Source organism: Azonexus fungiphilus (genome assembly GCF_003634965.1).
Lineage (GTDB): Bacteria > Pseudomonadota > Gammaproteobacteria > Burkholderiales > Rhodocyclaceae > Azonexus > Azonexus fungiphilus.
Genome location: NZ_RBXP01000017.1, coordinates 68,721 through 118,561 on the forward strand (window position 1 = coordinate 68,721; position 49,841 = coordinate 118,561).

General features: G+C 66.5%; 45 protein-coding genes and 5 tRNA genes. 32 read left to right on the plus strand and 18 right to left on the minus strand.

Annotated elements, in window-relative coordinates; translation table 11 throughout:
- Positions 1 to 8: 8 nt before the first annotated feature.
- The 16 genes from nosZ (DFR40_RS12940) (at position 9) to DFR40_RS13015 (ending at position 18,285) form a co-directional block, all read left to right on the plus strand.
- Positions 9 to 2,288, plus strand: a complete 2,280-nt coding sequence (nosZ, locus tag DFR40_RS12940; RefSeq protein WP_121459062.1) for a Sec-dependent nitrous-oxide reductase — start codon at positions 9 to 11, stop codon at positions 2,286 to 2,288.
- 78 nt (positions 2,289 to 2,366) lie between these two features.
- Positions 2,367 to 4,946, plus strand: coding sequence for an ATP-binding protein (locus tag DFR40_RS12945; RefSeq protein ID WP_121458929.1), 2,580 nt, complete (start codon positions 2,367 to 2,369; stop codon positions 4,944 to 4,946).
- Positions 4,943 to 6,094: an ATP-binding response regulator gene (locus DFR40_RS12950; RefSeq protein ID WP_211329801.1), complete on the plus strand. Its 1,152-nt coding sequence runs from the start codon at positions 4,943 to 4,945 to the stop codon at positions 6,092 to 6,094. The genes DFR40_RS12945 and DFR40_RS12950 overlap by 4 nt, the downstream gene beginning before the upstream one ends.
- Complete coding sequence (locus tag DFR40_RS12955) at positions 6,091 to 6,735, plus strand: response regulator (RefSeq protein ID WP_121458930.1); 645 nt, start codon at positions 6,091 to 6,093, stop codon at positions 6,733 to 6,735. The genes DFR40_RS12950 and DFR40_RS12955 overlap by 4 nt, the downstream gene beginning before the upstream one ends.
- Before the next feature lie 165 nt (positions 6,736 to 6,900).
- Entirely contained in the window at positions 6,901 to 9,195 is a 2,295-nt protein-coding gene (gene nosZ, locus DFR40_RS12960) for a Sec-dependent nitrous-oxide reductase (protein WP_121458931.1), read from the plus strand.
- Positions 9,196 to 9,276: 81 nt separating this feature from the next.
- Positions 9,277 to 9,585, plus strand: coding sequence for a c-type cytochrome (locus DFR40_RS12965; RefSeq protein WP_173581249.1), 309 nt, complete (start codon positions 9,277 to 9,279; stop codon positions 9,583 to 9,585).
- Between the two features lie 31 nt (positions 9,586 to 9,616).
- Positions 9,617 to 10,348, plus strand: a complete 732-nt coding sequence (locus DFR40_RS12970) for a c-type cytochrome (protein ID WP_121458932.1) — start codon at positions 9,617 to 9,619, stop codon at positions 10,346 to 10,348.
- A 120-nt stretch (positions 10,349 to 10,468) separates the two neighbouring features.
- Complete coding sequence (locus DFR40_RS12975; protein ID WP_121458933.1) at positions 10,469 to 11,446, plus strand: hypothetical protein; 978 nt, start codon at positions 10,469 to 10,471, stop codon at positions 11,444 to 11,446.
- A gap of 4 nt (positions 11,447 to 11,450) precedes the next feature.
- Positions 11,451 to 12,815 (plus strand): nitrous oxide reductase family maturation protein NosD, encoded by a 1,365-nt coding sequence (gene nosD, locus DFR40_RS12980; protein ID WP_245985685.1) that lies wholly within the window; start codon positions 11,451 to 11,453, stop codon positions 12,813 to 12,815.
- A complete protein-coding gene (locus tag DFR40_RS12985) occupies positions 12,812 to 13,657 on the plus strand; it encodes a 4Fe-4S dicluster domain-containing protein (RefSeq protein WP_121458935.1) in 846 nt (281 codons plus the stop codon). The genes nosD and DFR40_RS12985 overlap by 4 nt, the downstream gene beginning before the upstream one ends.
- A complete protein-coding gene (locus DFR40_RS12990) occupies positions 13,657 to 14,622 on the plus strand; it encodes a NapH/MauN family ferredoxin-type protein (RefSeq protein WP_211329802.1) in 966 nt (321 codons plus the stop codon). The genes DFR40_RS12985 and DFR40_RS12990 overlap by 1 nt, the downstream gene beginning before the upstream one ends.
- A gap of 53 nt (positions 14,623 to 14,675) precedes the next feature.
- Positions 14,676 to 15,527: an ABC transporter ATP-binding protein gene (locus tag DFR40_RS12995; protein WP_121458937.1), complete on the plus strand. Its 852-nt coding sequence runs from the start codon at positions 14,676 to 14,678 to the stop codon at positions 15,525 to 15,527.
- A 1-nt stretch (position 15,528) separates the two neighbouring features.
- Positions 15,529 to 16,038 carry a nitrous oxide reductase accessory protein NosL gene (locus DFR40_RS13000; RefSeq protein ID WP_121458938.1) on the plus strand — a complete coding sequence of 170 codons (510 nt, stop codon included), beginning with the start codon at positions 15,529 to 15,531 and terminating at the stop codon, positions 16,036 to 16,038.
- 1 nt (position 16,039) lies between these two features.
- A complete protein-coding gene (locus tag DFR40_RS13005) occupies positions 16,040 to 16,867 on the plus strand; it encodes an ABC transporter permease (protein ID WP_121458939.1) in 828 nt (275 codons plus the stop codon).
- Positions 16,864 to 17,364, plus strand: a complete 501-nt coding sequence (locus DFR40_RS13010) for a TlpA family protein disulfide reductase (protein ID WP_245985686.1) — start codon at positions 16,864 to 16,866, stop codon at positions 17,362 to 17,364. The genes DFR40_RS13005 and DFR40_RS13010 overlap by 4 nt, the downstream gene beginning before the upstream one ends.
- 39 nt (positions 17,365 to 17,403) lie before the next feature.
- Entirely contained in the window at positions 17,404 to 18,285 is an 882-nt protein-coding gene (locus DFR40_RS13015) for a bile acid:sodium symporter family protein (RefSeq protein WP_121458940.1), read from the plus strand.
- 70 nt (positions 18,286 to 18,355) lie between these two features.
- Here the strand turns inward: DFR40_RS13015 and DFR40_RS13020 are convergent, their stop codons facing one another.
- The 7 genes from DFR40_RS13020 to DFR40_RS13050 all read right to left on the minus strand — a co-directional run bounded on the left by DFR40_RS13020 (position 18,356) and on the right by DFR40_RS13050 (position 26,095).
- Positions 18,356 to 18,838 carry a nucleoside 2-deoxyribosyltransferase gene (locus tag DFR40_RS13020; RefSeq protein WP_121458941.1) on the minus strand — a complete coding sequence of 161 codons (483 nt, stop codon included), beginning with the start codon at positions 18,836 to 18,838 and terminating at the stop codon, positions 18,356 to 18,358.
- Positions 18,835 to 19,422 (minus strand): CYTH domain-containing protein, encoded by a 588-nt coding sequence (locus DFR40_RS13025; protein ID WP_121458942.1) that lies wholly within the window; start codon positions 19,420 to 19,422, stop codon positions 18,835 to 18,837. Before DFR40_RS13025 ends, DFR40_RS13020 begins: the two co-directional genes overlap by 4 nt.
- A gap of 43 nt (positions 19,423 to 19,465) precedes the next feature.
- Positions 19,466 to 20,647 carry a PepSY-associated TM helix domain-containing protein gene (locus tag DFR40_RS13030; protein WP_121458943.1) on the minus strand — a complete coding sequence of 394 codons (1,182 nt, stop codon included), beginning with the start codon at positions 20,645 to 20,647 and terminating at the stop codon, positions 19,466 to 19,468.
- Between the two features lie 4 nt (positions 20,648 to 20,651).
- The gene (locus DFR40_RS13035) at positions 20,652 to 23,036 is read right to left on the minus strand and encodes a TonB-dependent siderophore receptor (RefSeq protein ID WP_211329803.1); all 2,385 of its coding nucleotides are present in this window, start codon (positions 23,034 to 23,036) and stop codon (positions 20,652 to 20,654) included.
- A gap of 86 nt (positions 23,037 to 23,122) precedes the next feature.
- Complete coding sequence (locus DFR40_RS13040) at positions 23,123 to 24,127, minus strand: FecR domain-containing protein (protein ID WP_121458945.1); 1,005 nt, start codon at positions 24,125 to 24,127, stop codon at positions 23,123 to 23,125.
- Positions 24,124 to 24,618, minus strand: a complete 495-nt coding sequence (locus tag DFR40_RS13045; protein WP_121458946.1) for a sigma-70 family RNA polymerase sigma factor — start codon at positions 24,616 to 24,618, stop codon at positions 24,124 to 24,126. Before DFR40_RS13045 ends, DFR40_RS13040 begins: the two co-directional genes overlap by 4 nt.
- Positions 24,619 to 24,787: 169 nt before the next feature.
- Complete coding sequence (locus tag DFR40_RS13050; RefSeq protein ID WP_121458947.1) at positions 24,788 to 26,095, minus strand: alpha/beta hydrolase family protein; 1,308 nt, start codon at positions 26,093 to 26,095, stop codon at positions 24,788 to 24,790.
- A 233-nt stretch (positions 26,096 to 26,328) separates the two neighbouring features.
- On the opposite strand from DFR40_RS13050, the gene DFR40_RS13055 reads away from it, so the two are divergent.
- The 3 genes from DFR40_RS13055 (at position 26,329) to DFR40_RS13065 (ending at position 27,980) form a co-directional block, all read left to right on the plus strand.
- A tRNA-Gly gene (locus DFR40_RS13055) sits at positions 26,329 to 26,404 on the plus strand.
- Positions 26,405 to 26,416: 12 nt separating this feature from the next.
- Positions 26,417 to 26,493: transfer RNA gene (locus tag DFR40_RS13060), tRNA-Val, on the plus strand.
- Between the two features lie 74 nt (positions 26,494 to 26,567).
- Positions 26,568 to 27,980 carry an aminotransferase-like domain-containing protein gene (locus tag DFR40_RS13065; protein ID WP_121459066.1) on the plus strand — a complete coding sequence of 471 codons (1,413 nt, stop codon included), beginning with the start codon at positions 26,568 to 26,570 and terminating at the stop codon, positions 27,978 to 27,980.
- A gap of 230 nt (positions 27,981 to 28,210) precedes the next feature.
- Here DFR40_RS13065 and DFR40_RS17055 read toward each other — a convergent pair whose 3' ends face one another.
- The 6 genes from DFR40_RS17055 to DFR40_RS13090 form a co-directional block, all read right to left on the minus strand.
- A complete protein-coding gene (locus DFR40_RS17055; RefSeq protein ID WP_147431331.1) occupies positions 28,211 to 29,110 on the minus strand; it encodes an AbiJ-NTD4 domain-containing protein in 900 nt (299 codons plus the stop codon).
- A gap of 46 nt (positions 29,111 to 29,156) precedes the next feature.
- Positions 29,157 to 29,666 carry a hypothetical protein gene (locus DFR40_RS13070; RefSeq protein ID WP_147431332.1) on the minus strand — a complete coding sequence of 170 codons (510 nt, stop codon included), beginning with the start codon at positions 29,664 to 29,666 and terminating at the stop codon, positions 29,157 to 29,159.
- Positions 29,667 to 29,921: 255 nt separating this feature from the next.
- Complete coding sequence (locus DFR40_RS17595; protein ID WP_121458949.1) at positions 29,922 to 30,233, minus strand: HNH endonuclease signature motif containing protein; 312 nt, start codon at positions 30,231 to 30,233, stop codon at positions 29,922 to 29,924.
- Positions 30,234 to 30,386: 153 nt separating this feature from the next.
- Positions 30,387 to 30,860 (minus strand): DUF6278 family protein, encoded by a 474-nt coding sequence (locus DFR40_RS13080; RefSeq protein ID WP_121458950.1) that lies wholly within the window; start codon positions 30,858 to 30,860, stop codon positions 30,387 to 30,389.
- 307 nt (positions 30,861 to 31,167) lie between these two features.
- Positions 31,168 to 31,470 carry a hypothetical protein gene (locus DFR40_RS13085; RefSeq protein WP_121458951.1) on the minus strand — a complete coding sequence of 101 codons (303 nt, stop codon included), beginning with the start codon at positions 31,468 to 31,470 and terminating at the stop codon, positions 31,168 to 31,170.
- A gap of 3 nt (positions 31,471 to 31,473) precedes the next feature.
- Positions 31,474 to 32,064, minus strand: coding sequence for a cytochrome c oxidase subunit 3 family protein (locus tag DFR40_RS13090; RefSeq protein ID WP_121459067.1), 591 nt, complete (start codon positions 32,062 to 32,064; stop codon positions 31,474 to 31,476).
- Between the two features lie 197 nt (positions 32,065 to 32,261).
- Between DFR40_RS13090 and ccoG the strand changes: the two genes are divergently transcribed.
- Positions 32,262 to 33,644, plus strand: coding sequence for a cytochrome c oxidase accessory protein CcoG (gene ccoG / locus DFR40_RS13095; RefSeq protein WP_121458952.1), 1,383 nt, complete (start codon positions 32,262 to 32,264; stop codon positions 33,642 to 33,644).
- Positions 33,641 to 33,859, plus strand: a complete 219-nt coding sequence (locus tag DFR40_RS13100) for a hypothetical protein (protein ID WP_121458953.1) — start codon at positions 33,641 to 33,643, stop codon at positions 33,857 to 33,859. Before ccoG ends, DFR40_RS13100 begins: the two co-directional genes overlap by 4 nt.
- Positions 33,860 to 33,864: 5 nt before the next feature.
- On the opposite strand, the gene DFR40_RS13105 is transcribed toward DFR40_RS13100, so the two are convergent.
- Together DFR40_RS13105 and DFR40_RS13110 are read right to left on the minus strand one after the other, a co-directional pair.
- Positions 33,865 to 34,506, minus strand: coding sequence for an N-acetyltransferase (locus DFR40_RS13105; protein ID WP_121458954.1), 642 nt, complete (start codon positions 34,504 to 34,506; stop codon positions 33,865 to 33,867).
- 13 nt (positions 34,507 to 34,519) lie between these two features.
- Entirely contained in the window at positions 34,520 to 35,392 is an 873-nt protein-coding gene (locus tag DFR40_RS13110; protein ID WP_121458955.1) for a hypothetical protein, read from the minus strand.
- Positions 35,393 to 35,856: 464 nt separating this feature from the next.
- On the opposite strand from DFR40_RS13110, the gene DFR40_RS13115 reads away from it, so the two are divergent.
- The 4 genes from DFR40_RS13115 to DFR40_RS13130 all read left to right on the plus strand — a co-directional run bounded on the left by DFR40_RS13115 (position 35,857) and on the right by DFR40_RS13130 (position 41,693).
- A complete protein-coding gene (locus tag DFR40_RS13115; RefSeq protein WP_121458956.1) occupies positions 35,857 to 37,239 on the plus strand; it encodes a dicarboxylate/amino acid:cation symporter in 1,383 nt (460 codons plus the stop codon).
- 91 nt (positions 37,240 to 37,330) lie between these two features.
- A complete protein-coding gene (locus tag DFR40_RS13120) occupies positions 37,331 to 38,308 on the plus strand; it encodes an ABC transporter permease (protein WP_121458957.1) in 978 nt (325 codons plus the stop codon).
- Positions 38,305 to 39,726: an ABC transporter permease gene (locus DFR40_RS13125; RefSeq protein WP_121458958.1), complete on the plus strand. Its 1,422-nt coding sequence runs from the start codon at positions 38,305 to 38,307 to the stop codon at positions 39,724 to 39,726. The genes DFR40_RS13120 and DFR40_RS13125 overlap by 4 nt, the downstream gene beginning before the upstream one ends.
- The gene (locus DFR40_RS13130) at positions 39,726 to 41,693 is read left to right on the plus strand and encodes an ABC transporter ATP-binding protein (protein WP_121458959.1); all 1,968 of its coding nucleotides are present in this window, start codon (positions 39,726 to 39,728) and stop codon (positions 41,691 to 41,693) included. The genes DFR40_RS13125 and DFR40_RS13130 overlap by 1 nt, the downstream gene beginning before the upstream one ends.
- A 10-nt stretch (positions 41,694 to 41,703) precedes the next feature.
- Here the strand turns inward: DFR40_RS13130 and DFR40_RS13135 are convergent, their stop codons facing one another.
- Positions 41,704 to 43,095 carry a transglycosylase SLT domain-containing protein gene (locus DFR40_RS13135; RefSeq protein WP_121458960.1) on the minus strand — a complete coding sequence of 464 codons (1,392 nt, stop codon included), beginning with the start codon at positions 43,093 to 43,095 and terminating at the stop codon, positions 41,704 to 41,706.
- Positions 43,096 to 43,194: 99 nt separating this feature from the next.
- Positions 43,195 to 44,457 carry a D-amino acid dehydrogenase gene (locus tag DFR40_RS13140; RefSeq protein WP_121458961.1) on the minus strand — a complete coding sequence of 421 codons (1,263 nt, stop codon included), beginning with the start codon at positions 44,455 to 44,457 and terminating at the stop codon, positions 43,195 to 43,197.
- A 160-nt stretch (positions 44,458 to 44,617) separates the two neighbouring features.
- Here DFR40_RS13140 and DFR40_RS13145 point away from each other — a divergent pair, with 160 nt between their 5' ends.
- The 4 genes from DFR40_RS13145 (at position 44,618) to DFR40_RS13160 (ending at position 47,841) form a co-directional block, all read left to right on the plus strand.
- A complete protein-coding gene (locus DFR40_RS13145) occupies positions 44,618 to 45,553 on the plus strand; it encodes a LysR family transcriptional regulator (RefSeq protein WP_121458962.1) in 936 nt (311 codons plus the stop codon).
- Between the two features lie 59 nt (positions 45,554 to 45,612).
- Positions 45,613 to 45,981 (plus strand): DNA/RNA non-specific endonuclease, encoded by a 369-nt coding sequence (locus DFR40_RS13150; protein WP_121458963.1) that lies wholly within the window; start codon positions 45,613 to 45,615, stop codon positions 45,979 to 45,981.
- 67 nt (positions 45,982 to 46,048) lie between these two features.
- The gene (locus tag DFR40_RS13155; RefSeq protein ID WP_147431333.1) at positions 46,049 to 46,921 is read left to right on the plus strand and encodes a DUF6882 domain-containing protein; all 873 of its coding nucleotides are present in this window, start codon (positions 46,049 to 46,051) and stop codon (positions 46,919 to 46,921) included.
- A gap of 440 nt (positions 46,922 to 47,361) precedes the next feature.
- Positions 47,362 to 47,841 carry a hypothetical protein gene (locus DFR40_RS13160; RefSeq protein ID WP_147431334.1) on the plus strand — a complete coding sequence of 160 codons (480 nt, stop codon included), beginning with the start codon at positions 47,362 to 47,364 and terminating at the stop codon, positions 47,839 to 47,841.
- 166 nt (positions 47,842 to 48,007) lie between these two features.
- Here DFR40_RS13160 and DFR40_RS13165 read toward each other — a convergent pair.
- Positions 48,008 to 48,082: transfer RNA gene (locus tag DFR40_RS13165), tRNA-Val, on the minus strand.
- A gap of 95 nt (positions 48,083 to 48,177) precedes the next feature.
- Here DFR40_RS13165 and gltX point away from each other — a divergent pair.
- From gltX to DFR40_RS13180, 3 genes are all read left to right on the plus strand, one after another.
- Positions 48,178 to 49,572, plus strand: coding sequence for a glutamate--tRNA ligase (gene gltX, locus DFR40_RS13170; protein WP_121458966.1), 1,395 nt, complete (start codon positions 48,178 to 48,180; stop codon positions 49,570 to 49,572).
- Positions 49,573 to 49,637: 65 nt separating this feature from the next.
- Positions 49,638 to 49,713 (plus strand) — tRNA-Ala (locus DFR40_RS13175).
- 35 nt (positions 49,714 to 49,748) lie between these two features.
- Positions 49,749 to 49,824, plus strand: a tRNA-Glu gene (locus DFR40_RS13180).
- The last annotated feature ends 17 nt before the right edge of the window (positions 49,825 to 49,841 follow it).

Here is a 49,841-nt window from a genome sequence, read left to right on the forward strand (position 1 = left end):
GATTTGCGATCAAGTCGGGCGTGCTGCTGCTGGCGGCGGGTCTTGGTCTTGGGGCGGCGGGTTCGGCCTTTTCGGCGGAATCGCTGCAGGACGTTCTGAAGCGTCGGGGGCTGAGCCAGCAGGACCTGCTGGCGGCGGCGAAGACCTACGTGCCGACGGGCAAGCGGGATGAATTCCTGGCGTTCAGTTCGGGCGGGCAGTCGGGTCAGGTGATCGTGTACGGCATTCCGTCGATGCGCATCCTGAAGTACATCGGCGTGTTCACGCCGGAACCCTGGCAAGGCTACGGTTTCGACGAGAACTCGAAGGCGGTGTTGAAGCAGGGCTGGATCGACGGCAAGGAAATCACCTGGGGCGACACGCACCACCCGGCGATCTCGGAAACCAACGGCCAGTACGACGGGCAGTTCCTGTTCATCAACGACAAGGCCAACCCGCGCCTGGCGGTGATTGACCTGCGCGACTTCGAGACCAAGCAGATCGTGGTCAATCCGATCTACAAGTCGGAACACGGCGGCGCCTTCGTGACGCCGAACACCGACTACGTGATCGAAGCGGCGCAATACGCGGCGCCGCTGGAGAACAAGAAGTTCTTCCCGCTGGAAGAATTCAACGAGAAGTACCGCGGTGGCGTGACCTACTGGAAGTTCGACCGCAAGGAAGGCCGGATCGACCCGAAGAAGTCGTTCTCGGTCGAGTTGCCGCCGTACTCGCAGGATCTGTCGGATGCCGGCAAAGGCCCGTCGGACGGGTGGTCGTTCACCAACTCGTTCTGTACCGAACGCTACGTCGGCGGCATCGAGAAGGGTCGTCCGCCGTACGAAGCCGGGTGCTCGGCGAAGGACACCGACTACCTGCACGTGATCAACTGGAAGAAGGCGGCGGAACTGGTCGCGGCCGGCAAGGCGAAGAAGATCAACGGCCACGACGTGCTGCCGATCGACGTTGCGGTCAAGGAAGGCATCCTGTTCCTGATTCCGGAACCGAAGTCGCCGCACGGCGCCGACGTGACGCCGGACGGCAAGTTCATCGTCGTCTCGGGCAAGCTCGACACGCACGTGTCGGTGTACAGCTTCGAGAAGATCCAGGCGGCGATCAAGGCCGGCAAGTTCGAATCGAAGGACCCGTACGGGATTCCGGTGATCGGGATGAAGGACGCGCTGCACACGCAAGTGCAGCTGGGCCTGGGCCCCTTGCACACGCAGTTCGACGCGAAGACCTGCGTTGCCTACACCTCGCTGTACGTCGACTCGCAAGTGGCGAAGTGGAACTTCTGCGAAGGCAAGGTGCTGGACAAGATCTCGGTGCACTACAACATCGGTCACCTGGTGACGATGGAAGGCGACTCGGTGGCGCCGAAGGGCCGCTACCTGGTGGCACTGAACAAGCTGTCGATCGACCGCTTCAACCCGGTCGGCCCGCTGCACCCGCAGAACCACCAGCTGATCGACATCGCCAACGACAAGATGCAGCTGCTCTACGACATGCCGCTGCCGCTGGGCGAGCCGCACTACGTGGTCGCGATCGAAGCCTCGAAGCTGAAGCCGGGCGTGCGCTACAAGGTCGGCACCGACAGCCGCACCGACAAGCCGCATCCGGGCGCGGTGCGTGCGGGTGAAGAACGGACGGAGAAGAAGGGCAACAAGATCACGGTCTATGGCACGCTGATCCGTTCGCACATCACGCCGGAGACGATCGAAGCCGAAGTTGGCGACGAAGTGACGATCCACCTGACCAACCTCGAACGGGCGCAGGACGAGACGCACGGCTTCACGGTGTCGACGTACAACACGCACGCGTCGGTGGAACCGGGCAAGACGGTGACGGTGAAGTTCAAGGCCGACAAGGAAGGCGTGTATCCGTACTACTGCACGGAATTCTGCTCGGCGCTGCACCTTGAGATGCAGGGTTACCTGCTGGTCAAGCCGAAGGGCTGGAAGCCGACGAAGACGACGATGGCGAAGGCGAACTACAGCGAGACCGACTACAAGGCGACGCTGAAGAAGGTTGCCGACACGCAGGCGGTGATTGATTCGGTGGTGGGGTATATCACCAGCACGAACTTCAAGGACTTCCCGGACGTGGTGGCGATGGTCGAGGACGCGACGGACCAGCTGAACAAGATCAAGGACGCCAAGCAGAAGCATGAGGCGGCTGCGGCCCAGAAGGACTGGGAGCAGGCCAATCTGTGGGCCGAGCAGGTCTGGCAGTACCAGGTCAAGGCAGCCGACATCGGCCTGCGCGCCAAGACCTACCTCGAGCAGAACGGCGCCAGGAAGGTCAAGTAAGCGACCCGAACGGCAAGGTACAAGGGGCAGGAGAAATCTTGCCCCTTTTTTGCCTTTTGCCGCGGTCGACCGTCAACGATGAAATTCCTGCAGCGCGACTTCCTTCCCTTCACCGGCTGGCGTGGCACCTTGCTGGCGCTCGCCGTGTGGTCGGTGCTGGTCATGCTGTCGCTGCTCACGCAGCGCGAACAACTCAACCGCACCGCCGCCGAACTGGCGCGCATCGACGCCGTCGCCAACCTGAAGAAGGACATGGCGATCCGCAAGTGGGCGTCCACCGTCGAAGGCGTCTTCATCCGCGAGACGCGCGTGCCGCCGGTCAATTCGCTCGAACAGGAAGAGCGCGTCACCGCCGTGCGCTACACCGGCGAACAGTTCACGCTGGTGACGGTGACGCCGATGCACCTGCTGCTGGCGATCCAGGGCATGACCAACCAGGAATTCGGCTCGCGCGAGCGGCTCACCTCGAAGCAGCTGCGCAATCCCGACAACGCGCCCGACGAATGGGAAAAGCAGGCGCTCGAACAACTCGGCCGCGGCGCCGGCATCGTCACCCAGTCGCTGCCGAAGAAGGGCGGCCACGGCCTGATGCGGGCGATGATCCCGATGCGCATGGAAAAGGAATGCCTCGAATGCCACCGCGACACGCTGGTCCCGGTCGGCGGCCTGCGTGGCGGGGCGACCGTGTCGATCGACCTGAACACCTACCGCACCGCCCAGGAACCGACCTGGCGGACGATCCAGTACTGGCACGCGGCGATCTGGCTGCTCGGGCTGGCGACGATCATCCTGCTGCACCGCGTCTTCGTCCGCCGCGCCGCCGAGCAGCAGCGCCAGGACCAGATGCGCCGCGAGAACGAGGCCGCCTTCGCGGCGATGGCCGAGGGCGCGGTGATCACCGACGCCGCCGGCGACATTCTCTGGGTCAACGACGCTTTTTGCCGGATTTCCGGCTACGCCCGCGACGAGGTGATCGGGCGCAATCCGCGCCTGCTCAAGTCGGGCCTCCATGCGATCGATTTCTACCAGCAGCTGTGGGCGCAGCTGCGCGACGCCGGCCACTGGCGCGGCGAGATCTGGAACCGCCGCAAGAACGGCGAAGTCTTCCCGGAAGACCTCTCGATCCAGGCCCTGCGCGGGCCGGACGGGCGCATCCGGCGCTACATCTCGATCTTCTCCGACATCACCCAGCGCAAGAAGAACGAGGACGAGCTGGCCGCCTACCGCGAGCAGCTCGAGGAACTGGTGCGCCGCCGCACCGGCGAGCTGACCGAGGCGCGCGACGCCGCCGAGGCGGCCAACCGCAGCAAGTCGATCTTCCTCGCCAACATGAGCCACGAGCTGCGCACCCCGCTCAACGCGGTGATCGGCTTTTCCCGGCTGATGGCCGCCGACCCAGGGTTGTCGCCGGCGCGCCAGGACAATCTGCGCATCATCAGCCACTCCGGCGAGCACCTGCTGACGCTGATCAACGACGTCCTCGAGCTGTCGAAGATCGAGTCCGGCAAGATGGAGATGCGTCCCGAGGAAGTCGACCTGCCCGAGCTGCTCGGCCAGGTCGTCGAGATGATGAGCCTGCGCGCCGACGAAGGCGGGCTCGACCTGCGCCTGGAAAGCGCCGGCCTGCCGGCGCTGGTCCAGCTCGATCCGGGCATGCTGCGGCAGGTGCTGCTCAACCTGCTGTCGAATGCCGTCAAGTTCACGCCGGCCGGCGAAGTCGTCGTCCGTGTCCTTGCCCGGCCGCTCGACAGCGAGCGCGTGCGCCTGGAATTCTCGGTGCGCGACAGCGGCATCGGCATCAGCGCCGAGGACCAGGCGCGCATCTTCTCGTCGTTCGAGCAGGTCGGCTCGGCGCACCAGGGCGGTACCGGCCTCGGCCTGACCATCAGCCGGCGCTACGTGCAGCTGCTTGGCGGCGAACTGACGGTGCGTTCGGCGCCGGGCGAGGGCGCCGAGTTCGCCTTCGCCATCCCGGTGCCGGTGGTGATCGCCCCCGACGGCGCCGGCAAGGCGCGGCCGGTGCGCCTGGCCCGCCTGGCGGCGCCGCGCCGGGTCCTGCTCGTCGACGACAGCGACGACAGCCGGCGGCTGCTGGCGGCGATGCTCGAGCCGCTCGGCTTCATCGTCGACGAGGCCGCCGACCTGGCCACGGCGCGCGCCGCACTCGCCGCCCGGCCGGCCGACGTGGTCATCCTCGACTGGTACCTGCCGGACGGCGAAGGCCTCGGCCTGCTGCGCGAGATCAAGGCGGCCGGTGGTCCGGCGGTGATCATGCTGACCGCCCACGCCCTCGCCGAAACCCGCAACGCGGCGCTGGCCGCCGGCGCCGACGGCTTCCTGAGCAAGCCGCTGGCCGACGGCGAGCTGTACGCGCTGCTCGCCCGCCGGCTCGACCTGGCGCTGGCCGAAGCGCCGCGCCGGACGCCGGTTTTTGACGAAATCGGGCTGTCGACCGTCAGCGTCGACCAGCTCACCGCCGCCGAGCGCCAGGCGCTCGAACAGGCGGCGATCGCGCTCAACCCGGCCGAGATCGGCCGCGCCATCGCCGCCATTGCCAGCCGCCAGCCCGAACTTGCCGCCTGCCTCGACGCCGTCGCCCGCACCCGCGACTACCCGGCGCTGTGGGACTGGCTCGGCATCACCGGAAACGAACCATGACCGATCTCCTCGAAACCCTGCCCGACACCCCCGCCAGCGCGCTGCGCCCGGCCGAAATCCTGATCGTCGACGACACCCCGGGCTCGCTGCAGCTGCTCAACGACCTGCTCACCGGCGCCGGCTACGTCGTCCGCGTCGCCAGCGAAGCGCGCATGGCGCTGCGCTCGGCCAGGGCACGCCCGCCCGAGCTGATCCTGCTCGACGTGCGCATGCCCGGCATGGACGGCTACGAGTTGTGCCAGCACCTCAAGGCCGAGGCGGCGACCCGCGACGTGCCGGTGATCTTCCTCTCGGCGCTGCGCGAGACCGGCGACAAGGTGCGCGGCTTCGCGCTCGGCGCCGTCGATTACATCGGCAAGCCGTTCCAGCCCGAGGAAGTGCTCGCCCGGGTGCGCACCCATGTCCAGCTCTACCGGCTGCAGACCCGGCTCGAGGAGCAGGTCGAGCAGCGTACCGAACAGTTGCGGGTATCCGCCCGCCAGCTGCGCGAGAAGCGCCAGCGCCTGCAGGAACTGACCGCCTTCCTGCAGAGCGTGCGCGAGGACGAGCGCACCAGCATCGCCCGCGAGCTGCACGACGAGCTCGGCCAGGCGCTGACCGCGCTGCGCATCGACGTCGGCTGGCTGCGCAAGCACTGCGCGCCGCTCGGCAGCGCCGTCGTCGAGCGCGCCGATGCCGCGCACGCGCTGGTCGACAACACCGTGCACGCGCTGCGCCGGATTTCCGAAGGCCTGCGCCCGGGCATGCTCGACGTGCTCGGGCTGTGCGCCGCGCTCGAGCACCTGGCCGGCCAGTTCGGCGAACGCTCCGGCATCGCCTGCCATTTCAGCGCCGACCGCGACGAATACGCGCTGCCCGACAAGGGCGCGATCACCGCCTTCCGGGTCGTCCAGGAAGCGCTCACCAACGTTGCCCGGCACGCCGCCGCGCGCCGGGTCGACATCGACCTGAGCGCCGCCGGCGACCGCCTGCGCATCAGTGTCCGCGACGACGGCTGCGGTTTCGACGCCGAATCGCCGCGCCAGGGCTTCGGCCTGCTCGGCATGCGCGAGCGCGTGCTGATGCTGGGCGGAGAGATCACCATCGACGGCAGCGCCGGGACGACAGTCGTCGTCAGCCTGCCGATGACCACCGGAGAAACCGCATGATCCGCATCCTGATTGCCGACGACCACGACATCCTGCGCGTCGGCCTGCGCCACATCCTGGCCGAGTCGCCGGACATCGTCGTCGGCGGCGAGGCGAGCAACGGCATCGAGGCCGTCGCCATGCTGCGCAAGGAACACTGGGACACCCTGGTGCTCGACCTGACGATGCCCGGGCGCAACGGCATCGAGCTGATCAAGCAGATCCGCAGCGAATTCCCCCGCCTGCCGATCCTGATCCTGAGCATGCACAAGGAAGACATCTACGCCGTCCGCGCGCTCAAGGCCGGCGCTGCCGGCTACCTGTGCAAGGACAACGCCGAGGCCTTCCTTGCCGAAGCCATCCGCAAGGTCCATGGCGGCGGCCTGTTCATCAACCAGAACGTCGCCGAGCGGCTGACCATGGACATCCTCCAGGGGCGCCACGCCGAACTGCCGCACAACCGCCTGACCGACCGCGAGCATCAGGTCTTCCTGCTCATCGTCCAGGGCATGGGCGTCTCCGAGATCGGCCGCCACCTCAACCTCAGCGTCAAGACGGTGAGCACGCACAAGGCCAGCATCCAGGCCAAGATGGACCTCGCCAACACCGCCGAACTGGTCCGCTACGCGGTCGAGAACCGGCTCGTCGAAAGCGACGCCTAGGAATATTCCGGGAAGGCGTAATCCCTTCTCCCATGGGCTTTATCGGCATTCGTCACGTTATGACGCAAGGTCGATCCGCGCAGAATTGCGACAAATTGCCGCAGTCCTCTTGTGGAAGGGGGGATGGGCGATTGGGGCAATCCGGAAATTCTTGGGAGAAATGCAATGAGGACATTTGCGATCAAGTCGGGCGTGCTGCTGCTGGCGGCGGGTCTTGGTCTTGGGGCGGCGGGTTCGGCCTTTTCGGCGGAATCGCTGCAGGACGTTCTGAAGCGTCGGGGGCTAAGCCAGCAGGATCTGCTGGCGGCGGCGAAGACCTACGTGCCGACGGGCAAGCGGGATGAATTCCTGGCGTTCAGTTCGGGCGGGCAGTCGGGTCAGGTGATCGTGTACGGCATTCCGTCGATGCGCATCCTGAAGTACATCGGTGTATTCACGCCGGAACCCTGGCAAGGCTACGGTTTCGACGAGAACTCGAAGGCGGTGTTGAAGCAGGGCTGGATCGACGGCAAGGAAATCACCTGGGGCGACACGCACCACCCGGCGATCTCGGAAACCAACGGCCAGTACGACGGGCAGTTCCTGTTCATCAACGACAAGGCCAACCCGCGCCTGGCGGTGATTGACCTGCGCGACTTCGAGACCAAGCAGATCGTGGTCAATCCGATCTACAAGTCGGAACACGGCGGCGCCTTCGTGACGCCGAACACCGACTACGTGATCGAAGCGGCGCAATACGCGGCGCCGCTGGAGAACAAGAAGTTCTTCCCGCTGGAAGAATTCAACGAGAAGTACCGCGGTGGCGTGACCTACTGGAAGTTCGACCGCAAGGAAGGCCGGATCGACCCGAAGAAGTCGTTCTCGGTCGAGTTGCCGCCGTACTCGCAGGATCTGTCGGATGCCGGCAAAGGCCCGTCGGACGGGTGGTCGTTCACCAACTCGTTCTGTACCGAACGCTACGTCGGCGGCATCGAGAAGGGTCGTCCGCCGTACGAAGCCGGGTGCTCGGCGAAGGACACCGACTACCTGCACGTGATCAACTGGAAGAAGGCGGCGGAACTGGTCGCGGCCGGCAAGGCGAAGAAGATCAACGGCCACGACGTGCTGCCGATCGACGTTGCGGTCAAGGAAGGCATCCTGTTCCTGATTCCGGAACCGAAGTCGCCGCACGGCGCCGACGTGACGCCGGACGGCAAGTTCATCGTCGTCTCGGGCAAGCTCGACACGCACGTGTCGGTGTACAGCTTCGAGAAGATCCAGGCGGCGATCAAGGCCGGCAAGTTCGAATCGAAGGACCCGTACGGGATTCCGGTGATCGGGATGAAGGACGCGCTGCACACGCAAGTGCAGCTGGGCCTGGGCCCCTTGCACACGCAGTTCGACGCGAAGACCTGCGTTGCCTACACCTCGCTGTACGTCGACTCGCAAGTGGCGAAGTGGAACTTCTGCGAAGGCAAGGTGCTGGACAAGATCTCGGTGCACTACAACATCGGTCACCTGGTGACGATGGAAGGCGACTCGGTGGCGCCGAAGGGCCGCTACCTGGTGGCACTGAACAAGCTGTCGATCGACCGCTTCAACCCGGTCGGCCCGCTGCACCCGCAGAACCACCAGCTGATCGACATCGCCAACGACAAGATGCAGCTGCTCTACGACATGCCGCTGCCGCTGGGCGAGCCGCACTACGTGGTCGCGATCGAAGCCTCGAAGCTGAAGCCGGGCGTGCGCTACAAGGTCGGCACCGACAGCCGCACCGACAAGCCGCATCCGGGCGCGGTGCGTGCGGGTGAAGAACGGACGGAGAAGAAGGGCAACAAGATCACGGTCTATGGCACGCTGATCCGTTCGCACATCACGCCGGAGACGATCGAAGCCGAAGTTGGCGACGAAGTGACGATCCACCTGACCAACCTCGAACGGGCGCAGGACGAGACGCACGGCTTCACGGTGTCGACGTACAACACGCACGCGTCGGTGGAACCGGGCAAGACGGTGACGGTGAAGTTCAAGGCCGACAAGGAAGGCGTGTATCCGTACTACTGCACGGAATTCTGCTCGGCGCTGCACCTTGAGATGCAGGGTTACCTGCTGGTCAAGCCGAAGGGCTGGAAGCCGACGAAGACGACGATGGCGAAGGCGAACTACAGCGAGACCGACTACAAGGCGACGCTGAAGAAGGTTGCCGACACGCAGGCGGTGATTGATTCGGTGGTGGGGTATATCACCAGCACGAACTTCAAGGACTTCCCGGACGTGGTGGCGATGGTCGAGGACGCGACGGACCAGCTGAACAAGATCAAGGACGCCAAGCAGAAGCATGAGGCGGCTGCGGCCCAGAAGGACTGGGAGCAGGCCAATCTGTGGGCCGAGCAGGTCTGGCAGTACCAGGTCAAGGCAGCCGACATCGGCCTGCGCGCCAAGACCTACCTCGAGCAGAACGGCGCCAGGAAGGTCAAGTAATCGGGCCTTTTGATCTGCCTTAAAGCGAACCAGGGGGGGCTGGCTGGAAACTGCCCCCCATCACCATCCAAAGGAAATTCCATGAAAAAAATCCTCGTATTGATCGCCGGCGCCATCGCCGCCAGCGGTGCCTTCGCCTCCGAAGAAGGCGCCAAGCTGTACGCCGAGAAGACCTGCGTCGCCTGCCACGGCAAGGACGGCAAGAAGACGCTGACGCCGCAATACCCGAAGATCGCCGGCCAGAACGCCGCCTACGCCGAACAGCAGATGAAGGACATCAAGAGCGGTGCCCGCGCCAACGGCCAGGCCGCCGCGATGAAGGGCGTCATGCACCTGGTCAGCGATGCCGAGATCAAGATCCTGGCCGAACACCTGGCCTCGATGAAGTAAGTCGCAGCACCGCAACGAGAGAGGGAACACCATGATCAAGAAAGCAATCACCCTGGCCCTGGCCGCCATGCTGCTGCCGACCACCGTCGCCTTTGCCGGCCCGCCGGCGCCGCACGCCGCCGGGATCGAGTCGAAGGACTACCAGTGGGCGAAGATGGAAGGCGAACTGAAGGCCGCGCTCGACGCCAAGGGCGTCGCCAAGAACGGCGAGGAAGGCTATGAAATCTGCGGCGCCTGCCACCTGCCGAGCGGCGCCGGTCGTCCCGACGGCACCTTCCCGCAGCTGGCCGGCCAGCACACCACCGTGCTGATCAAGCAGATGGCCGACATCCGCATGGGCCTGCGCGACAACCCGACGATGTATCCGTTCGCCAAGGAACTGGTCGATCCGCAGGAACTCGCCAACGTCGCCGCCTACATCGAGAAGCTGTGCATCCCGACCGATCACGGCCAGTACGAAGGCGCCGACGCCGCCGCCCAGATCGCCAAGGGCAAGGAGCTCTACGAGAAGCAGTGCCTCGAGTGCCACGGCAAGAACGGCGAAGGCAAGAAGGAAAAGTTCTACCCGGTGATCGCCGGCCAGCACTACAAGTACCTGCTGCGCCAGATGACCGAAATCCGCGACGGCCACCGCCGCAACGCCAACCCGGACATGGTCAAGGTCATCAAGCCCTATACCAACGAGCAGCTGGTGGCGATTTCCGCCTACCAGTCGAGCCTGAAGATGCCGGGCGCGATGTGCAAGCCGAAGGGCAAGAAGTAAGCCGTAAAACCACGCAGACAAGAAGCTGAACAATCAGCCTGTTGCGCAAGCCGTCCGCCTTTCCGGCGGACGGCATCGACCCGGTTGGCGCGGGTCAGAAGAGAGAAGAAGGGTAGTCTCATGGAGAAACAGAACCGTATCGTCGCCGGGCTCAGCCTGGTATCGCTGATCTGCCTGGTCGTCGCCTATTTCGCCCCGATCTGGTGGGTCTCGCTGACGGCCCCGAATTATCCCGCCGATGCCTTCCCCGACGGCATCCGCATCCATTTCCATTTCGACGGCGTGTACAACGGCTGCAAGGCGGCCGGCAAGGGCACGCGGATGGCCAACGAGATCATCCAGAAGGACCTGGCGCACGACGACGAGCGCTGGAACCCGGTGCTCGACGCCAGCAAGAACGTCGACAAGGGCGCCGAAGGTCTCGACTGCGTCCACGAAATGAACACCATCAACCACTACGTCGGGATGTTCCCGATCGCTTCCGGCGCGCCGGTCGAGAAGCCGCTGGCCAAGTTCTTCTTCGGCTTCTTCGGGGTGATGCTGCTGGCCTTCGCCGTGCCCCGGAAAAAGGCCCGTCTGGCGGTGTTGACCGTCGGCTTCGCCGGGGTTGCCGCGTGGATGCTGGTCGACCAGTTCGTCATGGGCAGCCTCGACGCCCACGTCGCCCACTACATGACCGAAACCGCGACCTTCTTCAACGAGCCGGACAAGATCAAGGCCTGGGGCGACAACGTCCTGCTCATCTCGAAGCTGGTCATCGTCGGCCTGGTCGCGGTGATGGCCGTGGTCATCGCCGGCGTCGCCCTGCTGCGCCCGTTCCAGCTCGTGCTGGCGCTGGTGCCGGCGCTGCTGCCGGTCTTCTTCGTGATCACCTACTCGGCCTGGCTGTGGTTCTTCGGCCACAACCTGCACCCCTGGGGCGCCTTCACCGTCAAGCCGTTCATGCCGACGGTGTTCGGCGAGGGCAAGGTCGCGCAGTTTTCCACCTACTCCTATCCTTACTGGGGCTACGGCCTGCTGCTGGCGATCTTCGTCTGCATGATGCTGGCGCTGCTGATCCGCCGCAAGCAACTGCGCGAGAACCCGGAACAGGAGTAAGGCCGTGCATACCTCGTCGAGATTGATGCGGACGGCGCTGGCGCTGTCCCTGCTGGGCACGGCCACGCTCGGCCAGAGCGGGCAGGAATTCGGCAGCGAGATGGGTTCGGACATGGGCGGCGCCCCGCGCGTGACCATCGACCGGCCGAAGCCGACCTTCATGCTGATCGAGCGCGATCCGCGCATCCACGGCCTCAAGCCTTTCCAGGAACTGGTCGACCAGGCGCCGCCGGGCAGCGTGCTCAAGCCGCCGCCCGGCACCTACGCCGGTCCGGTGACGATCGACAAGCCGCTGACCATCGACGGCGGCGGCCAGGTCACCATCGACGCCGGCGACAAGGGCACGGTGATGATGCTCAACGCCGGCAACTCGGTGATCCGCGGCCTGCGCCTGACCGGTTCCGGCGATTCGCACGACACCGACGATTCCTGTCTCGACGTGCGCGGCAGCAACAACCTGATCGAGGACCTGGTGGTCGACAACTGCCTGTTCGGGATCGACCTCAAGCAGGTCAACCAGAGCGTCGTGCGCGGCAACCGGATCAGTTCGAAGAACCTCGAACTCGGCGTGCGCGGCGACGGCCTGCGCCTGTGGTACAGCCACGACAACCGGATCGAGCGAAACGAGATCGTCGATTCGCGCGACATGGTCGCCTGGTACTCGCACCGCAACCATTTTGTCGACAACCTCGGCCGGCGCAGCCGCTACTCGATCCACTTCATGTTCGCCAACGACAACGTCGTCGACCGCAACCGCTTCTACGACAACGCCGTCGGCGTCTATTTCATGTACACCGAGGGCGGCGCCGCGACCAACAACGTGATCTCGCACGCCACCGGCGCCACCGGCATGGGCATCGGCTTCAAGGAAGCCTCGGGCACGCTGATCGAGAACAACGAGATCATCTACTGCGGCATCGGCATCGGTTCCGACCTGTCGCCGTTCCAGCCCGACAGCACCATCGAGGTACGTAACAACCGGCTTGCCTACAACGGCATCGGCATCCAGTTCAACAGCGAAACCGGCGGCAACAACATGCGCGGCAACCTGTTCGAGGGCAACCTGACCCAGGTCAGCTACGGCGGGCGCAGCGACAACCCGACCAAGAATTTCTGGCAGGGCAATTTCTGGGACGACTACCAGGGCTTCGACCGCAACGGCGACGGCACCGGCGACAACGTCCACGAACTGTATTCCTACGCCGACCAGATCTGGATCGAGCTGCCCATGGCGCGCTTCTTCCGCAGCTCGCCGGTGCTCGAACTGCTCGATTTCCTCGAACGCCTGGCGCCGTTCTCGTCGCCCGACCTGATCCTGCGCGACGAGCAGCCGGTGTTCCACAAGCCAGAACGGAAGGCCATGTCATGAGCGAGGAAGGCAAGCAGCCAGCCGCGCGCAAGCCGGCGGTATCGATCGAGAAGGCGCAGAAGGCGCGGCGCAAATTCCTGCAATCGGTGGGGTTGACCGTCGGCGTCGTCGGCGCCTCGCTGCTCGGCTACATCCCGGTGAGCAGCGCCCGGGCGCCGCACCTGCGGCCGCCCGGGGCGCTCGACGAGGAGGATTTCCTGGCCTCGTGCATCAAGTGCGGCCAGTGCGTCCAGGTCTGCCCGGTGGCGGCGATCAAGCTCGGCGACATCGGCGACGGCTTCGGCATCGGCGTTCCCTACATCGCCGCCCGCGACCAGGCCTGCGACTTTTCCTGCGACGCGGTGCAGTGCATCCTCGCCTGTCCGACCGGCGCGCTGACCTACCACAAGCCCGATTTCCTCGGCGTCCGGCCCGGCGCGCCGCTGGCCCAGGCGCCGCTGCTCAAGGCCAAGGCCAAGGACCCGGAACCGCGCCTCAACCTCAAGGAACGTTTCGGCCTGGCCCGGCTGGCCCGTCCGGAATCCTGCCTGGCGGTGCAGGGCAAGGGTTTCAAGGGGCAGGCGCGCGGCCCGGAGTTCAAGGGCGAAATGCGCTACGTCGATGTCGACCGCTGGGCGCCGATCCCGGTGCGCGAGCATCCCTACGAACGCGAGATCTGCGACCTCTGCGTCAGCGAATGTCCGATCGCCGACGCCATCTCGCTGCAGGCGACTGGCGACGGGCGCTTCATCCCGGTGGTGCAGGAGCAATGCGTCGGCTGCGGCGTCTGCGAGATGATCTGCCCGCTCGAGACGGCGGCCATCGTCGTCGATGGCCGGGCGCCGTGGCAGGGAGGTGCATGATGGGACGCACGCTTGATCTGATCCGGGGCATGCTCGGCGCGGCCCCGAAAAAGCCGGAAAAGGTGTCCGAGAAGGTGCAGAAGATCATGTTCCTCAAGTACGAGGACAAGGATCGCTACATCAAGGAAAAGCTGCACGCGCGCGCCCACCACGCCACCAGCCACAAATGGCGGAACCGCCGCTGGGCGGTGCTGATCGCCACCAACCTGCTGTTCGTCTTCAGCTTCTGGCTCGACATCCAGATCCTCGAAGGCGCGCTGACCGCGTCGCGCTTCGTCGGCTTCCACCTGATCGACCTGAACTCGGCGCTGCACGTGATGCTCGCCCACAAGCACATCATCGTGAACCTGTTCATCGGCACCTTCACGGTCTTCCTGCTGTGGGTGCTGCTCGGCGGGCGCAGCTTCTGTTCCTGGGTCTGCCCCTACCACCTGCTCGCCGAATGGACGGAAAAACTGCATTTGTGGCTGGTCGACCGCAAGATCGTCACCGACCACGAATTCCACCGCGGCACGCGCACGGTGTTCTGGCTGCTCTTCGCGCTGCTCTCGGTGGTCACCGGCTACACCGTCTTCGAGACCCTCTCGCCGACCGGCATCCTGTCGCGGGCGCTGATCTACGGGCCGGGGCTGGCGCTCGGCTGGGTCTTCCTGCTGCTGCTCTTCGAAGTCTTCTGGTCGCGCCGCGCCTGGTGCCGCTACGTCTGCCCGATCGGCCTGACCTACGGCGCGGTCGGGGCACTCTCGCCGCTGCAGATCACCTACCACGTCGAGCACTGCTTCCACGAGGGCGACTGCCGCAAGGTCTGCCTCGTGCCGCACGTCCTCGACGTCACCGTCAAGGGGCGCGCCGCCGAGGAAACGCTCGGCCTCGGCCCGGACTGCACGCGCTGCGGCTACTGCGTGGACATCTGCCCGACCGGGGCGCTGCGCTACGAGGTCCGCGGGCTGTCGAAACTCTTGTGATTTTTGATCCAGATTCAAAGTGGACCGTGAACGTCCCGCCTAAAATCGAACCCATGATCCAGTTCAAGAACCTCAGCAAGTCCTTTCGCCGCGCCAGCGTCCTCAACGGCATCGATCTCGAGATCGGCATCGGCGAGCGCGTCGCGCTGATCGGCTCGAACGGCGCCGGCAAGACCACGCTGATCCGCTGCCTGCTCGGCGAGTACGACCACCAGGGCGAGGTCCGCATCGACGGCCTCGATCCGCGCAGCAACCGTACCGCGGTCCTCGGCCGGATCGGCTTCGTGCCGCAGCTGCCGCCGCCGCTGAAGATGCCGGTCGGGCAGCTGATCGACTTCTCGGCGGCGCTGTGCAGGACCGACCCGGCGCGCATCCACGCCATCGGCAAGCGCCTCGGGCTCGACGTCGACGGCATCCTCGGCCGCCAGTTCGTGCGCCTCTCCGGCGGCATGAAGCAGAAGCTGCTGATCGCCATCGCGCTCGGCCGCGACGCCCGCCTGCTGATCATGGACGAGCCGGCCGCCAACCTCGACCCGGAAGCGCGCAAGATCTTCTTCGACCTGCTGGCCGAGCGTCTGGAGAATGCGACGATGATCATCTCCAGTCACCGCCTCGACGAAGTCTCGTCGCTGGTCAACCGGGTCATCGAGATGGACCTGGGCAAGGTCGTCATCGACGACAAGGTTGCCGACGACGCGACGCTGACCGACAGGCTCGCCTGCCGCATCGTCCTCAAGCGCTTCGAGCCGGCCTTCGCCAAGGCCGTCGAAGGCTGGCAGCTGGTGCCCGACGCCGACCAGCTGGTCTGGCAGGGCGGCATCGCCGGCCCGGACCGCCTGCGCTTCCTCGGCATCCTGTCACGCTACACCGCGCTGGTCGCCGACCTGTCGCTGCGCGAGGCCTGAAATGTGCGGCAATCTGACGGTCGACCGTGAACAAAGGCGAAATTTCATCGCCCGTCTCGGCGCCGGCGGCCTGCTCCTGACCCCGCTCGCCGCGCTGCTCGCCGGTTGCGGCAAGAAAGGCGGCTGGCCCGAGGGCATGGCCGAGATCAAGTGGGACCGCGATACCTGCGTGCGCTGCAACATGGTCATCTCCGACCGCCGCTTCGCCGCCCAGCTGCGCGGCGGCCCGAACCAGACCGTGTTCAAGTTCGACGACATCGGCTGCCTGATCTTCTGGCTCAAGGAAAAGACCGGCCAGTACCCGTGGCTGGCCGACGCCGCCACCCGCATCTGGGTCGCCGACTACGACAGCAAGAGCCGCGAGGAGATGCGCTGGCTCGAGCCGAAGCGCGCCTGGTTCGTCACCCGCAGTTCGCCGATGGGCTACAACTTCGCTGCCGTTGCGGCGCCGCTGGCCGGCGCGCTGGACTTCACCGACACCCGCCAGCACGTGCTGGCCAAGGGCAAATAACATGAATCAACTGTGGCTGACCGCCAAACTCGACATCGTCGAATCCCTGCGCGCGCGCTGGTTCCAGATCTACACCCTGGTCTTCGGCGGCATCGTCGCGCTGCTCTTCGTCTTCGGCCTGACCGAATCGCGCGTGCTCGGCTTCATCGGCCTGTCGCGCCTGCTGGTCACCTACATCCAGCTGACCATGGCGATCCTGCCGATCTTCGTCCTGATCACCACCGTCCGCTCGGTCGCCGGCGACCGCGAGGCCGGCGTCTTCGAATACCTGCTGTCGCTGCCGGTGGCCCTGCAGGCCTGGTTCTGGGGCAAGTTCCTCGGCCGCTACCTGGTCGTCTTCATGCCGGTCTTCCTGGCCATGCTCGGCGCCGTGATCTGGGCCAGCATCGTCGACATCGAAGTGCCATGGTCGATGTTCGCCTACTACACCGGCCTGCTGGCGGCGATGGGCCTGTGCTTCCTCGGCATCGGCATGCTCATCTCGGCGGTGGCGCGCAGCACCGACATGGCGCAAGGCGCCGCCTTCATGATCTGGCTGGTGCTGCTGCTCTTCCTCGACCTGATCCTGCTCGGCGTGATGATCCAGGGCCGCGTCGATCCGGAAGTCGCGGTCACGCTGGCGCTGGTCAATCCGCTGCAGGTCTTCCGCACCGCTGCGCTGGCCATGTTCGACCCGCAACTGATCGTGCTCGGCCCCTCGGCCTACGTCATCCTCGACCTGTTCGGCGCCGACGGCTTCCGCCTCTTCGCGCTCGCCTACCCGGCGGCGCTCGGCCTCGGCTCGGCGGCGCTCGGTTACTTCCTGTTCCGCCGCGGAGACCTGCTGTGAGTGCCCGGCGGCTGCTCGCCGCGCTCGGCCTGGTGCTCGGCCTCGGCCTGCCGCTCGCCGTCGGCGCCACCGACACGACGCCGCTGTTCGCGGCGACGCTGACCGGCACTGACGGTCAACCGGTCGATCTCGGCAAATTCCGCGGCAAGCCGCTGATCGTCAATTTCTGGGCCCGCTGGTGTCCGCCGTGCCGCAAGGAAATCCCCGAGCTGGTCAAGCTCCAGGGCGAATTCGGCGGGCGCGGCCTGGTCGTCCTCGGCATCGCCGTCGAGGACGATCCGGCGGCGGTCAAGGAATTCGCCAACGCCTACGACGTCAATTACCCGGTCGTCGTCGACAAGAAAAAGGCGCTGTGGCTGATGCAGACCCTCGGCAACGCCAGCACCGGCCTGCCGTTCACGCTGCTGATCGACCGCAGCGGCGCGATCGTGCAGCGCAAGATGGGGCAGTTCACCCGCCAGGATTTCGACGCCGCGGCGCCGGCGCTGCTCAAGTGATCGCCGGCCGCGGCAGCCCCGTATAATCGGCCGCTGACCATGATCGAAAACCTCTTCCTGCCCCTGGCGCTCGCCTTCATCATGTTCTCGCTCGGCCTGGCGCTGCGCGTGGACGACTTCCGCAGCGCGCTCGGCAACTGGCGCGGCGTCGTCGTCGGCATGTTCGGCCAGGTCGTGCTCGTGCCGCTGATCGCCGCGCTGGTCGGGGTCGGCCTCGGCCTCTCGCCGACCATGCTGCTCGGCCTGATGATCATCGCCGCCTGCCCGGGCGGCGTCAGTTCGGCCTTCCTCACCCACCTGGCGCGCGGCAACACCGCGCTGTCGCTGCTGCTCACCGTCGCCAGCAGCCTGCTGGCGCTGCTCTCGCTGCCCTTCGTCGTCAACACCGTGCTCGGCTGGCAGGCCGGCGGTGGCGGCGAAATCCACCTGAGCAGCGGCGACCTGCCGCTCGACAAGCTGCTCGGCGGCCTGCTGCTGGTGACGACGCTGCCCATCCTGCTCGGCATGACACTGCGCCTCAAGCTCGGCTGGATCGGCGAACGCGGTGAACGCCACGTCAGCCGCATCGCCACCGGCTTCTTCGTCGCCATCGTCATCGTCACCTTCGGCGCCCACCGCGAGACCATCGTCAACGGCCTGCCCGAGGTCGGCGGCGCCACCGTCCTGCTCAACCTCCTGACCATGCTCGGCGGCGTCCTGCTCGCCTGGGCCGCCCGCCTGCAGCGCCGCGAAAGCATCGCCATCGCCATGGAATGCGGCCTGCAGAACGCCGGCCTCGGCATCTTCGTCGCGCTCTCGCTGTTCGAACGCCCCGAACTCGCCGTCCCCAGCGTCGTCTACGCCCTGACCATGAACTTCGGCGCGCTCGGCTTCCTCTGGCTGCTCCGCCACCGCCGCGTCGCCGGCCTGGCGCTGCCTTAGCAACCGGGCGGCTGCCCGCTACTTGCACCTGCCATGCGTACGCGATTGCGGCCGCGGCGGCGGGCGAAACCTAGCGCCCGCCCAGCACCTGCAGCGCTTCCTCCAGCCCGCCGCGGATGATGCGGCAGGGGATGGCGAGCATCAGGTTGAGGGGGAGGGCGAAGTTTTCGACGGCGTTTTGCTGCGCGTCGAGCAGTCGACCGTCAACGCGGGCGAGCGGGGCGCCAAGGTGGTCGGCGAGCTTGTCGGCCTGCGGCCGGTCGTCGGCGACGTAGCCGACGACGGTCTTGCCCAGCGCCAGCGCGTAGCCGACTTCGAAGGCGGTGCCGGAGTCGGGTTCGAAACCGCGGAACGGGTTGAGGTTGGCGATCACGGCATCGGCGTCGGCGATCAGCGCGATGTTGGCGCGGTAGATGCCGGCGGCGGTGGTTTCGCTGTTGTCGAGCGGGATCAGGGCGCGGTGGCCGTGGCCGGCAAGCAGCTGGCGGGCGGCCTCGGCGCGGGCGAGGGCGTCGGGCAGGAAGACGTCGGGGCCGGCGAGGTAGATCTTCATGCGGACTCGGCGACCTCGCGCAGATGCGGGTTGGCCTGGTCGCAGCAGCTCAGCTGGCCGAAGTAGCGGCAGCAGCAAAGCTTAGCTGCGGCCGGCGGCTGGGTTTGCCACCAGCGGGCTTGCGGGCTGCCGTCGTTGAGCGCCAGCGCGAAGTTGCCGAAGCGCTTGTCGTCGGTGACTTCGGGGCCGAGCCAGGGCGGCGCGGCGAAGCTGTGTCCGCTGTCGGGCAGTTCGATCTCGGCGACGACCAGGCCGGCATGGCGGCCGGCGAAGATGTCGATTTCCCAGGTCATGCCGGCGTGTTCGAGCAGGTGGCGGGTCTTGCAGACGATGCGGCCGCGGCAGTAGCGGCCGAGGATTTCCTCGGCGTCGGCGAGCGGGATCGGGTACTCGTATTCGTCGCGGCCGATGCCGACGCTCGGTCCCTTGAGCGTGACGCAGGCCTGCTCGCCGCGGATGCGCACCCGCGTGGTCATCGCCTCGGCTTCCTTGGCGACGTAGCCCTGGACGATGATTTCCCCGGGCGAGCCGCTCAGGTCGGGGAGGTGGGCGAGCAGATACTTGCGTTCGATTTCCTTGGCCATGGCCTGCACTTTCTGCGGAGGCCGATATTAAAGCACAAGCCGGTCAGTTGCGCGCCCGCTGTCGGGCCCGCCGCTTCTTCCACCAGATGTAGACGCCGGTGACCGAGAGCAGGGCGACGGCAAGGCCGCTGAGCGAGACCAGGATGCGCCCGGGCAGGCCGATGATGCGCCCGGAGTGCAGCGGAAACTGCGCCTGCAGGAAGATGTCGCCGGCGCTGCCGGTGCCGGGCACGACTTCGCCGGCCAGCTCGCCGCTGAGCGCGTCGAAGTAGAGCCAGGGATTGCCGAGGCCGGCGTTGCCGTGGTCCTCGCCGGGGGCGAAGAAGCCGACCCCGTAGAGTCCGTAGGTCTCGGCGTAGAAGATCGCGCCGGCCGGCGCCTGCCAGCCGCGCCGGGCGGCTTCGGCCTCGGCCAGGGCGAGCGCGCGGGTGCGGTCGAAGGCCGGCTCGATCGGCTGTTCCGGCGGGCGCGGGGTGCGGCTGTCGAAGGGGCTGGCGCCGAGTTCGGAAAACAGCGCGGTGAGCGGATAGACCACCTGGCTGCGCAGGTTCATCGAGACCGAGGTGACGGCCAGGACGAGCAGCAGCAGCCACAGCCAGACGCCGCCCGAGCGGTGCAGGTCGAAGTTGAGCCGGTAGCCGCCCTGGCGCCAGCGGAAGGCGAACGACTTGCGCCACGATGCCGGCCGCGGAAAGCTGATCGCCAGCGCGACCAGGCAGTCGAGCGTCCAGCCGATGGCGAGCAGGCCCATCAGCCAGATGCCGATTTCGACGCCGCCGGCGTCGGGGATGTGCATCGAGTAATGCAGCTTGTACAGGAAGGGCAGCAGGTTCTCGCGGCTGAGCGAGATTTCGCCCCACTGTCGCCGGCCGAGGATTTCGCCGCTGCCGGGGTCGAGCGCGAGCTGGTTGAAGCCGGGCCGGAAAAGCTGCCCGCTGGCCGGGTCGACCGTCGGATTGACCCAGACACCGAGCGTGTGCCCGGGTTCGACGGCGAGCGGCAGGTAGCCGACGCGCAGGCGCGGGTCGGCGGCTTCGATCCGCCGCGCCAGCTCGAGCGGCGGGATCGGCGTCGCCGTCGCCGGGGCCTCGAACAGCTGCGGATTCAGCCATTCGTCGAGTTCGTGGTCCCAGGAGATGACGGCGCCGGTCAGCCCGGCGACGAACAGGAAGGCGGCGGCAGCCAGGCCGAACCAGCGGTGGAGCAGGACGAGAGCGGCGCGCATCGGCTTACCAGCGGTAGTTCAGGCTGGCCACCAGCGACCGTCCGCGGCCGCGGTAGCAGTAGCCGTCGTGGCACATCAGGTACTGCTCGTCGGTGAGGTTGGTGGCCTTGAGCGCGACGCTGGCGCCCGGCAGCCAGCGGCCGATGTCGTAGCCGAGGTTGGCGTCGACCTGGGTGTAGCCGTCGTTGCGCAGCGTGTTGGCGCCATCGGCCCAGGTCTTGCCGGTCCACCGGGCGCCGAGGCCGAGCGACAGGCCCGAGGCAAAGCGGTAGCGGGCCCACAGCGAGGCCAGCTGTTCCGGCAGGCCGACCGGCTGCTTGCCCTGGTTGCCGTCGTTCGAGCGGGTCACCTCGACGTCCTGGCGGGTGTAGGCGGCGACCAGCTCGAGCCGCTCGAGCAGCTTGCCGGTGGCTTCCAGCTCGACGCCGCGGCTGCGCGTTTCGCCGGTCTGGATCTTGTTGATCCCGGCCGGGTCGGACAGGTCGCGGGTCAGCGCATTCTGCTGGACCAGGTTGAAGACGCTGGCGGTGAGCAGCAGCTTGCTGCCGGCCGGCTGGTACTTGATGCCGGCCTCGACCTGCTTGCCGACCGTCGGCTTATAGGGTGAGCCGCCGACGTTGCTGCCGAACTGCGGCGTGAACGAGGTGGCGTAGCTGACGTAGGGCGCGAGCTGGTCGTTGACCAGGTAGAGCAGGCCGACGCTGCCGCTCGTCTTGCGGTCGGTCTGGCGCTGCGTGCTGCCGGCCAGGCGGTCCTTCTGCGCCTGCTCGGCGCGGTCGCGGCGCAGGCCGAGCGACAGCCGCCAGTTGCCCAGGCTGGCCTGGTCCTGGGCGTAGACGCCGGTCTGGCTGGCGCTGATGCCGAGGTCGCTCCAGACCGTCGTCGGCTTGGCGATCGGCTGGTTGTGGTCGGGGTTGCTCAGGCTGATCGACGGCGCCGGGCCGGACATGTAGCGGACGTCGCTGTCGAGCTCGAGGTAGTCGATGCCGGCGATCAGCTTGTGCTGCAGCGGGCCGGTCGCGAAATTCGCCGCCAGCGAGGTGTCGACGTTGAGGCTGTGCATCTTTTCATAGACGCCGACGGCGCTGCGCAGGATGGTGTCGCCATCGGCGTCGAGGCTGGCGTCGGTGTACTGGTTGTCGGTGTCGACCTGGCCGTAGCGCAGGTTCTGGCGCAGGGTGAGGACGTCGTTGAAGCGGTGCTCGGCTTCGTAGCCGAGGGTGAACTGGTCCTGCTTGAGCCCGTCGAAATCGACGTCGCCGGGCCAGAAGCGGCTGAGCTTGCCGGACGGGTACTGGAAGGGCCGCGGCGAGCCGGCGGTTTCGTAGTGCTCGGCATGGGCGAGGAAGGTCACGCGGGTCGCGGCCGAGGGCTGCCAGGTCAGCGCCGGCGCGATGTACAGGCTGTCGTCGTTGACCCCGAGGGTGTCGGAATCGGCGTTGCGGGCCAGGCCGGTGAGGCGCCACGACCAGTCGCTGCCTTCGCCGAGCTGGCCGCCGAGGTCGGCCTGCAGCTGGTAGTGGTTGTTGCTGCCGGCCTGGATCTCGACTTCGCGGATGCTCTCGCGGGTCGGCCGCTTGCTCACCCGGTTGATCATGCCGCCCGGGCTGATCTGGCCGAACAGCACCGAGTTCGGGCCCTTGACGATCTCCAGCCGTTCCAGGCCGTAGGGCTCGGTGCGGAAGCAGGAAAGCCAGCCGGCGTAGGGCTGGCGCAGGCCGTCGCGGTAGTCGGCGGTGGTCGTCGTCTCGAAGCCGCGGATGGTGATCTGGTCGAAGCGCGGGTCGTCGCCCCAGGCCGCGACCTGGACGCCGGCGGTGTAGGCGACCGCGTTCTCGACACTGAGCGCGCCACGGTCGCGGATCTGGTCGGCGGTGACGACGCTGATCGAGCGCGCCGTCTCGAGCACCGGCGTGTCGGTCTTGCTGGCCGTCAGTGCGCGCGTCGCCAGGTAGCCGTCGACCGGGCCGGTCGCCGTCTGCGCGGTGCTGGCGCTGACCAGCACCGGGCGCAGCGTTGCCTCGTCGCCGCCGGAGACGCGGATGACCGGGCGCAGCGCGTAGCCGCCGTTGGCCTGGCGCACCGCCTGCAGGTCATGCGTCGCGAGCAGCGCGGCGAAAGCCTCGGCGAGGCTGTACTGGCCGTGCAGGCCGGGGCTGCTGCGGCCGTCGGTCTGGTCCGGGGTGAAGGTCAGGGCGACCCCGGCCTGGCCGGCGAGCGCCCGCAGCGCAGCCGAAAGCGGGCCGGCCGGGACGTCGAAGCGCTGGCGCTGGACCTGCGCCGGTTCGGCGGCGACTACGCCGACGGTGGCCGGCTGGATGACGCAAAGGCCGAGCGCCAGGGCGACGGCACGGGCCAGCGGGCGCTGGCGGTTGGGGTTCGTGTGCATGCATTGTCCTCTCATGAGATGGGCTTCCTGATGAGTAGGTGCCGCGAGCCGGCGAATCGGGCAGTGCCGGCGGCGGTTTTTTGCGTTTACCGGGCGTCGACCGTGGACACGGTGACCCAGTAGCGGGTGCGGAAACGCACCTGCACCGGCAGCGAGTTGGGCAGCATGGCCAGGATGCGGTCGCTGTCGGCGAGCGGGAAGACGCCGGAAAAACGCAGCCCGGCGACGGCCGGGTCGCAGCGCAGGATGCCGCTGCGGTAGCGGCCGAGTTCGGCGAGGAAATCGTCGAGGCGGACGTCGTCGGCGTGCAGCTGGCCGGCCGCCCATTGCTCGGGGCGGGGGTCGAGGGCGCTGGCCCGGCTGTCGTCGGCATCGAAGCGGGCGCCTTCGCCGGCGCCGACGATGCGGGTCCGCTCCGGGCGGCCGGCCGGGCTGATCTCGACCGCGTGGGCGAAGACGTCGACGCGGCTGCCGGCGTCGTCGCGGGCGACGGCGAAGCGCGTGCCGAGGGCGCGGACGCGACCGTCGTCGGTGGCGACGACGAAGGGCTGGCCGGCGAAACGCGCGTCATGGCCGGTGACGACGTGGATCTCGCCGGCGATCAGGCGGACCAGCCGCTGCTCGCCGTCGAAGCGGATGTCCACGGCGCTGGCGGTGTTGAGGGTGAGCAGCGAGCCGTCGGCCAGTTCGATCCGCCGCTGTTCGCCGGTCGCCGTGCGCAGGTCGGCGTGCAGCGCGCGCAGCGGCGTGCTGCGGCTGGCCGCCAGGCCGAGGCCGCTGGCCAGGCCGACGCCGAAAAGCGCGGCGAGCAGCTGGCGACGGCCGGGACGCGCCGGGCGGCCGGCCAGCGGCGCCAGCGTGCGGTAGGCAAGCCCGGGCGGCAGGCCCTGCCAGCTGGCGCTGACCCGCTCGATGTGTTGCCAGGCCCGTTCGTGGTCCGGGTGGGCGGCGCGCCACTGCTGCCAGCGGCGGCGTTCGCCGGCATCGACCTCGCCGGCCATGAAGCGGGTCAGCCACTCGGCGGCGGCGTCGGCGACGGCCTCGTCGAGCGGCTGGCCGGTAGCGTGCAGGCGGGGGGCGGGCGGCGTCATGCGGCGATGGCGAAGAAGCACTGGCGGTTGGCCCGGGTCAGGTACTGCTTGACCGAGCTGGTCGAGACGCCCAGCCGCTCGCCGATCTCGGCGTAGCTGGCGCCTTCCAGGTGGGCCAGCAGGAAGGCCTGGCGCACCGCCGGCGGCAGGCCGTCGAGCGCCTGGTCGAGCTGCTGCAGCACCTGCAGCGCCTGCAGGCGGTCCTCGGGCGACGGCGCCAGCGCTTCCGGCAGCGCCGCGAGCGCCTCGAGATAGGCATTCTCGAGCAGCTGGCGGCGGTAGCGGTGAGCCACCAGGCGGTTGGCGACGGTCGCCAGGAAGGGCCGTGCCTCGCGGATCTCGCCGGCGTTGCCGGCGGTCAGGATGCTGACGAAGGTGTCCTGGGCGAGGTCGGCGGCCTGGTCGTGGCAGCCGAGCTTGCGGCGCAGCCAGCCGAGCAGCCAGCGGTGGTGCTCGGTGTACAGATCGGCGACGGGATGGACGGCAGACAAGGGCGGCTCCGGCGGTGGAGGGAACGTTGGCTGGCTGTCCGCGGGCGGGCCCGGTGCTGGCTGGCTATCGAGAATTATTCTTATTTTCTGGATTCGGCGCGTTGCCGTCAATCACCGCGCCGGCATTTTTTACGCAATTTGACGGTCGACCGTCAAATTGCGCGATTTTTCAGCGGCCGGCGCGTTCCCGGATCCAGGCCGCGGCATCGTCGATCAGCGCGCGATCGACGCGACCGGCTTGCAGGTATTCCTCGGGCCGGCTCGGCGCCTCGCCGGCGACGCCGATGTGGTTGAGCGCCGGGTAGTGCCGCAACGTTGCCCGCGGATCGTCGGCGAAGGCGGCGCGCCAGGCCTGCCAGTCGGCGTCGGTGACCTGGTAGTCGCGGCCGCCGTGGAGCAGCAGCAGCGGGATGCCGGCCTGTTTCGCCTCGGCCACCGCGGCCACCGCCTCGAGGCTGCGCCAGTAGGCCGCCGGCAGCTGCAGCGGCGCCTCGGCGCGCGGCGGATTGACGCCGGCGCGGATGTCGGCGAGGCCGGCGGCGATGTCGTCGATCAGCCGCTTCTCGTCGGCGCTGACGCTGCCGTCCATGGCGGCGATGCGGCCGAGCTGCTCGACCAGCGCCGTCGCCAGCGGCCGCGCCGGTGCCGCCCACAGGATGGCGCCGGCGACGCTGCCGGCGCGCCCGGCGATGCGTGGCGCCAGCATCGCGCCCTGGCTGTGGCCGAAGACGAACAGCGGGCCGATCGCCGGCTGCTCGGCGAGCAGTTTCAGCGCGGCCACGGCGTCGTCGGTGGTTTCGTCGTCGATGCTGAAATCGCCGGCGTAATCGGCCGGCCGCAGGCGGCTGCGCTTGTCGTAGCGGAGCACGGCGATGCCGTGTGCGGCCAGGCCGTGGGCCAGGTCGCGGAAGGGGCGGTTGCCGCCGATCTGCTCGTCGCGGTCGTGCGGGCCCGAGCCATGGACCAGCACGACGCCGGGGAAAGGCCCCGGACCGGCCGGCCGGGTCAGCGTCGCCGGCAGGCTGCCCTGGGCGAGCGGAATCTCGAGCGCGCTCTCGGCGAAGCGCTCGTTCTTTTCCAGCTGCGGCGGCCGCATCTGCGGCTGGAGCAGCAGGCTGGCAACCTGGCGGCGAGCGTTGATGCCGATCTCGGCGAGCAGCGTCGTCTGCTCGTGATGCAGCGGGATGCGCACCTTGTAGCCGCTGCCGAACGGCTCGTCGCTGGCCGCGCCGCGCTGCAGCCGCGGCCCGTAGAGCGCCGGCAGCGAGGCCCAGAAGACATGCAGCCGCTCGGCCGGCAGCGCCTCCGCCAGCGCCGGTGCGAACAGCGCCACGGCATCGGTGTAGCGGCCGACGTCGAGATGCTCGAGCAACTCGCGCGCCCGCTGCCGCGCCTCGTCGTCGGCCGCGGCGGCGCCGCTGAGAACGATCAGGCAAACGCCGGCCAGGTGCCGGAACAGGCGGGGGAAACGGTTCATGGTGCAGGGTCTTCGGGCATGCTTCGGGCCCGGTATCAAAACACGGAAGCCGGGCTGCGACAAGGCGGGCGACTTGAAACGAAAACTGCAGGCGGGGAACGGTCGACCGCAAAATTCTCCCGTTTTTGCTTTCCGGAAATCCTTCCGGAATTTTGTCGATGCCCTCGTACGCAGGGTCTTGGCAATTTTCCGGGAATCCGTATAATGCGCGGCTCTTGAAGCACACCACGAATGCGGCAGTAGCTCAGTTGGTAGAGCGATACCTTGCCAAGGTATAGGTCGAGAGTTCGAGACTCTTCTGCCGCTCCATTCTTTCAGCGTGCGTCCTTAGCTCAGTTGGTTAGAGCGCCACGTTGACATCGTGGAGGTCGATGGTTCGAATCCGTCAGGACGCACCACTGCGGTGTTCTCCCCCCGTTCCCCTTGATGCATGCGAAAGCCGGCCGGGCGCCGGGCTGTTAGGATGCGCGCCATGAGTCTCTATCAGGACATCGCGGCGCGGACCGAAAAGCTGATCGGCGAGGGCGTGCTGCGCCCGGGCGAGCGCCTGCCGTCGGTGCGCCAGGCCTGCCGCACGCACGCGGTCAGCCCGATCACCGTGACCCAGGCCTATTACCTGCTCGAAAGCCGCGGCTTGATCGAGGCGCGGCCGAAATCCGGCTATTTCGTGCGCGCCCGCCTCGGCCAGAAGTTGCCCGAACCGGCGATGACGCATCCGGCCGGCGGCGCCACCGAACTGCAGGTCAGCGATTTCATCTTCCAGATTCTCGACAGCGTCCGCGATCCGGGCATCGTGCCGCTCGGTTCGAGCTTTCCGGCAGCGGCGCTGTTCCCCTTCGACAAGCTCGGGCGTTTCCTCGCCGGGGCCGCCCGCCGGCTCGATCCGCAGTCGACGCTGAGCGACCTGCCGCCGGGCAACGAGGAACTGCGCCGGCAGATCGCGCTGCGCTACCTGGCGCAGGGCGCCTCGGTGTCGCCACAGGAGATCGTCGTCACCGCCGGCGCGATGGAAGGCCTCAACCTCTGCCTGCAGGCGGTGACCCGGCCGGGCGACCTGATCGCCGTCGAGTCGCCGACCTTTTACGCCGGCCTGCAGGCGAGCGAGCGCCTCGGCCTGCGCGTCATCGAGATTCCCAGCCATCCGCGCGAGGGCGTCAGCCTGGCGGCGCTAGAGGCGGCGCTGCGCCAGCATCCGGTCAAGGCCTGCCTGTTCATGCTCAACTTCGCCAACCCGACCGGCAGCCGCCTGTCCGATCCGCGCAAGAAGGAGCTGCTGCAGTTGCTGCGCCGCCACCAGGTGCCGCTGATCGAGGACGATGTCTACGGCGAACTCTATTTCGACCGTCAGGCGCCGCTGTGCAGCAAGGCCGCCGACAGCGACGGCCTGGTCATGCACGTTTCCTCGTTCTCCAAGTGCCTGGCCCCCGGCTACCGCCTCGGCTGGGTCGCCGCCGGCCGCTACGCCGAGGCGATCCGCCGGCAGAAGCTGGCGACCAGCCTGGCAACTTCGGTCCCGGTGCAGATCGCGATTGCCGATTACCTGCGCCAGGGCGGCTTCGACAAGCACCTGCGCCAGTTGCGGCGGCGCCTGGCCGAGCAGGAGGCGACGCTGGTCGCCGCCGTCGAGCGGCATTTCCCCGACGGCACCCGGCTGGCCCGGCCGCAGGGCGGCTATTTCCTGTGGCTCGAACTGCCGCCGCAAGTCGATGCGCTACGCGTGCACCGCGAGGCGCTGGCGCGCGGCATCAGCATCGCACCGGGGCCGATCTTCTCGGCCAAGCGCGAGTTCGCCCACCACCTGCGGCTGAATTTCGGCCATCCGGCCGGCGACGCGCAACTGGCGGCAGTCGCGACCCTGGGCCGCCTGGTCGCGGCCGCGCTGTAGCCGCAGAATCGCACTGATCGGAGCACAGGTTCTTGGCGGAGTTGACCGCTGAGTCGCATCAATTTGACCGGCTTGTATCGACCCTTTGCTGCCGGTCGGGCCTTGGAAAAGCAGACGTTCAGGAACGTTTGACGTGAGGGGCGGCCAGAGCCGCAGGCGGAGGGAGCCCAAAGCGTAGCTTTGGGACGTCCCCTTCGACGGAGTGGTTAGACTGCTGTTCAATTGATGGCCTAGAAGGGCACTTCATTTTCTTGCGCATTTGATACGTCAACCAAATAGATAACCTGAGATGCGCAGACTGCAAGCACATACTCAGCCACCTCGGCGGTTGCGATGCCGCCAACGGAACCGCCATGCCCAACACCGTCACCGCCACTGCGATAGGCATAGATGCCACTGATCGTTTGAACTAGTGCTTTGGGGATTAGGGCATCTTTGTTGGATGAAAACCACTTGGCTAGATCACCTAGCGTTGCGGCCTTGGCTTCTGGAAATAGTGCTTTTCCTGCCGCTTCAACGGCACACACAGCTTCCTTTACTGCGTTTTCAAAATCAGGTTTCGACGGGTTGCGAAAGAAGCCCATTGCTTTGTCGTAGTGCTTTCTAGCACTAACTAGGCGTGGATCTCCCAGAACAACTTGCGCGCGGGTAGTTACGTCAACGGTATGTTTTCTACCTCGGCGACGAACAAGACCTTGGCTGAATTCAAAAGCAAGACTTTCTTCTTCAAACAGACGCTGTAACTCTTCGGCTATGAATGACTGGACCTCACTCTTGGGCTCTTTCTCATGAAATTCATCATTCCAGAAATAGCCTGTTGCTGAAGCCAGATGGTTGTGTAGTCGCTCACAAAAATCGTAAATCTTGTCCCATCTCAGTGATTCGATAGCCTTTTCTGCATCCTCTCGCGCTTGCCGAAGGCTGGCGCACTTCGTCTTGTCGTATTCGGTTGGATGCAAGCGCCCAATGCGTTGTAGCTCTCTTGCAACCACAATCCAATTCGCCACGTACTCTTTTTCTACTAGATCAATTAGAAGGTGAGTGAGACCATTGCGGGCCCTTTCAGGGAATGCGTTATCGACCTGACGGTGAGTTCCACGATTGCGGGCAGAGAATGGAGGGCCAGCCATGACTAGGTTTGCGGTCTAACGTTTGAGTAAGGGTTGGGCGTCAGCTTCATGGCGACAATACTTTGGTCGCGAGAGCGCTGTACACCGTCCACCCCCCGACAGAGAGCGCGGTCAAAACACTTCCAATGATTGCGAGCGCCTTCTGATTGGTTGCGTCGCAGAGCCAACGCCAAGCATTGGCGAGACGGCCGCTGGCAAGATTGACGTTGTGCTCCCGCTCGAAGCGATCACGTTCTGCCTTGGTCACGAGCAGGTCTGCGGGCGTGAAGTAGTGCGCTTGGAGGTAGCCAGTACCTGACGCCTTATCTCGCGACGGTGATGAGTATAAGACCGAGACGCCCGCGCGTTCATTATCTCGGCACTCAAGGATGCGACGAGCATCTTCGGCCTTCAAATAACGAATGGAGTGCCACTCGTAGTCTGGGCTTCTGAACGAGAATGCGGTGGTGGTCGTTGTCGTAACTATCCCATCCTCCGTTTCTCGGACGCGCTGGTGGCTTCCGAGTTCGCGCAGATATACAGAGAAGATAAGCAAATCTCTACGAGCGTAGTCCAACAATGTAGCTCGATCACATCTGGCGAATCGCCATCGGTCGATGATCTCATCGAGAGCGAAGAACTCTTTCTCTGGCAAAGACATAGTCAACTAAAGCTACTGGAAATGCACTTGATGCAACGGTTCGTGTCTATTGACACCCAACGTTTGACGTGAGGAGCCGCCGTAGCGGCGAAGCCGCGAAGGGAACCCACAAGCGCAGCTTGTGGGCGGTCCCTCTCGACGGAATGGTTAGCCGCTGGCCTCCCCATTTGGCTAGCTCTTAGCGCGTATCGCACAGTTCCAGTTTGGCCAATCATCGCCTTTGCCACGATTGTTTTGCCATTGGAGTGGTTGGAGGTTACTGAGATCATCGGTTCCGCCTTTGGCGACCGGCTTAATGTGATCAATTTCCCAGCCATATCCTCCGTCGGTCGTGTCTCCATGCTTTGAGTACTCCATCCAAGCACCGCATGCGTCTTTTCGATACCTGTTTGGATCCTGCCCAGGCACAGCCGTACCCTTTTGCCATACCGCTGTAATTTCCTGAGGAGTCCATGCTCCACCTCGGGTATTTTTGTTTGGCATGCTCTTCCTTTCTTCCAGTGCTGGTTAATGACAGAGACTGCATCGCTCGTGATGTATTGAAGCGGCTAACGTTTGAATTAACCCGCCGCCGTAGCGCGAAGCGCGGAGGGAACCAAAAAGCGCAGCTTTTTGGCGGTCGGGTTGAATGAAGGGTTAGCGGTCATTTTCCTTAAACTTAACGACGTTATAGAAGTGAACAACGCTATCTTCCTCACCGTTGATAAGCAACTTATGCACTTTGCCTATTGGATTCCAGAACAGCCCGGCCTTTGTGTTTATGCCCATGGCGGTAAGCCCAGCTGCTTGAACCTCTTTGGGCGGCAGCGACCATTGGCTGCCCTTAATATTTCTGACGATAACCTCGCCAACGTAAGCGCCAAGGATAGATAAAACCCCTTTGACTTCCTCAGGTTTCGTGCCATCCCGCCGAAGACCAAGCACGATTTTGTCTATGCTTTGCAAGCTGTTAGGGGAATAGTCGAGGATAGTTCCATCCACCTTCTTTGCTGTTTCAACCGCCTGATTTGCAGCAAATGCGGCTTGCTCGGCTACCTTATCCGCTGCCGTGACTGACGCCGCCAATGAGGCAATGCCAACTGTAGCCAACAATTTTTTCCAGAAGCTCATGCGTTCTCCAATGACCGCTAACAGTGCTTACACGGACGCATGGGTCCGTATAACAATTGATATTGTTGACGTGGGATTGGCTGCTCAAATCGCATTGTTGTCAGTGGCTTAGAGTTCTCGCGGTCAGTATAACAAAGCAATATGCCGAACGGGTCTTAGAGGTGCTACAGCAGCTTTCTGGGACCATCTTCGAAAGGCCGCTTGTGGCCGGGGGCTGCCAGAGACCTTCTGATCACGATGACGATATTGCGTGGTCAGCCGGGATCAGTTTGGGCGGTCAGCGCCTTCGAGTTTCCGCAGTAGCCGCCTAGAGCGTCGCCCAGCGGGCGAATTCGGGGCCGAACAGGGCGAGCAGCACCAGCGCCACCGGTACCGCCAGCACGAAGCCGGCCAGCACGCGGCGGATGAACGGATGCGCCAGCGGCGCTTCGAGGAAGCAGCGGCAGATCAGCCAGCCCTTGACCCAGACGATTGCAGCGACCAGCCAGGGCAGCGCAGGCGCGCCGTGCAGCCAGCGGCCGAGCAGCAGGCTGGCGAAGGTCAGCGCGAGTAGCGTCAGCCAGGCCAGGGTCGGCGCCAGCAGGCGCGGGGCGGGGGCGGTCGGGGTCATGGTTCAGGCGAGCACGTAGAAGAAGGGAAAAAGCACCAGCCAGATCAGGTCGGTGGCGTGCCAGTAGCTGGCCAGCGCCTCGAGCCCGCCGTAGTCGTCGGCGTCGTAGGCGCCGGCGAGGTGGCGGGCGAGCACCCAGAACATGCCGAGGATGCCCCAGACCGCATGCACCAGGTGGTTGAAGGTCAGGTAGTAGTAGACGGTGAAGAAGATGCCGGATTCGCCGTTGATGCCTTGGGCGAGGTTCCAGCGGATTTCGAGGAACTTGGCCAGCGGGTAGCCGAGCGCGACCAGCAGGCCGCCGCTCAGCCAGTACAGCGACTGCCGTCGGCGACCGGCGCGGATGGCCTGCACCGAGCAGGCGATCAGGAAGCTGCTGCTGAGCATGAGCAGCGTGATTGCCGTGCCGGCGGTGCGCGACAGGCGCTCGGCGCCCTCGGCGAAAGCCTCGGGGAAATGCGCGCGGGCGACGAAGTAGACCGTGAACAGCACGAGAAACTCGACGAACTCGCAGCAGATGCCGACCCAGATTCCCTTGTTGCCGGGGATGCGTCCGCCCGGGGCGGCGTGTGTGGCGAGGGCCGCGGTTGCCATGATCTTGCGTTCCGGATTGCGATACCGCCATCGTGCCATCGCCGGCGGCGGCGCACAGGGACAGATGGCGCGAATGGCGATCGGTACAGGGGGCTGGTCGGTAAATCTGTGCCTATAAGAAATCGCGATTTCTGAAACTGTTCCTGTTTGCCGGCCGGTGGTCTACTGGCGACCGTCAAATATCGAGGAGCGGGAGCATGAACAAGCCGGTCAGCAAGGTCAGGGAAGCCAAGCTGGAGTTGTATCGCAAGCACGGGAAGATCCACGCCCGCTCGGTCGAGGGCCGTTTCAACCGCTGGCGCTGGGGCATGGTCTGGTTCACCCAGGCGATCTTCTACGGCCTCTGCTGGCTGCCCTGGGAAAGCGAGGCCGGACGCCGACAGGCGGTGCTCTTCGACATCGCCCACGAGAAGCTCTACCTGTTCGACCTCGTGCTCTGGCCGCAGGACGCGCTGCTGCTCGCCTTCGCCTTGATCGTCGCAGCCACCGGGCTGTTCCTGACGACGGCGCTGGCCGGCCGGCTGTTCTGCGGCTTCGCCTGCCCGCAGACGGTGTACACGATGATCTTCACCTGGATCGAGGCGCGCGTCGAAGGCGACCACCTCGCCCGCCTGAAGCTCGACCGCAGCCCGAACGGGCCGCGCAAGCTGGCGCTGCGCCTGACCAAGCACCTGCTGTGGGCGGCGCTGGCGGTGTGGACGGCGATCACCTTCGTCGGCTATTTCACGCCGATCCGCGAGTTGCTGCCCAGCGTCGCGGCGCTGTCCACCGGTCCCTGGGAAGCCTTCTGGCTGATCTTCTACGCCGCCTTCACCTACGTCCAGGCCGGCCTGGCGCGCGAGGCGGTGTGCCAGCACATGTGCCCCTATTCACGCTTCCAGGGCGTGATGTTCGATCCGGCCACGCGCAACGTCGCCTACGACCGCCAGCGCGGCGAACCGCGCGGCAGCCGCGGTGTCGGCCACGGCGACTGCATCGATTGCGGCATCTGCGTCGAGGTCTGCCCGACCGGCATCGACATCCGCGACGGCCTGCAGTACCAGTGCATCAACTGCGGCCTCTGCATCGACGCCTGCGACCGGGTGATGGACCGCATCGGCGCGCCGCGCGGACTGATCCGCTTCGCCTCGGAGAACGAACTGAGCGGTCGCGCCGGCACCGGCTGGCGGCAGCGGCCGCGCCTGGCGGTGTACGCCGGCGTCCTCGTTGCCATCGCCGGCCTCGCCGCGTGGACGCTGGCCGAGCGCCAGTTGCTGCGCGTGGACGTCCTGCGCGACCGCGGCGCCCTTGCCCGCGAGACCGCCGACGGCCAGATCGAGAACGCCTACACGCTGAAGCTCGCCAACATCGCCGACCGGCCGCGCCGCTTCCATGTCACGGTCGACGGCCCCTTGCCCCTGAAAATCGTCGGCGACGCCGAGTTCGCGGTCGGTGCCGGCAGCCTGGTCCCGGTCTCGGTCACCGTCGCCACGCCGGCCGGCGAGCATTTGCCGGGCATCGTCCCGATCCGCTTCGCGGTCAGCGCCGTCGACGAACCGGCGCTGCGCGTCGGCGAGGCGAGCAGTTTCGCGCTGCCATGAACGGCTTCGACGAACTGGCGCCGCCGCTCTGGCTGCGCGCCGACGGCCGGCCGCTGGCCTGTGTCGAGAAGATCCGCGTCCTCGACGACAACTACCGCGAGCTGGCGCAGGCGCTGCGCGACGCGCTCGAGGACGGGATCCTGCTCGGCTGCGCCGAAAGCGAGCTGCGGGCGGCGCTGCACGACCTGGTCGACAGCGTCCGCCCGGGCTTCTGAGCCGCTCAGCCGGCGTCGTGGAGGACGCCGGCACGGCGCAGGGCCGTCGCTGTCCAGCCGGCGCCGGCGAGGAACATCCGCGTCGTCAGCAGGTCGCGCCGGGCGGCGTCCACGCTCGGCCCGAGGTCGTGGATGCGTTTGTCGCGGATATCGACGTAATGCAGCGGCTGGCGGCGGCCGAGCGACTGCCATAGGGCGAAGGCGGCCGGCGACTGGCGGGCGCCGCTGACCAGGCAGATGCCGCGCGCCAGCGCCCAAGCATAGACCGCGCTGGCCAGCCCGCGCCCCTGCCAGGCCGGCGCGTATTTCGAATGCGGCGAGCGGACATGGCGGTCGCTGCGCCGGTCGATCTCGATCAGTCGGTTGAACACGGTATAGCCGGCGAGCCGGCCGCTGGCGCCGTCCACGACATAGACGAAGTGCTCGCCGTCGGCCTCGCGATGGCGAAAGTACAGGCCGGGCAGCGGCGCCGGCCAGGTGGCGCAGGCGTGCAGCGCGTCGCCGGGCGTCCGCAGGCGCCGGTCGAGCGCTGCCAGTTCGGCCTCCAGGCTGGCCGGCGGCAGGTCGACGTCGATCCGCAGTTCGCTTCGCAATGGTCGACGCAAGGCCAGGGTAGGGAAGGAAAAAGCGGGCAGGGCAAGCAGCATGGCGCGTCCTCCCTCAACCGGCGGCACGGCCGGTCCAGTGGCCGCTGATCAGGTCGGGCGGGTGCACGGCGGCGCTGACGCGGGCGCTCTGCGCCCAGTCGGCGAGCGCCACGTCGAGCCCGGCGAAGATGCCGTAGCCGTCGCCGGCCCGGATCGTGCCGCCGGCACTCAGGCTTTCACCGGCGCGGATGCTGCCGCCGGCGACGATCTCCTCGCCGGCCCGGATGCCCCAGCCGGCTTCGAGATGCTGGCCGACCGCGATGGCGCCGCCGGCGAGGATGCCCTGGCCGGCGCGCAGGCCGCCGCCGGCCGCGATCCGGCCGCCGGCCTGGAGGCCGCGGGCGCAGGCGATGCCGGCCGTGACCTCGAGATCGAGGCCGACGCTGACGTGGCCGGCGGCTTCGAGGCGCTCGCCGCAGCGCAGTTCGCCGCCGGCGCGCAGGCGGCCGCCGCAATGCAGCGGGCCGCCGACGTCGATGCTCCAGTCGGCGCGCAGCTCGCCGCCGACGGCAAGCTTGCCGGTGCAGCGGATGCCGCCGTCGCTGCGCAGGTCCTCGCCGACGATCAGGTCGCCGTCGACGCGCAGGCCACGGCTGACGCGCAGATGCCGGCCGACACGCAGCAGGCTGCCGGCTTCAATGTCGCCGAGCACTTTCAGGCTGCCGGCAAAGACGAGCGCGTCGGCATCGAGCGCATCGACGACGCGGATTTCGTCGGTCGGGCCGAACTGGTCGAGTAGCCAGCAGGCGTCGTTGCTGCGCCCGTCGGCGACCAGCGCGTCGAGCATTTCCTGGTAGTGGCCGTGTTCGGCGTAATGCCGGATGAACCAGCGGAAGCCCTGGTTACAGGGGCGTTTTGCCTTGATCAGGCTCTTGGTGAGTTGCATGGCGTCTCCACGATGACCTTGAGCCGCCGGACTCCTCGGGGAGCGGCGGCGGAATGGCAGTCGTGGCGGCGGATGCCGGCGGGGGGACGGAGAGCGGCCTTGCGCGGCCAGGACTGCACGTTGAACGGCGCGCCGGAAAGGGCGCCGGGCAAGGTGCCGTGCGGGGCGGTCGGGCTAGTGCCCGGGCCGCGCCCGCACGGCCGTGGAAAGTACGGCGGGCGACCCCGTGACCTTGAAGGCGAGCTGCAGTGCCGGACGCCGGGCAGACGCGGCGCCGCCTGCCGGGATCGGCATGCGGGCGGGGCGGTCGTGGCGGGCGTCGGACATCGGCGGCATCGGGAAATGTGAAGGCGCGGGGATTATAGACCACGGCCCGGGCGGCGGACTGTGGTTAACCACAATTCGGAAAGCCACAATTCCGCAACAATCGCCTTGCCGCCATACTCGCCGCCCATTGGCCGGGAATGGGTTCCCTGCCCGAAAAAAAACATCAGGGGGAAGCAGTGAAGAAGATTTTCCAGAGTCTCTACATCCAGGTGCTGATCGCGATCACGATCGGCGTCCTGCTCGGCCACTTCTATCCGGAAACCGGCGCGGCGATGAAGCCGCTGGGCGACGGTTTCATCAAGCTGATCAAGATGATCATCGCGCCGATCATCTTCTGCACCATCGTCGTCGGCATCGCCGGCATGGAAGACATGAAGAAGGTCGGCAAGACCGGCGGCCTGGCCGTGCTCTACTTCGAAGTGGTCAGCACCATCGCGCTGATCATCGGCCTGGTCGTGGTCAATGTCTGGGCCCCCGGCGTCGGCATGAACGTCGATCCGGCCTCGCTCGACACCTCGGCCATCGACAAGTACGCGGCCCCGGGCCAGATGCAGACGACCACGCAGTTCCTGATGAACATCATCCCGACCAGCGTCGTCGATGCCTTCGCCAAGGGCGACATGCTCCAGGTGCTGTTCTTCTCGGTCCTCTTCGGCTACGCGCTGCACGCCTTCGGCGAGCGCGGCAAGCCGGTCTTCGATTTCATCGAGCGCCTGTCGCACGTCTTCTTCCGCATCGTCGGCGTGATCATGAAGGTCGCCCCGGTCGGTGCCTTCGGCGCCATGGCCTACACCATCGGCAAGCACGGCGTCGGCAGCCTGGCCCAGCTGGCCAGCCTGATGGGCGCCTTCTACCTGACCTGCGTGCTGTTCGTCTTCGGCGTCCTCGGCACGATCGCGATGGCGCACGGCTTCTCGATCTGGAAGCTGATCAAGTACATCAAGGAAGAGCTGTTCCTGGTGCTCGGCACCTCGTCGTCGGAATCGGCGTTGCCGCGCCTGATGGCGAAGATGGAAAACGCCGGCGCCCAGAAGTCGGTGGTCGGCCTGGTCGTGCCCACCGGCTACTCGTTCAACCTCGACGGCACCTCGATCTACCTGACGATGGCCGCGGTCTTCATTGCCCAGGCGACCAACACGCCGCTCGACCTGCAGCACCAGATCACCCTGCTGCTGATCCTGCTGCTCACCTCGAAGGGCGCCGCCGGCGTCACCGGCAGCGGCTTCATCGTGCTCGCGGCGACGCTCTCCGCCGTCGGCACCGTGCCGGTCGCCGGCCTGGCGCTGATCCTCGGCATCGACCGCTTCATGTCGGAAGCCCGCGCGCTGACCAACTTCGTCGGCAACAGCGTCGCCACGCTGGTCGTCGCCAAGTGGTGCGGCGCCCTCGACCAGGAACGGATGACTGCCGTGCTCAACAACGAAACGCTCGACGAGGCCGACCACCCGGAACTGGTCCTCGACGACGCACCGGCGCCGGACATCGCGCACACGCCGCAGCCGGCGACGGCCCACCACTGATTCGACGAATCTCCTCTGGCATCTTGCCAATCCTTGCCCCGCCGGTTCCGGCGGGGCTTTTTTTTGGCGACTTCTGCGATAATCGCCGGCGATGCTTGCCTATATCGTCCGCCGCCTGCTCTATGCGATCCCGATCCTGATCGGGGTGAATCTGATCACCTTCGCGTTGTTCTTCATCGTCAACACGCCCGACGACATGGCGCGCATGCAGCTCGGCATCAAGCGGGTGACGCCCGAGGCGATCGAGAAGTGGAAGGAAGCGCGCGGCTACGACAAGCCGCTGTTCGTCAATTCTGCCGCCGGCGGGCTGTCGACCGTGACCGAGACGATCTTCTTCGAGAAGTCGGTGCGCATGTTCGCCGGCGACTTCGGCCGCGCCGAGGACGGCCGCGACATCGCCCGCGAGATCGGCACGCGGATGGGGCCGTCGCTGGCCATCGCGCTGCCGACCTTCATCCTCGGCCTGTTCGTCACCGTCAGCCTGGCGCTGACACTGGCCTTCTTCCGTGCCACCGCCTTCGATTTCTGGGGCGTCGTGATCTGTGTCGCAGCGATGTCGATTTCCGGGCTGTTCTACATCATCGGCGGCCAGTACCTGATCGCCAAGGTGTGGAAACTGGTGCCGATTTCCGGCTTCGGCGAAGGCCTCGACGCCTGGCGCTTCCTGATCCTGCCGGTGTGCATCGGCGTCGTTGCCGGGATCGGTTCGTCGACGCGCTGGTACCGGACGATCTTCCTTGAAGAAGTCTCGAAGGACTACGTGCGCACCGCCCGCGCCAAGGGCCTGCCGGAAACCCTGGTGTTCTTCCGCCACATCCTGCGCAATGCGCTGATCCCGATCCTGACCGGCGTCGTCGTCGTCATCCCGACGCTGTTCATGGGCTCGCTGCTCACCGAATCCTTCTTCGGCATTCCCGGTCTCGGCAGCTACACGATCGACGCGATCCAGGCCCAGGATTTCGCCGTCGTCCGTTCGATGGTCTTCATCGGCTCGGTGCTCTACATCGTCGGCCTGATCCTGACCGACATCTCCTACACCCTGGTCGATCCGCGGATCCGCTTCTCATGAACGGCTTCCAGATCGTCGTCCTGTGGTCCGATGTGCTGGTCTGGCTGCTCCTCGCCAGCGGCATCGGTGTCGGCGTGCTGATTGCCCGTTCGCCGCCGCTGCTCGCCGCCTGGCGCCGGGTCGGGGCCAGCCGCGCCGGCATGGCCTCGGCAACCGTGCTGCTCGCCTTCCTCGGCATCGGCCTGCTCGATTCGCTGCACTACCGCGTCGCCCTCGACGGCAAGCCGGGCGAGAAGACGCAGTACGCGATCGAGGTGCTGTCGCTGCTCGACGCGCTGGTCGGGCCGCTGCGCACCGAGAACGAAAAGACCTATTCGGCGCCGTTCGCCACCCACCTCTACGCCAAGGAAACGATCGAGCGGCCGGGGCAGGGGACGCTGCGCGAGTTTCCCCGGTTGCGCTTCGGCGGCAGCCACCTGGCCGAGCCGGCGGCGGCGCCGGCCGACATCGCCGCCACCGCGGCCGGCGCCGCGGCGCTGGCCGTCCTCGGCTGGCTGGCGCTGGTCGTGCTGGTCGCCAATCGGCGTGAAAATCCCGGCGATCCGACGGTCGACCGTCAAAACTGGCCAAAAATCGGCTGGTCGCGGCTGTGGCGCGGCGAGACGGTCTTCGCCTGGAACGCCGTGCTGCTGACGCTGCTGCTGATCCTGCTGACCTTGCTGCCCTTGTTCGCGCTGGCCGGCGACTACCATGTCTTCGGCACCGACAAGGTCGGCCAGGACGTGCTCTACCAGATCCTCAAGAGCGTGCGCACGGCGCTGATCATCGGCCTGGTGACGACGCTGGTGATGCTGCCGGTGGCGGTGCTGCTGGGCATCGTCGCCGGTTATTTCCGCGGCTGGGTCGATGACCTGATCCAGTACCTGTACACCGTCCTCAACTCGATTCCCGGCGTGCTGCTGATCGCAGCCGCGGTGCTGATGATGCAGGTGGTCATCGACACGCACCCACAATGGTTCGCCACCGCCGCCGAGCGCGCCGACCTGCGCCTGCTGGCGCTCTGCTTCATCCTCGGCATCACCTCGTGGACCGGCCTGTGCCGCTTGCTGCGCGGCGAGACGCTGAAGCTCCGGGAACTCGAATACATCCAGGCGGCGCAGGCCTTCGGGGTTTCGTCGTGGCGGATCATCCTGCGCCACATCCTGCCCAACCTGATGCACATCGTCATCATCGCGCTGGTCATGGATTTCTCCGGGCTGGTGCTGGCCGAGGCCGTGCTTTCCTACGTCGGCATCGGCGTCGATCCGACGATGACCAGCTTCGGCACGATGATCAACAACGCGCGCATGGAACTCGGCCGCGAGCCGGTCGTCTGGTGGTCGCTGGCGGCCGCCTTCGCTGCCATGTTCATCCTGGTGCTCGCCGCCAACCTGTTCGCCGACGCGGTTCGCGACGCATTCGACCCGAGGGCCGCCTGATGCTGCACGTCAAGGATCTCCGACTCGGCTTCGCCGCCGGCCAGCGCACGCTGCTCGCCGTCGACGGCATCTCCTTCACCATCGAGCGCGGCGAGACCTTCGCGCTGCTCGGCGAATCCGGTTGCGGCAAGTCGGCCACCGCGCAGGCGCTGATGCGCCTGCTGCCGCCGGCCGGGCGCATCGTCGGCGGTTCGGTCAGCCTCGACGGCGAGGACCTGCTGGTGCTGCCGGAAGCGGCGATGCGCGGCTGGCGCGGGCGGCGCATGGCGATGATCTTCCAGGAGCCGGCAACCAGCCTCAACCCGGTGCTTACCGTCGGCCGCCAGATCGGCGAGGTGCTCGAGCGCCACCGCGGCCTGCGCGGCGCCGCCGCCCGCGAGCGCATGCTCGACCTGCTGCGCCAGGTCGGCATCGCCGACCCCGAGCGGCGTCTCGACGAATACCCCTTCCAGCTGTCCGGCGGCATGAAGCAGCGGGTGATGATCGCCATCGCGCTGGCCGGCGAGCCGGAACTGCTGATCGCCGACGAGCCGACCACCGCGCTCGACGTCACCGTGCAGGCGCAGATCCTCGATTTATTGGCCAGACTGCAGGTCGACCGCGGCATGGGGATGCTGTTGATCACCCACGACCTCGGCGTCGTCGCGCGCATGGCCCAGCGCATCGGCGTGATGTACGCCGGCGAGCTGGTCGAGGTAGCCAGCCGCGAGGATTTCTTCACGACGCCACGCCATCCCTACACCCAGGCCTTGTTCGCCGCGCTGCCGGAAGTTTCGCGGCGGGGCACGGCGCTGGCCACGATTCCCGGCCAGGTGCCGGCGCTGGCGGCGATGCCGGCCGGCTGCCGCTTCGCCGAGCGCTGCCCGCAGGTCATGCCGGTGTGCCGCGAACGCTCGCCCGAATGGCGCGAGGTGGCGCCCGGCCATGCGCTTCGCTGTCACTGGCAGGGGGCGGCGTCGGTCCTTGAAAAAGCCGCGGATTTGACGGTCGACCGTCAAATCGAGGAAAAAACCGGGCTGCTGACGGTCGACGGCCTGAAAGTGCATTTTCCGATCCGCCAGGGCATCCTGCAGCGCACCGTCGGCCACGTTTTTGCGGTCGACGGCGTGTCGCTGGCGATTGCGCCGGGGCGCACGCTGGCGCTGGTCGGCGAATCCGGCTGCGGCAAGACGACGGTGGGCAAGGCGCTGCTGCAGCTGATCCGGCCGAGCGCCGGCAGCGTCCGCCTGGGCGGGCGCGAGCTGGTCGGCGCCGGCGCCCGCGAGTTGCGCGCCGCCCGCCGCCAGGCGCAGATGGTCTTCCAGGATCCGTTCGCCTCGCTCAATCCGCGCCTGCGCGTCGGCGAGATCATCGCCGAGGGCATCACCGCGCTTGGCGTCGGCGGCGACGCGACGGCGACGGTGGCGGCGCTGCTGCGCCAGGTCGGCCTGCCCACCGATGCCGGCGAGCGCTTCCCGCACGAGTTTTCCGGCGGCCAGCGCCAGCGCATCGCGATCGCCCGCGCGCTGGCGGTGCAGCCGCAGCTGCTGGTCTGCGACGAGCCGACCTCGGCGCTCGACGTCTCGGTGCAGGCGCAGATCCTCAACCTGCTGAAGACGCTGCAGGCCGAACTCGGCGTCGCCTACCTGTTCATCACCCACAATTTCGCCGTCGTCGAGTACCTGGCGCACGACATCGCGGTCATGTACCTCGGCCGCATCGTCGAACAGGGCAGGGCGGAAGAGGTGCTCGGCCGGCCGCGCCATCCCTACACCCAGGCGCTGCTGTCGGCGGTGCCGGTGCCGCGCCTGGACGGCGCCGGCCAGCGCATCCACCTGCCGGGCGAAACGCCGTCGCCGGCGAAACCGCCGGCCGGCTGCCATTTCCACCCGCGCTGCCCGCAGGCGACGGCGCTGTGCCGCGAGCGTTATCCGGCGCCAACGGCGGTTTCGCCGACGCACACGGTCAACTGCCACCTGGCGGCGTAAACGCCGCTGCTTACTTTTTCTGGGGTTTTTTGGCCGGCGCCTTCTTGCTGCTGACCGGCTTGGCCTTGCTCACCGGGCGGCTGCCCTTGGCGGTGTTCTTGGCGCTCGTCTTCTTCGCCGTCAGCTTGCCCTTCTTGCCCCGCGCCTTCGGCTCCGGCTGGATGATCGCCGGCGAGGATTCCATGCCGAGCATGCGTTGCAGGCCGTCCTGGTTGGCGCTGCCGGGCACCAGCAGCTTCGAGCCGGCGGCCAGGCGGACGTTGCCGGGCAGGCCGTTGACCTGGGCCAGTTCGGCGGTGCTGACGCCGAAGCGGGCGGCGATCTCGCCGACGCGCTCGGCCGACTTGACCGCGTAGGCCTGCCACTGGGTCAGCGGCGCCTGGTGGTTGGCGAGATTCTCGTTGAAGGTGTCGACGCGGTCGGCGGGCAGCACCACCGGTGTGTCGGCCTTGATCACCGGCCGGTTGTGCGAGGGGTTGAGGTGGCGGAATTCCTCGAGCGTCATGTTGGCCAGCCGCGCCGCGATCTTCACGTCCATCGGCCGCGGCGCCGCCGCGGTGGCCAGGTAGGGCTGGTTGGCGATGAAGGGCAGGCCGAGGCGGGCGAAGGTTTCCGGGTTGCCGATGATGTTCTTCAGTGCCTGCAGCTTGGGCACGTAGTGCCGGGTTTCCTTCGGCATCGTCAGGTTCGGGTAGTCGGTCGGCAGCCCGCGCGCCTCGTTCTTCTCGATCGCCCGCTTGACCGCGCCTTCGCCCCAGTTGTACGAGGCCAGCGCCAGGTGCCAGTCGCCGTGCATGTCGTAGATCGTCTGCAGGTAGTCGAGGGCGGCGCTGGTCGAGGCCATGACGTCGCGGCGCTCGTCCTGCCACCAGTTCTGCTCGAGCTTGAAGCGCTTGCCGGTCGCCGGGATGAACTGCCACAGCCCGGAGGCCGCCGCCGGCGAATGCGCCATCGGGTTGAACGAGCTCTCGACCATCGGCAGCAGCGCCAGTTCGGTCGGCATGCCGCGGATCTCGAGTTCCTCGACGATGTGGTGCAGGTAGGGACGGCTGCGTTCGATCATCCGGCGCAGCGCCTCCGGACGGTTCTGGTACCACTGCTGGTAATGCAGGACCAGCTCGTCGTTCAGGTCGGCCATCGCGAAGCCGTTGCGCAGGCGGTCCCAGAGGTTGTTGGCGCGCAGCGTCAGGTCGATGGTCAGCGGCAGCTCGGGTGGCGGCGCGATCTCGGTGACGTTCAGGCGTTCCGCCGACATCCCCGGGAAGATCGCCGGCAGCGACGTCTGCAGGCGCGGATGCAGTTCCAGTTCGGCTGTCGCCGGCGCTGCCGCCAGCAGGGCGAGGCTCCCGAGGATCAGGCCGGCAAGACGGCGGAACGGCGGCTGAACGTGGGCAAGGGGCATCGGGCTTGGCGCGGTCGGGTTCGGCGAAGCCACGGATTATAACCGAGGGCGGTGACCGGCTTCGGCATCCGGTCGACTTTTACGTATTGGCGGCGGGCCTCAGCGCAGTGCGAAAGCCGCGTCGGGAATCGACGGTCGTTGACGGTCGACCAGCTCGCCGAGCAATTTTCCGCTGGCCAGCGCCAGCGTGAAGCCGAGCGGCCCGTGGCCGCAGTTCAGCCACAGGTTGCGGCAGGGGCTGGCGCCGATGATCGGACGCCCGTCCGGCGTTGCCGGGCGCAGCCCGGACCAGGGCTGGCCGGCGTCGGGATCGGCCGCGGCCGGGAAGAATTCGGCGGCCTGGCGGCGCAGCAGGGCGATCCGCCGCCGGTCGATGCGGCGGTCGTTGCCGACCAGGTCGGCGATGCCGGCCACCCGCAGTTGGCCGCCGATCGGCGCATAGACGATCTTGCGCGCGAAATCGGTGACGCTGGCCGACGGTGCCGCATCGGTCGCGGCCAGCGGCAGCGTCAGGCTGTAGCCCTTGAGCGGCTGGATCGGCAGCGCAATGCCGAGCCCGGCGGCCAGGCGCGGTGCCTCGCTGCCGCTGGCGAGGACGCAGGCATCGGCAGCGATTTCGCCGTTGCCGGTAGCGACGGCGACGAAGCGTCCCTGGCGGGTAAGCAGGCGCTGCGCCGTCGTCGCGAAGTGGCAGGCGGTATCCGGCGCGGTCTCGCGGATCAGCGCCAGCAGTTGCTGGCAGAAGCGGTGGCAGTCGGCGACCGCCTCGCCGGCGGTGAACACGCCGCCGGCCAGTTGCCCGGCGATGCCGGCGAGCATCGGTTCGCGGGCGGCGCAGGCGGCGGCGTCGAGGATTTCCTGGGGGCTGCCGGCGGCGCCCAGGCGCTGCTGCAATTCGACCTGGCGCCGGGCGGCGGCAAAACTGCCCGGGTCGCGGTGCACCACCAGCTTGCCGTTGCTGCGGTGGGCGAAGTCGAGCCCGGGATGCGCCGCCAGCAAGCCGGCCATCTGCTGCCGGCTGGATTCGGCCAGGGCCAGCAGCTGCGCCGTCGTCCGGGCGCTTTGCCGGGCCGTGCAGGCAGCGAGAAAGGCCAGGCCCCAGCGCCACTGCGCCGGATCGGCGCGCAGCCGGAAGCGGAGCGGGGCATCGGCCGCCAGCAGCCATCCGGGCAGCTTGGCGGGAACGTCCGGCGCGGCCAGCGGCGCGACGTAGCGATAGCTCAGCTGGCCGCCGTTGGCGAAGCTGGCTTCGCGCGCCGGCTCGGGGTGGCGTTCGATCAGGCTGACCCGGTGGCCGGCCCTGACCAGGTAGTAGGCGGTACTGATGCCGACGACGCCGGCGCCAATGACGATGATGTGCATCTTGCGTTCCTTGCCGATTCAATGCCGCCACTCTAGGCCGCCCGGCGCGGCCGGCGCATGCGTTGTCGTGCGCTGCCCATAGCTTTCCGGCATGGACGGCGGCGAGGCTTGTCCGGCCCGGTGGCGCAGGTCAAACTAGCGGCTTCCAGGAGGTTTCACGATGCGCCTGCGTCATCTCGAGGTTTTTCGCGCGGTCATGCTCACCGGAACGGTCAGCGAGGCGGCGCGCTACCTCAACGTTTCCCAGCCGGTGGTTTCGCGCACCCTGCAGCACGCCGAGCTGCAGGCCGGCTTCCGCCTGTTCGAGCGGATTCGCGGCCGCCTGCAGCCGACGCCCGAGGCGCGGGCACTCTACGTCGAGGCCGAGCGCGTCTTCGGCGAGTTCGAGCGACTCAGGCGCCTGTCGGCCAACCTGCGCCGGCGCGGCAGCGGCCATCTGCGCGTCGCGGCGACGCCGAGCCTCGGCGAAAGCCTGCTGCCCGGCGCGCTCGCCCGCTTCCACCGGCAGCATCCCGAGGCCAGCCTCGAACTGCAGACCCTGCACACCGGCCAGATCGTCGCCGCGCTGCTGGCCAACGAGGTCGACCTCGCCTTCGCCATCGCGCCGCCGGCGCACGAAGCGGTGCAGGCGGCCAGCGTCGGCAGCGGCGAGATCGTCCTCGCCTGTCCGGCGCAGCGGCGCAACAGCGCCCCCTTGACCTTCGCCATCGGCGAATTCGCCGACCTGCCGCTGATCATGCTCGACGACCAGACCCCGCTCGGCATGCTCGCCGCCGAGGCGCTGGCCGGCGCCGGCCCGCTGCCTGCCAGCTTCGCCTCGGTCCAGACCTACACGCTGGCCCGCTCGATGGTCGGCGAAGGCCTGGGCTGCGCGCTGCTTGACCAGTACAGCGCCGCCAGCGGCGATAGCGAGCGACTCGCCGTGTACCGCCTGGCCCGGCCGCTGAGTTTCGAAATCCACGCCCTGCGCGCCATGCACCGCCCGCAATCGCTGCTGTCCTCGGCTTTCTCAGCCGCCTTCGCGGAAACCGTAGCGAGCAGCGACACCGCCGCCCGCCAGCGCTGGTTGCCGGGGCGAGTCGATCTGGGCAGGTGAGGGGTAAAGATCAGGGCGCGTCGGTTTGATTTTTCCCAGTTTTCGACGGTTGACCGTCAGTGTCCCAAGTCGAAATTGCGGCAAAGACGGTCGACATCGTCGAAGCGCGGGAAACGGATGCCGGCCGTTTTGTCCAGAAGTCAAAGCAGTCGGGGCTGACGGTGAGCATCAGCAACCCGGTGATCAGCGCCGTGCCAACCGTGCAGCAAATGAAGAAAGCCACCGGCGACGAAGGCGGACATTTGATCGCCTCGGCGCAGGGCGGCGCGGGCGACCAGATCAACATTGTGCCGCAGGACAAGACGCTGAATCGCGGCGCGTGGCGCGACATGGAGAAGTATCTGAAGCAGGAAATCGATGCCGGGAAAACGGTTGGCATCAAGATTGATGTGGGTTATCCGTCGGGAGCTGGGGGGGCGGCCAAGTGAGTTCGCCGTAGTTGCCTACATCAACGGAAAACCGAAAGCATTCGAATTTAAGCAATAAAGGAACGAAATGAATACAGTTGAGGAAGCCTATTCGTCGATTACGAGAAGCATGGTGGCTGCTGCAGAGGCAGAAGGCTGGCGTCGGTTAGAGCTTCATGCATCCATCTTTGACTCTATGGTTAGCAGTGAATTCGTCGTGGCCTTAGCAGACATCGTGGATGACACCAAATACGTGAAATCGATCAGAGATGCATGTTTGTATCTCCGCGACGATCTCCTTCAAACCACCGGCCAACGCATCTGGGGCTTGACCTTCACGCTCCACCCCGATGGCAAGTTCAACATCGAGTACGACTACGAAAAACCGGAAGACTACGACGACAGCGACGACGCCATTTCGCTCGCCCAAGCGCAAGCGAGTCTGGCAGGAAGCGGCATTCCCGTCTCGTTCGAAAACGTTGGCACAAGCCCTGAGCAGCAGTTTCTTGCCGACGCACTGACCCGGCTCCAGACCTGGTCGGCAAAGCACACCGCCGCCTGGGGGCTCGGAACGGAAGCGCAATGGAATCTCGACATGAATGCCGGCCAACTGCGGCTGAGTTTTGCCGATGGACGCGAGGTGGATTTCCCGGTGCAGGTTGTCGGCACCTACAACACGCGGAACGGCTCGTTCCTGTGGGGATGGGATCACCCGTCCGTCCCCGAGCCACTACGCCGTGCCGCGCGCCAAGTCCGTGACTACGGGGAGAAACATGCCATTGAGCGGTTTACAACCCGCACGATTGACTGTTCGGAAGCGGATGCCTGGGAGATCACCGCCGCAGCGGCCCAACTCGATGACGTGACCGGCGCTTATCGCGGCGATGCGGGCGGGACATGGGTGTACATGACCTTTGAGGTGCCAGATTCAGAATACCCCAAGGGGGGCGTCGTCATTTGATTTCCGGTGAGCGCGTCGCCGTCGTCGCCCAGCGTATTACCCTCGGCCTGCGGGCCAGCAATCCGATTCCCCTTTTCCGGGTTGACCGCAGGATTTTCGATTCCCGACCAATCGAAAGCACCTCACCTCAGTGGAAGTAACATGTTTGAAGAGATTGCCCCGAAGGACGGGCTGAGGTATGGCAAATGCTTCACGATGCCAGCGCATGGCTTTGCTAACGCTCTTCTGATTTTTAACCATTTTGACGGTTGACCGTCAAATCCTCGAAATGGACAACGCGCTCGGCAGTAATCTGGTAGCCGCCGCCAATCGTGAAGCGGGTGAATTCAGGGGTGACAATTGGAGCAGTTGCCAAGCAGCTGGGCCTGGTCGCAGACCCTGGGCAACTGGGTGAAGGAGGCCGGGCGGAGAGGTCGTCGCACCACGCACTGGGAGTAAGTATGTTTCCGAACACTTCTATCGAAGAATTGACCTCTGATCGGATCTATCAGTTCGATTCGACAACACCGGTTTATTTGGCGCTGATGGCCTACTACGCAGAAATATTCGACTACCCCAAAGCACAGGAGCGCTGGGAACGTGCCGACCCCGAACGCCGTAGCAGCAAGCTCTGGTGGGTCATGAACGAAAGCTGGAAATCCTATGGCACTGTGAGACCTAATACGCCCATACATTGGCTTGCCATCAGCAAACGCGCCCTGCAACTCGATCACGTGCCGAGCAATTTTCATCCCTGGGCGCTGGCGATTCTGGATAGTTTCGACCTCCCGCGCTACCAGGCGGCCTATCAACTGCCGCTGGAAGAATACGCGGCCATTGCCCAGGATTTGCCGCAGGTTCTGGACGGCTTGCGTCACTATCCCCAAGAAAAACTCGCCCCACCGATCGACGAAAACGACTGGGGATACAGCGATCAATAAGATGGCACAGAATCCTCGGTGCCCGTTGTATTGATTTTTCCCGGTTTTCGACGGTTGACCGTCAGCTTCCGGAAATGCGGCTGTCGGCAGCCGGAAGCGGGGCGACGGGCATGCTTGCCCCGGAAAGCAAAAAACCCCTGATTTCTCAGAGGCTTTGCTGTTTCGATGGTGGGCGGTACTGGGATCGAACCAGTGACCCCTGCCGTGTGAAGGCAGTGCTCTACCGCTGAGCTAACCGCCCGTCGAAGAAGGCGCGCATTTAACCATAACTCGCTCGGCGGGTCAAACGTCGGTCGGCTAGAATACGGGCCTTTGTTCCACACCGACTCGATGCCCATGAAACCCGTCCGTACCCGTTTCGCTCCCAGCCCCACCGGCTTCCTCCATATTGGCGGCGCTCGCACCGCGCTGTTTTCCTGGGCCTATGCCCGCCGGCACGGCGGCGTTTTCGTGCTGCGCATCGAGGATACCGACGTTGCCCGGTCGACGCCGGAGGCGGTGCAGGCGATCATCGACGGCATGAACTGGCTCGAGCTGACGCATGACGAAGGCCCGTTCTACCAGATGCAGCGGATGGACCGCTACAAGGCGGTGATCCAGGAGATGCTGGCGGCCGGCACGGCCTATTACTGCTACACGACGCGCGAGGAGCTCGACGCGCTGCGTGCCGAGCAGGAGGCGCGCAAGGAAAAGCCGCGCTACGACGGACGCTGGCGTCCGGAGGCCGGCAAGACGCTGCCGACGCCGCCGGCCGACGTGCCGCCGGTGATCCGCTTCAAGAATCCCAGGGATGGCGTCGTCGCCTGGGACGATGCGGTCAAGGGCCGCATCGAGATCGCCAACGGCGAGCTCGACGACCTGATCATCGCCCGCGCCGACGGCACGCCGACCTACAACTTCTGCGTCTGCGTGGACGACTGGGACATGGGCATCAGCCACGTCATCCGTGGTGACGACCATGTCAACAACACGCCGCGCCAGATCAACATCCTCAAGGCGCTGGGCGCCGAGGTGCCGACCTACGCCCACCTGTCGATGATCCTCGGCGACGACGGCGCCAAGCTGTCGAAGCGCCACGGCGCGGTGTCGGTGATGCAGTACGACGAGGACGGTTTCCTGCCCGAGGCGGTGATCAACTACCTGGCCCGCCTCGGCTGGTCGCACGGCGACGACGAGATCTTCTCGCGCCAGCAGTTCGTCGAGTGGTTCGACCTCGATCACATCACCGCCTCGGCCGCCCAGTTCAACACCGAAAAGCTGCTCTGGCTGAACCAGCACTACATGAAGCAGCTGCCGGCCGCCGAACTCGCCGCCAGGGTCGCTCCGCGCCTGGCCGCGCGCGGCGTCGACGTCAGCGCCGGGCCGAGCCTGGAAAAAGCCGTCGCGCTCTATGTCGACCGTTGCAACACGCTGAACCTGCTGGCCGACGCCGTCGAGACCTTCTATGTTGCGGTGGCGCCGTCGGCCGAGTTGCTCGCCCAGCATCTGACGGAAGAGGCGAAGCCGGCGATTGCCGACTTTGCCGCCGGGATCGCCACGGTGGCCTGGGAAATTCCGGCCATCGCCGCCCTGATCAAGGAGACGGTCGGCAAGCACGGCCTCAAGATGCCGAAGCTGGCGATGCCGCTGCGTGTGCTGCTGACCGGCCAGGCGCAGACGCCGTCGGTGGATGCGGTGGTCGAGCTGATCGGTCGCGAAGGCGTTCTGGCGGCGCTGCAAAAAAATCTCTGAAAATCTCGCGAAGGCCCTTTACAAGGGAAAAGACGGTCCCTATAATGCGGCCTTCTTTCGAGCAGGGGGGTATAGCTCAGCTGGGAGAGCGCTTGCATGGCATGCAAGAGGTCAGCGGTTCGATCCCGCTTACCTCCACCAAGAGCTCGAAAGAATGCAGTAAAAGTTTGGTCCGGGTCCCCATCGTCTAGAGGCCTAGGACACTACCCTTTCACGGTAGGTACCGGGGTTCGAATCCCCGTGGGGACGCCAAGAATTTGCAGTAAAGC

Bases quoted from the DNA above. Each gene is read 5' to 3' on its own strand.
- nosZ (WP_121458931.1), top strand. From the start codon at position 6,901: ATGAGGACATTTGCGATCAAGTCGGGCGTGCTGCTGCTGGCGGCGGGT.
- DFR40_RS13100 (WP_121458953.1), top strand. From the start codon at position 33,641: ATGAACGGCTTCGACGAACTGGCGCCGCCGCTCTGGCTGCGCGCCGAC.
- DFR40_RS12990 (WP_211329802.1), top strand. From the start codon at position 13,657: ATGGGACGCACGCTTGATCTGATCCGGGGCATGCTCGGCGCGGCCCCG.
- DFR40_RS13110 (WP_121458955.1), bottom strand. From the start codon at position 35,392: ATGCAACTCACCAAGAGCCTGATCAAGGCAAAACGCCCCTGTAACCAG.
- DFR40_RS13120 (WP_121458957.1), top strand. From the start codon at position 37,331: ATGCTTGCCTATATCGTCCGCCGCCTGCTCTATGCGATCCCGATCCTG.
- DFR40_RS12955 (WP_121458930.1), top strand. From the start codon at position 6,091: ATGATCCGCATCCTGATTGCCGACGACCACGACATCCTGCGCGTCGGC.
- DFR40_RS13080 (WP_121458950.1), bottom strand. From the start codon at position 30,860: ATGAGCTTCTGGAAAAAATTGTTGGCTACAGTTGGCATTGCCTCATTG.
- DFR40_RS13065 (WP_121459066.1), top strand. From the start codon at position 26,568: ATGAGTCTCTATCAGGACATCGCGGCGCGGACCGAAAAGCTGATCGGC.
- DFR40_RS13105 (WP_121458954.1), bottom strand. From the start codon at position 34,506: ATGCTGCTTGCCCTGCCCGCTTTTTCCTTCCCTACCCTGGCCTTGCGT.
- DFR40_RS13140 (WP_121458961.1), bottom strand. From the start codon at position 44,457: ATGCACATCATCGTCATTGGCGCCGGCGTCGTCGGCATCAGTACCGCC.
- DFR40_RS17055 (WP_147431331.1), bottom strand. From the start codon at position 29,110: ATGGCTGGCCCTCCATTCTCTGCCCGCAATCGTGGAACTCACCGTCAG.
- DFR40_RS13130 (WP_121458959.1), top strand. From the start codon at position 39,726: ATGCTGCACGTCAAGGATCTCCGACTCGGCTTCGCCGCCGGCCAGCGC.
- DFR40_RS13005 (WP_121458939.1), top strand. From the start codon at position 16,040: ATGAATCAACTGTGGCTGACCGCCAAACTCGACATCGTCGAATCCCTG.
- DFR40_RS13145 (WP_121458962.1), top strand. From the start codon at position 44,618: ATGCGCCTGCGTCATCTCGAGGTTTTTCGCGCGGTCATGCTCACCGGA.
- DFR40_RS13015 (WP_121458940.1), top strand. From the start codon at position 17,404: ATGATCGAAAACCTCTTCCTGCCCCTGGCGCTCGCCTTCATCATGTTC.
- DFR40_RS13135 (WP_121458960.1), bottom strand. From the start codon at position 43,095: ATGCCCCTTGCCCACGTTCAGCCGCCGTTCCGCCGTCTTGCCGGCCTG.
- DFR40_RS13030 (WP_121458943.1), bottom strand. From the start codon at position 20,647: ATGCGCGCCGCTCTCGTCCTGCTCCACCGCTGGTTCGGCCTGGCTGCC.
- gltX (WP_121458966.1), top strand. From the start codon at position 48,178: ATGAAACCCGTCCGTACCCGTTTCGCTCCCAGCCCCACCGGCTTCCTC.
- DFR40_RS13125 (WP_121458958.1), top strand. From the start codon at position 38,305: ATGAACGGCTTCCAGATCGTCGTCCTGTGGTCCGATGTGCTGGTCTGG.
- DFR40_RS12985 (WP_121458935.1), top strand. From the start codon at position 12,812: ATGAGCGAGGAAGGCAAGCAGCCAGCCGCGCGCAAGCCGGCGGTATCG.
- DFR40_RS13025 (WP_121458942.1), bottom strand. From the start codon at position 19,422: ATGGCCAAGGAAATCGAACGCAAGTATCTGCTCGCCCACCTCCCCGAC.
- DFR40_RS13000 (WP_121458938.1), top strand. From the start codon at position 15,529: ATGTGCGGCAATCTGACGGTCGACCGTGAACAAAGGCGAAATTTCATC.
- DFR40_RS12950 (WP_211329801.1), top strand. From the start codon at position 4,943: ATGACCGATCTCCTCGAAACCCTGCCCGACACCCCCGCCAGCGCGCTG.
- DFR40_RS13160 (WP_147431334.1), top strand. From the start codon at position 47,362: ATGTTTCCGAACACTTCTATCGAAGAATTGACCTCTGATCGGATCTAT.
- DFR40_RS13020 (WP_121458941.1), bottom strand. From the start codon at position 18,838: ATGAAGATCTACCTCGCCGGCCCCGACGTCTTCCTGCCCGACGCCCTC.
- DFR40_RS13035 (WP_211329803.1), bottom strand. From the start codon at position 23,036: ATGCACACGAACCCCAACCGCCAGCGCCCGCTGGCCCGTGCCGTCGCC.
- DFR40_RS12970 (WP_121458932.1), top strand. From the start codon at position 9,617: ATGATCAAGAAAGCAATCACCCTGGCCCTGGCCGCCATGCTGCTGCCG.
- ccoG (WP_121458952.1), top strand. From the start codon at position 32,262: ATGAACAAGCCGGTCAGCAAGGTCAGGGAAGCCAAGCTGGAGTTGTAT.
- DFR40_RS13050 (WP_121458947.1), bottom strand. From the start codon at position 26,095: ATGAACCGTTTCCCCCGCCTGTTCCGGCACCTGGCCGGCGTTTGCCTG.
- DFR40_RS13115 (WP_121458956.1), top strand. From the start codon at position 35,857: ATGGGTTCCCTGCCCGAAAAAAAACATCAGGGGGAAGCAGTGAAGAAG.
- DFR40_RS13040 (WP_121458945.1), bottom strand. From the start codon at position 24,127: ATGACGCCGCCCGCCCCCCGCCTGCACGCTACCGGCCAGCCGCTCGAC.
- DFR40_RS12965 (WP_173581249.1), top strand. From the start codon at position 9,277: ATGAAAAAAATCCTCGTATTGATCGCCGGCGCCATCGCCGCCAGCGGT.
- DFR40_RS12945 (WP_121458929.1), top strand. From the start codon at position 2,367: ATGAAATTCCTGCAGCGCGACTTCCTTCCCTTCACCGGCTGGCGTGGC.
- DFR40_RS13085 (WP_121458951.1), bottom strand. From the start codon at position 31,470: ATGACCCCGACCGCCCCCGCCCCGCGCCTGCTGGCGCCGACCCTGGCC.
- DFR40_RS12995 (WP_121458937.1), top strand. From the start codon at position 14,676: ATGATCCAGTTCAAGAACCTCAGCAAGTCCTTTCGCCGCGCCAGCGTC.
- DFR40_RS17595 (WP_121458949.1), bottom strand. From the start codon at position 30,233: ATGCCAAACAAAAATACCCGAGGTGGAGCATGGACTCCTCAGGAAATT.
- DFR40_RS12975 (WP_121458933.1), top strand. From the start codon at position 10,469: ATGGAGAAACAGAACCGTATCGTCGCCGGGCTCAGCCTGGTATCGCTG.
- DFR40_RS13090 (WP_121459067.1), bottom strand. From the start codon at position 32,064: ATGGCAACCGCGGCCCTCGCCACACACGCCGCCCCGGGCGGACGCATC.
- DFR40_RS13155 (WP_147431333.1), top strand. From the start codon at position 46,049: ATGAATACAGTTGAGGAAGCCTATTCGTCGATTACGAGAAGCATGGTG.